This is a genomic window from Streptomyces mesophilus, from assembly GCF_011044995.1.
Lineage (GTDB): Bacteria > Actinomycetota > Actinomycetes > Streptomycetales > Streptomycetaceae > Streptomyces > Streptomyces mesophilus.
On record NZ_JAAKZW010000011.1, the window covers coordinates 1 to 55,669 of the forward strand.

General features: G+C 65.5%; 58 protein-coding genes and 6 pseudogenes (1 of these 64 cut by a window edge). 25 read left to right on the plus strand and 39 right to left on the minus strand.

What is annotated here, in order from left to right; all coding sequences use genetic code 11:
• Both G6045_RS05755 and G6045_RS05760 read right to left on the minus strand, forming a co-directional pair.
• Window positions 1-123, minus strand: a 123-nt coding sequence (locus G6045_RS05755; RefSeq protein WP_165330710.1) for an AAA family ATPase, incomplete at its 3' end; no start/stop codon positions are given.
• Window positions 120-257: a hypothetical protein gene (locus tag G6045_RS05760; protein ID WP_165330711.1), complete on the minus strand. Its 138-nt coding sequence runs from the start codon at window positions 255-257 to the stop codon at window positions 120-122. The genes G6045_RS05755 and G6045_RS05760, both read right to left, overlap by 4 nt.
• 354 nt (window positions 258-611) lie before the next feature.
• Between G6045_RS05760 and G6045_RS05765 the strand changes: the two genes are divergently transcribed.
• The 5 genes from G6045_RS05765 (at window position 612) to G6045_RS05785 (ending at window position 3,979) form a co-directional block, all read left to right on the plus strand.
• A complete protein-coding gene (locus G6045_RS05765) occupies window positions 612-1,031 on the plus strand; it encodes a hypothetical protein (protein ID WP_235967583.1) in 420 nt (139 codons plus the stop codon).
• A 49-nt stretch (window positions 1,032-1,080) separates the two neighbouring features.
• Window positions 1,081-1,809 (plus strand): DUF6193 family natural product biosynthesis protein, encoded by a 729-nt coding sequence (locus G6045_RS42135; RefSeq protein ID WP_165330713.1) that lies wholly within the window; start codon window positions 1,081-1,083, stop codon window positions 1,807-1,809.
• 315 nt (window positions 1,810-2,124) lie between these two features.
• The gene (locus G6045_RS05775; RefSeq protein ID WP_165330714.1) at window positions 2,125-2,268 is read left to right on the plus strand and encodes a hypothetical protein; all 144 of its coding nucleotides are present in this window, start codon (window positions 2,125-2,127) and stop codon (window positions 2,266-2,268) included.
• Between the two features lie 270 nt (window positions 2,269-2,538).
• Window positions 2,539-3,039 (plus strand): hypothetical protein, encoded by a 501-nt coding sequence (locus tag G6045_RS05780; protein ID WP_165330715.1) that lies wholly within the window; start codon window positions 2,539-2,541, stop codon window positions 3,037-3,039.
• A gap of 259 nt (window positions 3,040-3,298) precedes the next feature.
• On the plus strand, window positions 3,299-3,979 hold the full coding sequence (locus G6045_RS05785; protein WP_165330716.1) for a hypothetical protein: 681 nt from the start codon (window positions 3,299-3,301) through the stop codon (window positions 3,977-3,979).
• A gap of 163 nt (window positions 3,980-4,142) precedes the next feature.
• Here the strand turns inward: G6045_RS05785 and G6045_RS41955 are convergent, their stop codons facing one another.
• The gene (locus G6045_RS41955; protein ID WP_165330717.1) at window positions 4,143-4,370 is read right to left on the minus strand and encodes a LuxR C-terminal-related transcriptional regulator; all 228 of its coding nucleotides are present in this window, start codon (window positions 4,368-4,370) and stop codon (window positions 4,143-4,145) included.
• Window positions 4,371-4,886: 516 nt separating this feature from the next.
• Between G6045_RS41955 and G6045_RS05795 the strand changes: the two genes are divergently transcribed.
• Window positions 4,887-8,876, plus strand: coding sequence for an SGNH/GDSL hydrolase family protein (locus G6045_RS05795; protein WP_408056301.1), 3,990 nt, complete (start codon window positions 4,887-4,889; stop codon window positions 8,874-8,876).
• 1,343 nt (window positions 8,877-10,219) lie between these two features.
• On the opposite strand, the gene G6045_RS05800 is transcribed toward G6045_RS05795, so the two are convergent.
• The 5 genes from G6045_RS05800 to G6045_RS05820 form a co-directional block, all read right to left on the minus strand.
• Window positions 10,220-11,107, minus strand: a complete 888-nt coding sequence (locus tag G6045_RS05800; protein WP_165330718.1) for a hypothetical protein — start codon at window positions 11,105-11,107, stop codon at window positions 10,220-10,222.
• On the minus strand, window positions 11,095-11,937 hold the full coding sequence (locus tag G6045_RS05805; protein WP_165330719.1) for a 3'-5' exonuclease: 843 nt from the start codon (window positions 11,935-11,937) through the stop codon (window positions 11,095-11,097). Before G6045_RS05805 ends, G6045_RS05800 begins: the two co-directional genes overlap by 13 nt.
• A gap of 14 nt (window positions 11,938-11,951) precedes the next feature.
• On the minus strand, window positions 11,952-12,425 hold the full coding sequence (locus tag G6045_RS05810; protein ID WP_165330720.1) for a hypothetical protein: 474 nt from the start codon (window positions 12,423-12,425) through the stop codon (window positions 11,952-11,954).
• Between the two features lie 91 nt (window positions 12,426-12,516).
• The gene (locus G6045_RS05815) at window positions 12,517-13,311 is read right to left on the minus strand and encodes a hypothetical protein (protein WP_165330721.1); all 795 of its coding nucleotides are present in this window, start codon (window positions 13,309-13,311) and stop codon (window positions 12,517-12,519) included.
• Window positions 13,308-14,375 (minus strand): hypothetical protein, encoded by a 1,068-nt coding sequence (locus G6045_RS05820; RefSeq protein ID WP_165330722.1) that lies wholly within the window; start codon window positions 14,373-14,375, stop codon window positions 13,308-13,310. Before G6045_RS05820 ends, G6045_RS05815 begins: the two co-directional genes overlap by 4 nt.
• A gap of 607 nt (window positions 14,376-14,982) precedes the next feature.
• Between G6045_RS05820 and G6045_RS05825 the strand changes: the two genes are divergently transcribed.
• Window positions 14,983-16,209, plus strand: a complete 1,227-nt coding sequence (locus G6045_RS05825; protein ID WP_165330723.1) for an endonuclease domain-containing protein — start codon at window positions 14,983-14,985, stop codon at window positions 16,207-16,209.
• Window positions 16,210-16,327: 118 nt separating this feature from the next.
• Here G6045_RS05825 and G6045_RS05830 read toward each other — a convergent pair whose 3' ends face one another.
• The 3 genes from G6045_RS05830 to G6045_RS42465 form a co-directional block, all read right to left on the minus strand.
• Window positions 16,328-16,984: a nucleotidyl transferase AbiEii/AbiGii toxin family protein gene (locus G6045_RS05830; RefSeq protein ID WP_206343311.1), complete on the minus strand. Its 657-nt coding sequence runs from the start codon at window positions 16,982-16,984 to the stop codon at window positions 16,328-16,330.
• Between the two features lie 2 nt (window positions 16,985-16,986).
• Window positions 16,987-17,337 (minus strand): transcriptional regulator, encoded by a 351-nt coding sequence (locus tag G6045_RS05835; RefSeq protein ID WP_165330725.1) that lies wholly within the window; start codon window positions 17,335-17,337, stop codon window positions 16,987-16,989.
• Window positions 17,338-17,421: 84 nt separating this feature from the next.
• Window positions 17,422-17,706, minus strand: coding sequence for a zinc finger domain-containing protein (locus G6045_RS42465; protein WP_456243468.1), 285 nt, complete (start codon window positions 17,704-17,706; stop codon window positions 17,422-17,424).
• Here G6045_RS42465 and G6045_RS42335 point away from each other — a divergent pair.
• Together G6045_RS42335 and G6045_RS05845 are read left to right on the plus strand one after the other, a co-directional pair.
• On the plus strand, window positions 17,705-17,992 hold the full coding sequence (locus G6045_RS42335) for a transposase family protein (RefSeq protein WP_165330726.1): 288 nt from the start codon (window positions 17,705-17,707) through the stop codon (window positions 17,990-17,992). The two genes, G6045_RS42465 and G6045_RS42335, sit on opposite strands and share 2 nt — an antisense overlap.
• Window positions 17,993-18,010: 18 nt before the next feature.
• A pseudogene (locus G6045_RS05845) lies at window positions 18,011-19,300 on the plus strand (ISL3 family transposase); the annotation flags it as partial.
• A gap of 29 nt (window positions 19,301-19,329) precedes the next feature.
• On the opposite strand, the gene G6045_RS05850 reads toward G6045_RS05845, so the two are convergent.
• The 5 genes and pseudogenes from G6045_RS05850 to G6045_RS05870 all read right to left on the minus strand — a co-directional run bounded on the left by G6045_RS05850 (window position 19,330) and on the right by G6045_RS05870 (window position 23,858).
• A complete protein-coding gene (locus G6045_RS05850; RefSeq protein ID WP_165330727.1) occupies window positions 19,330-19,767 on the minus strand; it encodes a hypothetical protein in 438 nt (145 codons plus the stop codon).
• 181 nt (window positions 19,768-19,948) lie between these two features.
• A pseudogene (locus G6045_RS41205) lies at window positions 19,949-20,313 on the minus strand (glycosyl hydrolase-related protein); the annotation flags it as partial.
• A gap of 478 nt (window positions 20,314-20,791) precedes the next feature.
• Entirely contained in the window at window positions 20,792-21,679 is an 888-nt protein-coding gene (locus G6045_RS05860) for a GntR family transcriptional regulator (protein ID WP_165330728.1), read from the minus strand.
• 609 nt (window positions 21,680-22,288) lie between these two features.
• Complete coding sequence (locus G6045_RS05865; RefSeq protein ID WP_165330729.1) at window positions 22,289-23,155, minus strand: hypothetical protein; 867 nt, start codon at window positions 23,153-23,155, stop codon at window positions 22,289-22,291.
• 223 nt (window positions 23,156-23,378) lie between these two features.
• Window positions 23,379-23,858, minus strand: coding sequence for a hypothetical protein (locus G6045_RS05870; RefSeq protein WP_235967585.1), 480 nt, complete (start codon window positions 23,856-23,858; stop codon window positions 23,379-23,381).
• 33 nt (window positions 23,859-23,891) lie between these two features.
• Between G6045_RS05870 and G6045_RS05875 the strand changes: the two genes are divergently transcribed.
• The gene (locus G6045_RS05875) at window positions 23,892-24,152 is read left to right on the plus strand and encodes a hypothetical protein (RefSeq protein WP_165330730.1); all 261 of its coding nucleotides are present in this window, start codon (window positions 23,892-23,894) and stop codon (window positions 24,150-24,152) included.
• Between the two features lie 463 nt (window positions 24,153-24,615).
• The gene (locus tag G6045_RS05880; RefSeq protein ID WP_235967586.1) at window positions 24,616-25,500 is read left to right on the plus strand and encodes a replication-relaxation family protein; all 885 of its coding nucleotides are present in this window, start codon (window positions 24,616-24,618) and stop codon (window positions 25,498-25,500) included.
• Window positions 25,501-25,553: 53 nt separating this feature from the next.
• On the opposite strand, the pseudogene G6045_RS05885 reads toward G6045_RS05880, so the two are convergent.
• The 3 genes and pseudogenes from G6045_RS05885 to G6045_RS05895 all read right to left on the minus strand — a co-directional run bounded on the left by G6045_RS05885 (window position 25,554) and on the right by G6045_RS05895 (window position 27,521).
• Window positions 25,554-26,422, minus strand: a pseudogene (locus G6045_RS05885) (IS5 family transposase).
• Between the two features lie 168 nt (window positions 26,423-26,590).
• Window positions 26,591-27,034, minus strand: a complete 444-nt coding sequence (locus tag G6045_RS05890) for a cytidine deaminase (protein WP_165330731.1) — start codon at window positions 27,032-27,034, stop codon at window positions 26,591-26,593.
• Window positions 27,035-27,227: 193 nt separating this feature from the next.
• Window positions 27,228-27,521: an Imm32 family immunity protein gene (locus G6045_RS05895; protein WP_165330732.1), complete on the minus strand. Its 294-nt coding sequence runs from the start codon at window positions 27,519-27,521 to the stop codon at window positions 27,228-27,230.
• Between the two features lie 239 nt (window positions 27,522-27,760).
• Between G6045_RS05895 and G6045_RS05900 the strand changes: the two genes are divergently transcribed.
• Complete coding sequence (locus G6045_RS05900; protein WP_165330733.1) at window positions 27,761-28,012, plus strand: hypothetical protein; 252 nt, start codon at window positions 27,761-27,763, stop codon at window positions 28,010-28,012.
• 3 nt (window positions 28,013-28,015) lie between these two features.
• The gene (locus tag G6045_RS05905; RefSeq protein WP_165330734.1) at window positions 28,016-28,393 is read left to right on the plus strand and encodes a toxin Doc; all 378 of its coding nucleotides are present in this window, start codon (window positions 28,016-28,018) and stop codon (window positions 28,391-28,393) included.
• Between the two features lie 182 nt (window positions 28,394-28,575).
• Here G6045_RS05905 and G6045_RS41210 read toward each other — a convergent pair whose 3' ends face one another.
• On the minus strand, window positions 28,576-28,734 hold the full coding sequence (locus tag G6045_RS41210) for a hypothetical protein (RefSeq protein WP_328707668.1): 159 nt from the start codon (window positions 28,732-28,734) through the stop codon (window positions 28,576-28,578).
• Here G6045_RS41210 and G6045_RS42140 point away from each other — a divergent pair.
• On the plus strand, window positions 28,660-28,875 hold the full coding sequence (locus G6045_RS42140) for a hypothetical protein (protein ID WP_328707671.1): 216 nt from the start codon (window positions 28,660-28,662) through the stop codon (window positions 28,873-28,875). The two genes, G6045_RS41210 and G6045_RS42140, sit on opposite strands and share 75 nt — an antisense overlap.
• Window positions 28,876-28,878: 3 nt before the next feature.
• Here G6045_RS42140 and G6045_RS05915 read toward each other — a convergent pair whose 3' ends face one another.
• From G6045_RS05915 to G6045_RS05930, 4 genes are all read right to left on the minus strand, one after another.
• Window positions 28,879-29,145, minus strand: a complete 267-nt coding sequence (locus tag G6045_RS05915; RefSeq protein WP_165330735.1) for a hypothetical protein — start codon at window positions 29,143-29,145, stop codon at window positions 28,879-28,881.
• Window positions 29,146-29,315: 170 nt separating this feature from the next.
• The gene (locus G6045_RS05920) at window positions 29,316-29,708 is read right to left on the minus strand and encodes an SMI1/KNR4 family protein (protein WP_165330736.1); all 393 of its coding nucleotides are present in this window, start codon (window positions 29,706-29,708) and stop codon (window positions 29,316-29,318) included.
• An 83-nt stretch (window positions 29,709-29,791) separates the two neighbouring features.
• Window positions 29,792-30,187, minus strand: a complete 396-nt coding sequence (locus G6045_RS05925) for a CPCC family cysteine-rich protein (protein WP_328707669.1) — start codon at window positions 30,185-30,187, stop codon at window positions 29,792-29,794.
• A gap of 364 nt (window positions 30,188-30,551) precedes the next feature.
• Window positions 30,552-31,460, minus strand: coding sequence for a YDG/SRA domain-containing protein (locus tag G6045_RS05930; protein WP_165330738.1), 909 nt, complete (start codon window positions 31,458-31,460; stop codon window positions 30,552-30,554).
• Between the two features lie 284 nt (window positions 31,461-31,744).
• Between G6045_RS05930 and G6045_RS05935 the strand changes: the two genes are divergently transcribed.
• The gene (locus tag G6045_RS05935) at window positions 31,745-31,969 is read left to right on the plus strand and encodes a hypothetical protein (protein ID WP_165330739.1); all 225 of its coding nucleotides are present in this window, start codon (window positions 31,745-31,747) and stop codon (window positions 31,967-31,969) included.
• An 829-nt stretch (window positions 31,970-32,798) separates the two neighbouring features.
• Here the strand turns inward: G6045_RS05935 and G6045_RS05940 are convergent.
• The 3 genes and pseudogenes from G6045_RS05940 to G6045_RS05950 form a co-directional block, all read right to left on the minus strand.
• A complete protein-coding gene (locus tag G6045_RS05940; RefSeq protein WP_165330740.1) occupies window positions 32,799-33,380 on the minus strand; it encodes an HAD domain-containing protein in 582 nt (193 codons plus the stop codon).
• Window positions 33,381-33,412: 32 nt separating this feature from the next.
• Window positions 33,413-33,799, minus strand: a pseudogene (locus G6045_RS05945) (SAM-dependent methyltransferase); the annotation flags it as partial.
• A 24-nt stretch (window positions 33,800-33,823) separates the two neighbouring features.
• Window positions 33,824-34,585 carry a hypothetical protein gene (locus G6045_RS05950; protein ID WP_165330741.1) on the minus strand — a complete coding sequence of 254 codons (762 nt, stop codon included), beginning with the start codon at window positions 34,583-34,585 and terminating at the stop codon, window positions 33,824-33,826.
• A gap of 230 nt (window positions 34,586-34,815) precedes the next feature.
• Here G6045_RS05950 and G6045_RS05955 point away from each other — a divergent pair.
• Window positions 34,816-36,167 (plus strand): annotated as a pseudogene (locus tag G6045_RS05955) (tetratricopeptide repeat protein).
• Window position 36,168: 1 nt separating this feature from the next.
• Complete coding sequence (locus tag G6045_RS05960) at window positions 36,169-36,702, plus strand: NUDIX domain-containing protein (RefSeq protein ID WP_165330742.1); 534 nt, start codon at window positions 36,169-36,171, stop codon at window positions 36,700-36,702.
• A 147-nt stretch (window positions 36,703-36,849) separates the two neighbouring features.
• On the opposite strand, the pseudogene G6045_RS41225 reads toward G6045_RS05960, so the two are convergent.
• Window positions 36,850-37,089: pseudogene (locus G6045_RS41225) on the minus strand (IS630 family transposase); the annotation flags it as partial.
• Window positions 37,090-37,126: 37 nt separating this feature from the next.
• Window positions 37,127-37,249, minus strand: coding sequence for a hypothetical protein (locus G6045_RS41960; protein WP_268978377.1), 123 nt, complete (start codon window positions 37,247-37,249; stop codon window positions 37,127-37,129).
• Between the two features lie 73 nt (window positions 37,250-37,322).
• Between G6045_RS41960 and G6045_RS05970 the strand changes: the two genes are divergently transcribed.
• Window positions 37,323-37,838: a hypothetical protein gene (locus G6045_RS05970; protein ID WP_165330743.1), complete on the plus strand. Its 516-nt coding sequence runs from the start codon at window positions 37,323-37,325 to the stop codon at window positions 37,836-37,838.
• A gap of 401 nt (window positions 37,839-38,239) precedes the next feature.
• Here the strand turns inward: G6045_RS05970 and G6045_RS05975 are convergent, their stop codons facing one another.
• The 6 genes from G6045_RS05975 to G6045_RS06000 form a co-directional block, all read right to left on the minus strand.
• Entirely contained in the window at window positions 38,240-38,794 is a 555-nt protein-coding gene (locus G6045_RS05975) for an SUKH-4 family immunity protein (RefSeq protein WP_165330744.1), read from the minus strand.
• Window positions 38,795-38,835: 41 nt separating this feature from the next.
• Window positions 38,836-40,353: a WXG100-like domain-containing protein gene (locus tag G6045_RS05980; protein ID WP_165330745.1), complete on the minus strand. Its 1,518-nt coding sequence runs from the start codon at window positions 40,351-40,353 to the stop codon at window positions 38,836-38,838.
• A gap of 95 nt (window positions 40,354-40,448) precedes the next feature.
• Entirely contained in the window at window positions 40,449-42,032 is a 1,584-nt protein-coding gene (locus tag G6045_RS05985; RefSeq protein WP_328707662.1) for a hypothetical protein, read from the minus strand.
• 47 nt (window positions 42,033-42,079) lie between these two features.
• Window positions 42,080-42,949, minus strand: a complete 870-nt coding sequence (locus tag G6045_RS05990; RefSeq protein WP_165330746.1) for a nucleic acid/nucleotide deaminase domain-containing protein — start codon at window positions 42,947-42,949, stop codon at window positions 42,080-42,082.
• Between the two features lie 78 nt (window positions 42,950-43,027).
• Window positions 43,028-44,020 carry a hypothetical protein gene (locus G6045_RS05995; RefSeq protein WP_165330747.1) on the minus strand — a complete coding sequence of 331 codons (993 nt, stop codon included), beginning with the start codon at window positions 44,018-44,020 and terminating at the stop codon, window positions 43,028-43,030.
• An 8-nt stretch (window positions 44,021-44,028) separates the two neighbouring features.
• Window positions 44,029-44,385: a nucleotide pyrophosphohydrolase gene (locus G6045_RS06000; protein ID WP_165330748.1), complete on the minus strand. Its 357-nt coding sequence runs from the start codon at window positions 44,383-44,385 to the stop codon at window positions 44,029-44,031.
• A 121-nt stretch (window positions 44,386-44,506) separates the two neighbouring features.
• On the opposite strand from G6045_RS06000, the gene G6045_RS06005 reads away from it, so the two are divergent.
• The 3 genes from G6045_RS06005 to G6045_RS06015 all read left to right on the plus strand — a co-directional run bounded on the left by G6045_RS06005 (window position 44,507) and on the right by G6045_RS06015 (window position 49,390).
• Entirely contained in the window at window positions 44,507-46,375 is a 1,869-nt protein-coding gene (locus G6045_RS06005; protein WP_328707663.1) for a DNA/RNA helicase domain-containing protein, read from the plus strand.
• A 67-nt stretch (window positions 46,376-46,442) separates the two neighbouring features.
• A complete protein-coding gene (locus G6045_RS06010) occupies window positions 46,443-47,768 on the plus strand; it encodes a hypothetical protein (protein WP_328707664.1) in 1,326 nt (441 codons plus the stop codon).
• A gap of 146 nt (window positions 47,769-47,914) precedes the next feature.
• Entirely contained in the window at window positions 47,915-49,390 is a 1,476-nt protein-coding gene (locus G6045_RS06015) for a hypothetical protein (protein ID WP_165330750.1), read from the plus strand.
• Between the two features lie 15 nt (window positions 49,391-49,405).
• Here G6045_RS06015 and G6045_RS06020 read toward each other — a convergent pair whose 3' ends face one another.
• Both G6045_RS06020 and G6045_RS06025 read right to left on the minus strand, forming a co-directional pair.
• Entirely contained in the window at window positions 49,406-50,422 is a 1,017-nt protein-coding gene (locus tag G6045_RS06020) for an HNH endonuclease (RefSeq protein ID WP_165330751.1), read from the minus strand.
• Window positions 50,419-51,063, minus strand: a complete 645-nt coding sequence (locus G6045_RS06025; RefSeq protein ID WP_165330752.1) for a class I SAM-dependent methyltransferase — start codon at window positions 51,061-51,063, stop codon at window positions 50,419-50,421. The genes G6045_RS06020 and G6045_RS06025 overlap by 4 nt, the downstream gene beginning before the upstream one ends.
• A gap of 266 nt (window positions 51,064-51,329) precedes the next feature.
• Between G6045_RS06025 and G6045_RS06030 the strand changes: the two genes are divergently transcribed.
• Both G6045_RS06030 and G6045_RS06035 read left to right on the plus strand, forming a co-directional pair.
• Window positions 51,330-52,142 carry a ParB/RepB/Spo0J family partition protein gene (locus tag G6045_RS06030; protein WP_165330753.1) on the plus strand — a complete coding sequence of 271 codons (813 nt, stop codon included), beginning with the start codon at window positions 51,330-51,332 and terminating at the stop codon, window positions 52,140-52,142.
• Between the two features lie 392 nt (window positions 52,143-52,534).
• A complete protein-coding gene (locus G6045_RS06035) occupies window positions 52,535-52,867 on the plus strand; it encodes a hypothetical protein (RefSeq protein ID WP_165330754.1) in 333 nt (110 codons plus the stop codon).
• A 159-nt stretch (window positions 52,868-53,026) separates the two neighbouring features.
• Here G6045_RS06035 and G6045_RS06040 read toward each other — a convergent pair whose 3' ends face one another.
• Entirely contained in the window at window positions 53,027-53,296 is a 270-nt protein-coding gene (locus tag G6045_RS06040) for a hypothetical protein (RefSeq protein ID WP_165330755.1), read from the minus strand.
• Between the two features lie 18 nt (window positions 53,297-53,314).
• On the opposite strand from G6045_RS06040, the gene G6045_RS06045 reads away from it, so the two are divergent.
• Window positions 53,315-54,580, plus strand: coding sequence for a hypothetical protein (locus tag G6045_RS06045; protein ID WP_165330756.1), 1,266 nt, complete (start codon window positions 53,315-53,317; stop codon window positions 54,578-54,580).
• Window positions 54,581-54,631: 51 nt separating this feature from the next.
• Here G6045_RS06045 and G6045_RS06050 read toward each other — a convergent pair whose 3' ends face one another.
• A complete protein-coding gene (locus G6045_RS06050; protein WP_165330757.1) occupies window positions 54,632-55,165 on the minus strand; it encodes a hypothetical protein in 534 nt (177 codons plus the stop codon).
• A 112-nt stretch (window positions 55,166-55,277) separates the two neighbouring features.
• Here G6045_RS06050 and G6045_RS06055 point away from each other — a divergent pair, with 112 nt between their 5' ends.
• Window positions 55,278-55,669: the 5' portion of a hypothetical protein gene (locus tag G6045_RS06055; protein WP_165330758.1), read on the plus strand. The gene runs 106 nt beyond the window's last position; 392 of the gene's 498 nt are visible here — the first part of the coding sequence; its start codon is at window positions 55,278-55,280; its stop codon lies off the right edge, out of view.

Sequence of the window (55,669 nt, forward strand, 5' to 3'; positions counted from 1 at the left end):
GAACAGCGGGATCATCCACTCGTCAGGCGTCAACCGCAGTGCGTGGTCTTCCTCGGCGAGCTGCCGAGCCTTCGTGGTCTTGCCGGCCCCCGGCAAACCGACCATCAGGAACAACGTCGTCACCCCCTGATCATGCCAGGAGAGCCGAGCCAAACAGCGTGAACTGCTGCAGCGGGCACAAAGCGCAGCAGCACCACCACGATCAGGAGTACGCCCAGCGCCAGCGCACCAAAGGCGAGAACCAGTGCCCCGTTCATGGCCGGCTGCACCTTCGAACACCGGGAAGCGAACAGGGGTGCACGTCGACCTCAAGCACCACACCCGCACCGCAGGCTGCCGCCGCACCCTCCCACGACAACACCGCCAGCACCGCCCCGCTCGACGGGGCCGCCGAGCCGTGCGGCAACCCTCTGGAGAAGGCCCACACCAGTGCCCGCGGGCGAGTCCTTTTGGGCCGAGCCGACGGCCCGGCCCACGCTGGGGAATGACTCCGGTGGCGCGACCGCACCGGAGGCCCTGTGGAACCCAAAGCTGCAACGGTGGAGTGACGGTGCCCAGGCGTGACCCGTCCCAGGCCTGTCGCTAGCCTCATGGCCGACGGGGGGGGAGCAATGGACAGGGACGTCTTCGAATCCATCAGGTACCTTGCGGCGTGCCAGGACTGTGGTGCGGAGCTGGAGTGCACCGGTGTTCAAGCTCTCGTCGGCGGCCGCTTGCGGTGGGATGTCGAATCGACCTGTTCTGTCTGCGGGTTCGCTCTCGCGGTGTGCGGCGGGGACCTGCCAAGTGATCGGCGCGAACAGTTGCTGACCGAGCATGGGGCAGCAACGCTGCAGATCTTGGATCCGTCGGGGAAGAGCGTCACGATCATGCGGGTGCTCCGTGCTGAGCTCGGCATCGACCTGCCAGGTGCAAAGGCGGTGCTGCACCGGCTGCTGAACGGTAGCTACTCAGGAACCCGAGCTGAGATGGAACTGCTGGCCCGAAAACTGCGAGCGTCCAGCATCGATGCCGCGGCTGTTCGCCCCTGAGTTGGATGCGGGCGCACGATGATCGCCATTCCGGCGGCAGACTGGGCGAGTGAACCCTGATCTCTACCCTGACCTGGTCGCAGCAGGAAGCCTGGGCGCGGCACTTGAGCAGACGGCAGCCGACCTCGGTGTCAATCTCACCGTGGTCCCCCACGAAGGGGGAACTCGCGTCACAGCGGGGCTCGCCTCATCGGACCCGCGCCGCAAACCGCTGTCGGTGTATATCGGGGCCGAGGAACGCTTCTTCAGCATCTCCGGCTGGAGCGACGGCATCGAGACCGTCACCGGAGCCACACCCGACCTGGCGGACGTCGTCAAAGCCGGAGTGGCCTGGGGCCAGGGCACCCATGTGCGGGAGATGCGGGCCCAACTGCCGTTTCTGCACTCGAGTGAGCGTGCTGAAGCCCACGAACGCGGGCCGGCCGCCGTGGTGGAACTGCAATGGACGGCCATGCGGCAGCAGGCAGCCGAGGCTCCGGGCTTTCCCGAGTTCGGCAACCTGGTAGAAGCAGCTCACGCTGAACCGCGGCTGAGGCAGCTGTATGTGTTCTCCAGCCACTGGACGCTCGGTTTCAGCTCCTGCACCGGATTCCCCTTCCACCTGCAGGTAGCCATCGCCCCGTCCCGCAACGGCAGCCCGTACCTCGTGCTGAAACACCCCCACGGCCCCTGTACCGGCGAGGCCGCCACTGCTGAGGAAGCTGTCACGCTCGCGGTATCGCAGCTACCCGCGGGCCTCGGCCCGGCCGTCACAGGAACCACCAAACGAGCCGAATAACGGACACGATCCAAGACCCTGCCCAACACCGACCCGACACCGCCCCTCTCCCCACACTCAGGAAACCTGACCACTCACCCACCACACCTGCACCCACACCATCCAACACACAACAACCCCTGGCCAGCAGCCCAACCCACCCCGAAAACGGTCACCCGTTGAACAGAAACAGTGAGCAACCCCCCAGCCCTATCGCTCAACCCATCTGAACAACCACCAGGTCACAGCCCCATCCACTGACCAACCACACCCACCCACGACACCATCAGGTTCGGCCTCGATATCGACGACAGCGCCGAACTCCTCTACCAGGGGATGCGCGTCGAGGAGCAGGCCGGAGACCTCGCCGCGGTGAGCGACGTGTACCGCCAGCTGAAGACCATCAACAAGGTCCTCAAAACCAGCACGGAGAAGAAGTCCGAGAGCGTCTACGCATCGATCATGAAGCGGAGCGCGTAGAACGTGCCCATCCTGAGGGGACATCCGAGTCCTGGAGTTGCGCGGATCTCAAGGTCAGCGCTCTCGTGGTGCCTCGTGGCTCCGCAGAGATACACGCTGGCGCAATTGCGCCAGTTCTCATATCCGCCGCTCCCGGTCGTCAGGCGGGGGGTTAGGTTGATTCATCAGGAGCGGACCACGGATTGACTGACCCCGCTTTGCATCCCGAGCTTCGTTGGTCTGGCGGGTCAAGTGCCTAGGGCGTCATGTAGAGGCCGGAGGGGAACGGTTATGGGCTCAATCAGCAGAAAGAAAAGGTTTGGGGGAGGAGCAACGGTACTGGCTACCTCATTCCTGGCCACTATCGCAATCACCTCGCCGGCCTCGGCTTTGACAAACGAGACCATGGCCGGGGAGAATCTATACAACAATGAAACATGCTATTCCCCACACGCCTCCAGGTTCAAGTTCCACATTTGGTACAACTCGGGAATGGGTGGATCCTATCGGAATATCGGCTACCCTGTATACGATTTCAATGCTCTAAGGCCAGGAAATGGGCACGCTTACCCCCTCAAGTTCTGCAAGATCGGGGCTAGCAACCCGTGGCCCGGGTCGGGCCAGAACATCAAGAACAATGCCGCATCCGGTGAAAATGAACACTACAAGTACACCGCCCGCGTGTATTACTCCAGCGGCTACAAGGGCGTCCAGGACGTAATGGCTCCCTATCAGCACATCTCGCGGTTCGTCAACGTCTATAACGAGAATGCTTCGTTCCGGTGGACGTAATCGAGAGTCGACAGCAGAAGAGTGTCGAGGGGGCACAGTGAGTTCCAACAGGAAATCGGCAAGATTTACAGTTCCCGTGCTGGCCGCAGCAGCAGTCGGAGCGGTCGTAATCACCGGGGTGTTGGCCAGCCCTGGGTCCGAAGAGCAGCCCTCGAAGAGCGGGGCCCAGGGCGGGGACTACTCGGCGGGATCGGCGCACGAAGGGACTGTGGCGGACCCGGACAACCCTGCGACGTGGACTCTGCCGATCCAGGCCTACATGCCGACCACCAGCCAGGCGAAGATGATCTCTGGTGTGCGTGATGACCTCATCGACGCGTGCATGGCACAAGCCGGCCACGCAGACTGGGTGCCCGCACCGGATCTTCCTGCGGTGGGTGGCAAGACGCTCACGGACTGGCGCTACGGAATCCACGACGCGACCCTGGCTGCCGAGCGTGGGTACCACCCTGCTGCTGCGGAACAGCAGGCCTACGACGAAGCCATGAGCGAGGGTGCTGTAGACGAGTCCGGCGCCGACGACTCAGCGCTTCGTTCCTGCGTGAGTGAGGCCGACGGTGACGCCCCGGTAGCTGAGGCGCCGCTGGTCGCACAACAGATCAACGGCGAATCGTTCAGGGCCTCGGCGAAGGATCCGGCGGTGGTCGATGTCTTCGCCAAGTGGGCCTCCTGCATGAAGGAGAAGGGCTTCACGTACACGAAGCCGATGGAGGCCAACGACGATCCACAGTTCACCAACCCTGATCAGGTAACTAAGCTGGAGATCGACACTGCGATGGCCGACATCGAATGCAGAGATCGCTTTGATGTTGCCAAGACCTGGTTCGACGCCGAAGTCACCTTGCAGCAGGCTGCCATCAAGGAGCACCAGTCCGAGCTGGACGGCGCCAAGGCTGAGATCGCTTCGGTTGTTGCCAAAGCGTCCGAGGTAGCAAGGTAGGAGGGGGGCAGCGCGCACCTGCCCGCCAGATACGCGACCCGCCGCATTATGAGGGGGGCCGGTCCATTGACCGGTCCCCCTCATAACTGCGCTCTTCGAGAGTGTACTTATTGGCGAGCGCCTTCCACGCGCTGGCGAGTGCAGCGCTTCCCCCTGACGGCTTCTAGGTTGCGCTGATCTCAGTCGGGAAGAGTCCCAATTCTTGTGCTCGGGCTCCGAGAGCGACTCGGCCTTTCGCCTCGAGTTGTTTCATGAGCTCGTGCACTCGGCGCTGTACGGTTCGATGCCCCATGCCCAGTTGTCGAGCAATGGCAGCATCATCGAACCCGGAGTAGAGCAAGCGAAGGATCTTCACCCCAGTGTCGTCGACTTGCGGCTCAGCGGTCAACATCCCACCCCCCAGTGGAAACTTCTTGCTTCGTGGTCGAAGTCTATGAAGATCACAGTCGCCACAACAGCCACACAACTTTCACGTTAGCGCTTGAAAGTGGTCATGACGGATGGCGCAATCGCGCCAAACTTCAAAGGACTAGGCCGCGACAGCCCCGGGTTCGGGTGGCCTCCCGGCACGGACGAACACGCCTCGTCAGCATTCGAGCGTGAGGATGATGGCTGAAATCCGCTCCAACCGGGTCGTCGGCGGCGGCTGTTCGTCACATCAGCCTCTTTGCCGCACCTGTCCCAATGTGGCCGCGAAATAGCGTTTTGAGAAAGAGTTCCCAAACGCCCAAAAGTGGCTTGACGTAAATACGCCAAGACCGCAGATACGACGCCCGAGTTTCCTCACAGTGTCACGATGCAGGAATTGTGCCCGGATGAAGCGGTGGGCCCAATGAATCGCACTGAGCTCACTCGGGCTAGCCGGGCCGCGACGTGATTCAAGCCGTATCCCCCAACGAGGAGACGTGTGTTGAAACGCAAGAGACCCATTGGCGGCATGGTCGCGACCTTGATCGCCTGTGCCACCCTCACCAGCCTCATGCAGGTGCCTGCCGTGGCTGCACCGACTCAGAATGGGGTTGCAGCCAAGCCGTCCCCAAAGGGCACCGCACCGCCACCACCGACCATTCCCTCCGCGCAGCGCGACGCGGTGCTGGGCAAAGGGTGGAGCAAGTCCGCTGACCGTGCCGTGACAGCCGCAGCGGACACCGACGGTTTGAACATCTTGGTCGCTGACAGTGCCAAGGGCTACGCGTGGAAGACCGCAGCAACCCTTGCCGAGCCGGCTATGCCGGCGGACTCCTGGATCGGCAATCAGTGCGTAATGGACCGTACGCACGTGGCGGCGGTCTACGCGCCGCGTACGGCCACCAACCACCCGGACATGATGCTGGGCGGCGCCTTCGCCGCGATCGTCAACACCGAGACCGGGGCAGTGAAGAAGCTTCCGTTCACCGCTTCTCTCGCCTACTTCGACCCCTCCTGCAACCCTGCGACGCGCACGGCAACCTTCACCTCGTTCAGGGATGACAAGAGCCGCCTGGTGACCGTTGATACAGCCGGGAAGAGCGTGGACGAGACGGTGGTGGCCGGACAGGTCACCTCTGCCGTTCCGGTCGCGGATGGCGCGATCGCGGCGCGCGGTCCGCACCTGGTGCACATCAACCGTTCGGGGAAGGTCAAAACCCTGGCCGACACCGAGCATGTGCCCTTCGAGATCCGCATCCCGGCCAAGGGCAAGGTTGCCTTCCTCGATCGCACAAAGGACTCGGTTCGTGCGCAGATCTGGAACGGGAGCGGGCGTCCGGCGACGATGGCGTCTGGGAAGCTCGGCGACCTGGCGCTCAAGCAGGCCGGCACGCGGCAGGTGTTCCTCTCAGGAGACCCCGCGGGCGCTGTGGACACGGAGGGAACCGGGGTCACAGCGCTCGAGGCGTCCCCTGAGGCTGACGTCTCCAGCCATGGCCGCCTGGCCGTAAACCCTGTTGTGTCGCCGGGTGTCCGCACTGGCCTGGCCCGTATCAAGGATGCGGGAGGCGGAGGCCCTCAAGGGGCGCCGGCGAAGTCTGGCGATGGCAGCGCGCAGCCCCCGTTGACGAGTGAGGCGGAACCGCTGACCGTGACGTCCACCGCCATGACGACAGGGAGGGAGGTAGAGCAGAGCGTCCCGGAAGCAGGCGGCAGCCTGGGCAAGGCCAAGCTCTCGCCGGCTCTCCCCGCCGACAAGGCGCGTGCGCGCACCCAGGCGGGGACGGCTGCGGCCGCGGACCCGAACAACCCGGTGGACACCGACCGTTGGTGCTCAGTGCCCCGTAACGACGTGAACAACCAGGCACTCCAGCCGACACCGAATCAGGTCGAGTGGGCCGTCGACATGGCTGTACGGGGTGAGTTGCGCGCCAACTGGATCACCCAGGGCGGCTGGCGCAACCAGACCGGACTCCAGAGCGATCCGCAAGGGACATTCAAGCTTCCGTATCTGACAGGCGGCGGGCGTATCCCCGCCAACGTACTGCTGGGCGTCCTCGCTCAGGAGTCGAACCTGTGGCAGGCCGAGCAGGGCGCAGTACCTGGTCAGATGGGCAGCCCCCTTGCGGCAGTGGCAGGGTTCTACGGACACAAGGCCGACAGCCCCGGCGGGTACTGGCAAATCAACTGGGACAAGTCCGACTGCGGGTATGGCGTTGGGCAGGTCACCGACGGGATGCGCCTGGCTGCGCACACGGACCCGGACGACCCGCCGGCCTATGCGCCGAACGTGCAGCGGGCGGTCGCGCTCGATTACACGGTGAACATCGCTGCGTCCATGTACATCCTCGCTGACAAGTGGAACGAGCTCCACCTGGCTAACCAGTTGCTCACCGTCAACAACGACGACCCCTCAAAGGTCGAGAACTGGTTTGCCGCACTGTGGAACTACAACCTCGGATTCAACGGGCGCGACCAGGAGCAGGCGAACGGCAACTGGGGGCTGGGCTGGTACAACAATCCGGCCAACCCCCTTTACCCTGCTGGCCGTGACCCGTTCCTGGACGCGGATGTGGATCCCGAGCACTGGCCGGAGGATGCCGCGAATCCGCAGAAGTGGCCGTACCAGGAGAAGGTGATGGGCTGGGCCGCGTGGTCCATGGATGCCGGCTACTCGTACGCCACCTCAGGCCGTCAGGACTGGAAAGGTGAAGACGGCTACGACTCGGCCGGGTTCAGGCCCGCATGGTGGGTTACCAAGACGGACCGCACCGCGGTTAAGCCGCCCCTCGAGGCCTTCTGCAACGCGAAGAACAACTGCAACGCAGCAGCCCCGCCGGACTGTCCCGATGCCGCGTGCTACACCCAGTACTGGTGGAACGCGGGGAACGTGACCTGGAAGGACTGCTCGGACTCCTGCGGCAACGAGAACATCAAGTACACGACGCTGAGAGCCGAGCCCGGCCGAGGCTACCGCCTTCAATTCGGCACACCCGTATGTGACAAGACCGGCCTGCCGTCCGGGGCACTGGTCATCGACGATGTTCCCGCCGGCACGCAGACGTGGAGCAGCAACAACTGCGGTACAACTGCCTCAGACGGCAGCTTCAAATTCACCTTCAACCCCGGCACCAACGGCCTGTACGAGGCCAAGGGCGACCTCCACCAGATCGGCGGCGGCTACGACGGCCACTTCTGGTACACCCACACCCGCGACAGCGCCCACCTCGGCGACTTCGGCGGGCGGATGACGGTGACCGGCACCTGGACCCTCGGCCAAAGCGTGGAATGGGCCCGCGTCTTCGCGCACGTACCCGACACCGGAGCCCACACCCAACAGGCCCACTACGTGATCAAGGGTGTGGCGGGAGGTGATCGCAACCGCTACATCAACACCTTCCACAGCAAGAACAAATGGGTTGAACTCGGCGTCTACCGGTTCACCGGAACCCCTCGCATTGAGCTGACGAACACTACGGCGGATGGCACGGCAGACGAGGACATCGCGTACGACGCTGTCGCGTTCCAGAAGCTTGCCGCGAAGCCGAAGCACATGGTTGTCACCCTTGGGGACTCCTACTCCTCTGGTGAAGGTGCAGGGGCCTACTCCCCCGAGTCCGACCGGGGCCACGGCAAGCCGACATGGAATGCCTGCCGGCGCAGCGCAAACTCCTGGACCCGAAAGACAGTTCTGCCCGGTCAGACGGCCACCACCGGTGCACTCGCAGACGCCCACTCGGCGTCGGTCGACCACCAGGACGTGTCCTGCTCCGGTGCAAAGACATGGGAGGTACTCGGAGACGGAGTACCAAAATCCTGGGCGGACAGGGGCAACTACGCCAGTGGTGAAGGGCAGTTCCATGAGATGTCACAGGTCAAGTCGGGCGTGCTGTCGCCGGACACCACTTTGGTGACGCTGACCATCGGCGGCAACGACGGCAATGCCTTCCCGGACGCCGTCATAGCTTGCTATGTCATCGGCTACTGCGAGAAGAGTGACTACACCGCAAGAATCGACGCGGCAGTTGCAGAGACGAGGAGGATCATCGACACAATCGACGATCCCGGCAATGCACAAAACGCGCAGATCGTCCTTATGGGCTATCCGAGCATCGTCGCGGACGAGAACGGGGACTGCGCTGGTGTCCAAGTCGGTGTCCTGAACGATCTCGCCGACTATGTCCGAGACAAGCAATCGGCCATGGTCGCCGACCTCAAAACCACTGGCGTCAAGGTGGCCTTCGCCAACCCGATCCCGGCGTTCGAGGGGCACGGTGTCTGCGACAGTGATGAGTGGATCAATGGTTCGGTGGCAGGTCCAAATGGCGAGGGGGACTTCCACAATGGCGACGATGTCAGCACGGTCTGCTTGTGGTTCTCGAGCACCTGCTTGAGCCGTGAGTCCTTCCACCCGAAGTCGTCGGGCACGACCGGATACGCTGCGGTCATGAGCAACACCCTCAACGCCATCGGCTACAAGGGAAGTTAGCAAGATTCCAGTGCGCAGCGAACATGACATACCGCCGGACAGGGGGATGCGGCGCATCCCCCTGTCCGGCGGGTGCCTTACGGCTCTCATCGCAGCCCTCTGCCTGCTCGGCATTCTCGTAGGAAACCTCATCTATCAACGCTCAGCCGCAGATCGAAGAGCCCTCGATCAACTCAACGCCTCTGTCGCTGACGCGCGAGCCCGCCTGCGCGCAGCCGCAGGGGACGGGACACTGACAGACGAAGAAATCCATCAGGCACTCGGAATGTCCCAGGCAGGCGTCCGGGATACAGTGCGCGCCACAAACACGGTGACCATCAAAGCCCTCGTGCGCGGGACGCACGCGTCCGCGCTCGGCGGCGGCGAAGTCGCCCGCTGTCGAGCCTTCCGCGTCACCTTCTCCGCAGAGGGGGCGACCGTGAGCGACAGGGCAGCGGAGGGGTGTTACGCCACCTCCACGACCGATTCCGCACCATCTTGAGGGTCGCGTCACCGTCTGACTTGAACACCTCATCGGGCATCGGCATGCAGCCCGGAGCTCTACGGCGCGAGTCTCTGATGATCTTCATGTGCGGGTGGGCTCGGGAGGGGGCACGGTCGAAGCCTGCCCCATCGACGCAGTGACCTTGTCGCCCCCGCCCGAAGAGGCGGGGGCGACAACGCGCAAACCCAACCACGTAGCTGATCAGGACCTAGGCCACCGGCCGGTATCTGAAAGCCGCGCCTGCACCACCCGAAGGGCCTTAGGCCTCATCGCTGCTGCTGTTCGTTCGGTGGTCGACCCAGCGCTGCTTCCCCGTGCACCCTGCCGCGACGGTCAGGCAGCAGACCTCGCCGCGGTCAGTCACGTGTATCGCCAGCTGAAGACGATCAACAAGTTCCTCAAGACCAGCACGGAGAAGGACTCCGAGAGCATCTACGCGTCGATCAGGCAGCGGAGCGCGTAGTCCTGGCTGCTTGAATGACCATGGTGGCGACCCGTTCTCGCGTACGCGGCGCACCGAATGCCGTTGAAGACGGAGGATTTGCGTGCCTGGCCCTTCCCTTCCGCCTCCCGACCAGCGGATGACTGTTGAGGCGTGTCTTCATCGGTGGCCGAGTGGTATCCACCGCACCGAGCTCATCCATGGCGTGCTCGTGTTCAGCGAGAACTTCGATGAACGCGATGTCGCGGCTGCGCAGCGCACCTATCCCGGGCGCCGTGTTCTGTTGAACGAGGACGGCTGCATTGAGGTCCACCCTGCGGGCCCGGGACCGGTCACGTCTGTACTCGACACTGCTGGCACTCACCCCGACAACGATCCGCGCACGTCCCATGTCCCGTGATGTGAGGGAGCGGACGGCTAGAAGGGACAGTCGCCAAGGTCGGGTTGCTTCGGCTTCGGACGGTGCTTGTCCGCGCAGGCGGGAGAGCAGTACTGCGGTGGGCACGCCCGGACCGGGCGAAGGTACTCGTGGAGCGGATCGCCGCAACCGAGGCAGTGCTTGGTGACGCCGCGTAGACGCCGTTCCTCCTTGTCTGCAACCGTGCGCAGCCGGATTCGTTCCTTGCCGGTGGCGTAGCGCATCTCGAGCTGTTCTGTCTCGTCCCAGATCTGCTCTTCGATCATGTTCTCTTCGACGAAGAGGGACTCCAGGAGGGTGCTGATGACGCGGTCGCTGGCCCCTTGGGTGGCGGCAGCCGCGACCAGCAGTTCGGCCTGGCGGCTGCCTCCGAGGCGTGCGGGGTCTCCCTCGAGGACGCAGTACGCCTGCGTCGCCCAGCTCTGGGCCATGGCCGCGATGGTGTCGGGGTGGCTTGCTGCCAGGTGGGTGTGGCACAGATCGATGGTGCCGCGCTCGATCATGGGATCGCTGCAGTGCGGCTCGGCGCAGAGGACCCCCACTCCTCCCCATGGCGGGGTCAGTCGGATGCGCAGCTGCCGCTCGGTGACGAGGGTGACACCGTGGTTGTCGGCGGACTCCACCGACAGCTCGGCATCGGGGCCTTCGAGGGCCAGAAGTCCGGCCAGGGAAAGGACCGTGCCGGGGGTCACCCGTCGCTGGAGCACCGTGGAGTCGAACCCTTCAACACGGCCCCAACTGTCTTCGTCCTCCCATGAAATCCGGGGGTGGGTGAGGCATTCCATCAGCAGGTCGGAGAGACGGAACGTGGAGCGCGATGCTCCTGCGATGCCGCAGGGCTGATCGAGGGCAGGGGCAGAAGTCGTCAAGGTGGTCACCATGTCCATCGGGTCGGGAGTGTTTCCGGAGCGGGATAGGGGCGGGAGGCCATTGAGGTGACCAGGTCCAGGAGCTTTCGGCAGTTCGCTCCGGCCTCGTAGGCGCTGCCGAAGCGTTGGTAGCGGTAGGCCTGTCGGTGAGCTGCCCACAGACCCTTCCACACCGCGTAGCGGGTCATGACGTCATGCCAGTGCTCGCTGCGGAGCCGGGTTCCCGTGACCCCTGACCGGGAGTTGAGGCGCAGCAGTTCCCGGGTGACGACTTCCCTGCCGAAGGCCGCGTTGTACACGAGGCAGGTACGGCCTTGGATCGTCCTCGTCAGATCTGGCAGGAGATCCCCGAAGGTGGGGGCGTCGAGCGTGTCCCGGGTGCTGAGCCCGTGCAGGGTTTCGGCGCCGGGCGTGACGGCAGCCAGCGGATTGATGCGTTCGTTGAACAGGATGCGATGGTCGCGGTCCATGACGGCGATCTGAACGGCCCACGCGTGGTGCAGGCCGGTGGTCTGGATATCGAGGACGACCAGCGAGCGGTCGCGGAGCTGCTGACGCGCCCAGCGCCGGGTGGCGTCCAGATGATTCGGCCAGGTCTGCGGGCGCCGCAGCGCCCTGACCGCGTCGTCGAGCCGGATGTGCCGTTCGTGCAGGGATTGGACGTGCCACAGCGGGCGTTGCCCGTCTTCGTGTACGCCGGGCAGGGCGTGAACGGTGCCGCGGTAGCCGTGGCAGTCGTAGACGCACCACGAGGGTTTGTCGGTGTCGGCTGGCCGGACGAAGTAGGTGGGGACCGCGTCGATGGTCTGCGTGAACAGGTCGGCGAAAGCGCTCGGGTTGGGGTGCATGTTCGGGTCCGGCGTCAGGCGGCGGTGTGTTCTTCACGGGGCTGGGCTGGCAGCCAGGGAGTGAGAGGGATGCTGTGGGCCATCCAGTTGTGAAAGGACTCCGCGGTGTACAGCCACCCATTGCCACGCAGCCACCCCCGCTGGGGATAGGTGCGGCCCAGCTTGAGCACCAGGTGCTGGCCCTCGACCTGGTCTGACTGCCCGAGGTCCAGGTAGATGGGCCTGCGGCAGGCATCGATGGTTTCGCGTGGGGAGCGCCAGTTGAAGAACACGAGTTCCTTGCCCGGCTCCAGCTGCAGGCGCAGCCGTCCCTTGATGTGGGCATCCACGGCGAAGAACAGCCAGACCATGGCGCCGTAGACGAGTTCGCGCTCCTGAATGTGGAGACGGTCCAGCGGCCCCCACTGCAGCTCGACGACCGTTCCGCACGGGGACACGACGTCGGCTTCCCGCGTCCCGTACGCGATCCGCTGTCGATGCTCAGGCAAGCCGTTGCGCCACCCGCAGTTCCACTGGCCTTCTCCCCGTTGCCGGGGCGCCCCCAGCGCGGCACCGCACTGGGGACAGAAACGTGCCTCGTCAGGCATTGCCGGCCTTGAGCTGGGCGTCGAACCATTCGACCGCCGTGTCGGACAGGCCAAGGTCCCGGGCTTCGATGCCGGCGGCCCGCAAGACGCCGCGGAGCGTGTCCTCGGCCCGATGCTTGTTGGCCAGGTCCTCGATGGCGCGCCCGGCCTTCATTACGAGGTCAATGTCCTCGACCAGGAGTTCCTCGGCTTTGGCCTGACGCTGCAGCGACTTGCTGGCCTTGGCCATGCGCTTGTACTCGGCTCGGTGACGCTCGCGCCACGTGGGAAGGTTCGCGAGCAGGTTCGCCGCTCGGACGACGAACAGGCTGCCCTGCGTGCCGGTGCCGATCGTCTTCCCCTCCGTACCACCGCGACCCGCCGCTGCGCCCTGGCATCCCGGCTGCGCCGGTACGTCGCCGGTTCCCGGTCCGCAGACGACAGTCGTCGGGTTCTGTCCGGACGTCGCCGGGGCCGTGCCGGCGGAAATACCCTCGCCCTTCGCGGCCGTGCCGGATGAGTCCGTGTCCGACGTGGTGGTACCGGTCACGATCTGCGTGCAGCGGGCCTCGTCGTAGGCGGCGTGCTGGCGTTCCGCCCAGGCCCAGGAGCTCTGCCAGAACTGGCGGGCGACGTGGATGGCGTGCTCTTCGCCCGCCATGAGCTTCATGATCAGCAGGTCGTTGGCGATGCGTCGCCACTCCACGGACGTCTGCGGGCCTTTCGCCGCGACGTCATCACAGAAATCCGCCAGCCACTGGGCGGTTTCGGAGTTGAACCGGTTGAAGAAGATGTGGGCGTTGCTCACTGTGCCTGCTTTCCGACCAGGCGCAAGCCGGGCTTGCGCGCGTCGCTGATGTTCTGTGCCCAGGCGGTGACGTCTTGGGCGAGGTAGGCGATGAGGGTGAGGAGCTCGTCATCTGCCTTGTCCACGACGGATTCCGCCGGGTACCAACTGGACACGAACTTGGAGAAGCGGCCGAGGGCGGTGGCGAAGTCCTCGCGCCACTCCGCCAGCAGCAGGTCGTCGCTCGGCTTGGCACCGCCGAGGACCTGGACGAATTCGTGGAACGTTGCCTGCTCTGCCTCACTGGTGCTTTCGCTGCCATCGCGGTGCTGCACAGCCGCCTGTTGGGCAGCCAGCTCGGCGAGTTCGGGCTCTTCGCGCAGCACCGCCCGGGCGAGCGCCGGCCGCTCCAGCAAGTACGAGGCGGCGATGGACCGTTTGGCCTCGGTGTCGGAACGCACGGCGTCGAGGACGGCCGCACGTGCCTCAGGCTGGTGGGACGCGAATTGGTGGACGACCTGCGTGACGGCTTTGCTCTGCCGCGGAGTCTCCAGGGTCCGGCCGGGCAGCGGATCCGCGCGCAGAGCCTTCAAGAAGTCGCTCTCCGTCGCTTCGAGCACACCTGCCTGCTCGAGCTCCTTCATCACCCGCAGCAGCACGGTGCTCTTGTGCGCGAAGACGGCGGGGTCGAAGACGGCGGAGGCCCCCTCCCCCTGCGCCACCAGGAGCATGACGCTGAACGACACGTACACGCAGGAGTCGAAGACCTGCTGCCTGAGTTCGGGAGCCCACCGATGCTCGACCATGCGGCACCGGTGCAGCGTACGAAGCGACAGCTTCTGATGTTCGGCGAGTGCTGTGAGGTGCTCCTCCGCGTGGGGATTTCTCGCCCCTGAACGGCTGGGCGGGCCGAACTTGGCGTTGAGCCAGCCCCCGACTTCGAAGCGGGAGGCTCTGAAGTCCCGCCCATTGGAGGTGCTGCGCAGGGCAAGCCGGCCGAACTCCTGGAGTTCCTCTTCGGTGCAGCCGGTGTCCGCGATAGCTGCGGGCTCCGTCCAGGTGGACTCAGTCGAGGACAGGGGCATGGGTTTGCCTTCCCGGGCAGTCGAGTTCCGGCACCGCATGCCGGGCGGTCACGGATCGTAGCCAGGCTGTCGCCTTCCTCAACTGCAGTCGATCATGGGCTGATAGGACTGCCCTTTCGTCGGCCCTGGCATCAGCGGGGCGGGGTGAGGCGTCGATCAACCGGGCTCCAGAAGAGACCGCCCCGAAGAGTGATGGTCGGGCTTCCGGATTGTCGGCCGCCGGCGACGCTGTGCCAGTCCCGCTCTGCTCGGTCCAAAAGCGCTCGGGCCAACTACGTGGTTTTGGTGAGTAGGTCACGCGACGGACCGTAGGAGCCGTCTCTGACAGTCCGTCACGCTATTGGCGTAGCCGCGTAATGCGATGTGGGGAATGTGTCACGCGCGCGGCCCAGGAGTTCCAGCCGCAGGTTGACGATCGATGGGGGCGCCGCCTGAGCATGCGTGCTGCCGACCAGCGCTGAAGGTGTTGATCGACGGTGAATTCAGGGGGCGGCAGTGCACGCCCGGCGCCCTTTTGCTCACGATTTCCGCGCCCTGATTTATCTTCTTATCGCACCGATTCACCTGGGCCGCGCTCGTTGTCAGTGGCACCTGCCACGATCCGCGCATGCTGATTCAAAAGAGCACCGCGCAGGCCCTCTTGGACGACATGACCGAAGGCTGCAGCGTCCCCGTCGCCAGCAACGCGCTCACCCAAGGGTGGTTCGGTGTGCACGGCCATCTGTTCGTCGGGGCCCACCCCATCCGCGGCTATAAGTACAAGGCCAACGGCAAGTGGCGCTTCGACGATCGTGAGGTCCGCAGGGCAGCGCAGGCGCTACTCGATCTGCAATGGGACCCTCAGGATCTGGTCAAGGCCCGGATTGGGAGTACCGATCGAGCAGGTGCCAACTGGCGCGCTGACGTGCGCAGTTGGATGAACTCCGCGGCTTTCAGTGTCGTCCTGGAGAACGGATGCGCCTGCTCCACTGAGTCGTGCAGCAGGCCGTACGGGCTGGTGGAGACAGGACTGCCCTGCGGACTGTCGATGGACGTCTTCCGGGAGACCTGCCAGAAGGCGTCGATCGCCGGGACGCTTCCGCTCTCCGTGCTCACCTGGCAGGGCGGGGACTGGTGGGTCCCGCGGGCCTACGCCAAGCTCCTGGCCCAGTGGGAGAAGGCAGACGACGCGCTGGCCGACAAGGCGCGCGCATGCACCTCATGTGGAGCCAAGGCCGGCTATTCCGACGACTGGCGTGTCTCCGGATCCTCGGGCTGGACCACGCTGTGCCCCACCTGCGCGGCTTCCGGGTTCCGCCCCTACCGAGGCCATCTGCGAGGTGTTCGCTACCGCTCGGCGCGTATGAACGCGGTACGCGCCGACGACTACCTGTGCGTCCTGTGCAAAAGCCCTCGCCGTGCCTACTACTGGGACCACTGCCACGAACACGACTGCATTCGCGGCCCGGTCTGTGCGAGCTGCAACACCTTCGAAGGGCACGGCATGAACTACGTCGCCCGAAGCGGGTCTCTGTCCCACCTCTTGGAATGCGCCGTCTGTCGAAGTCAGCGAACGCTCCCCGCACGGCACCGTGACGACGCGCTCCGAAACCACCTCAGCAAGACAGAACCTCACCATGGCTGCCGCGCCCGGCTCGAGGTCACGGACGTGCGAACGGAAGCCGATGGCACCGTATGCTGCCGGATCTCCTGCACAGCCTTTCCCGATCCGCACGCCTGGGAGAGGAAACTCAGCGCGTCCGAAGCCGCGGAGATCATCGAAGACCTGGTCGGCACGGTGACTTCACAGTCAACTCCTCCAGCTGGGCAACTCGCTGTGAGTGGAAGAAGCTGACGAAGCGCGGGCATTCCACGCCGTGACGTTATTGGCGGCGCAGGCCACGCGGCACGCGCCGGCGGCGACGGGTGGCGGGTGTGCCGGGGAGGCAGCCGCCCGGCCACGTCGGCGTCGGCTACTCGTCGTACGGAGCGGCCAGTCGCAGACCGAGCTCGGTGGCCCACTGCTGGAAGAACGTGCGCAAGGCGCTGATGTACGCCTCGTCGAGGCCGAAGGCGGTGAACTCGGCGTCGTCGACCCACTCGGCGCCTTCGAGCCGGCTGTGCAGGTCTTCGAGGTCGAAGCGGTCTCGTGCGTGCCGGCGGCCGAACTCTTCGAAGTCCGCGGTGGTCCAGCGCCTCGAAGCGGCGAACACGTCGATGAGGTCGCGGGCCGCTCCGCGCTCGGCGAGCGCGCGGACCTTGGTGCCGATGACGTCCTCCTCGGCGAGGACCGGGCCGTAACTCAGGTGCGCCACCGGCTTGGTGAACACCTCTTTGAGGACGTCGACCTCACACTCCTCGCCGGTGGTCGGCTCGGTGACGGTGAACCGCGCCGACAGGGGCGCGATCTCCAGCTCCGCCACCCGCCAGCCGCGCTGCTGCAGGCCGGCACTGACGGTGTGGGCGATCTGCTCCATCGGCTCGGGGCTCTCCGTGGCCACGTCGAGATCGTCGCTGGGCCGGTCGACGATCCGGTGCGCGCGCACGGCATAGCCGCCGGTCAGCACGAGCGGGTACGGAGCACCGATTGCGATCACGTCGGCGAGAAGCCGGGCGTGCAGCTCGGGCATCGTCACGCAGCAGCCCCGGCGGCATCGCGCAGCTCGGGGAAGGCGCTCTCCCACACGTCGCGGATCGTGCGGCTGACCAGCTTGCGCAGGACCGGCCACTGCTCGAGCAGCAGCTCCCGGTTCAGGAAGCGGCACAGATCATCATGCAGGCCCTCCGCCAGGACCGTGCGGTACAGACCCATCCGCTGACGAGGCTGACCGAGATCAAACTCCCGCAGCCCGGACCACACGACATGTCCGGGCAGTGCGACGACGCCGGTGCACGGGCCGACCAGGTCGGTGAGCTCGGCAGGCACACGCTGTTCCCACTTGGCCCGGTACAGGGCCAGATCGCTGGCGTCACTGCTCGTCATGTCTCCAGTATCCCCGGCCGCCGTACGGATCGGCCGCAAATCGCGGGCGCTGAATCAGCGCACCCCGCGGGCAAGCCGGCAGCGCTACGGATGAGGCTTGCCACGGCGCGTGTACTCCTTCGCCAGCTCAAACCGTGCGCGATGGGGTCCGGCCGGGCTCTTGCAGGGCGTGTTGTAGCCGCTGCCGCAGTCCGGGCAGGTGACCTCGAATGCCAGCCACGGCCGCTCCACGACGTTCCGTGCGGGGGCGGGGGCGGGTGCGGCTGGCTGCTGATGAGGCTCGTTGAATTTGGTTCTGACCGCAGTTTCGTGAATGCCCAGGTCAGGGGCGGCATGCAGGAACGTTCCTCTGCGGGACATCCTGCGCATGGGGGTCGAATCGCTCGCTGATGTTCTGTTCTCCGGTTTCGATGTGCGGTTGACGCGCGTCACCGAAGCCGCCGAAGGACTGGTCGTCGAGGCGGTCGCGTGCGGGCCGCCACCATGTTGTCCGGGGTGCAACTCGGAGGCGTCGAGGGTGCATTCGTCGTACGAGCGCGGTCTGGCAGGGCTGCCGGTGAACGGCCGGAGCGTGACCGTGCGGTTGCGGGTTAGGCGGTTCTTCTGCGACCGCGGCCGGTGTCGACGGCGGACGTTCGTAGAGCAGGTTGCCTAGCTCAGCGAGCCGTACCGCCGCTCCAGTCTCGGACTGAAGCAGTGGCAGCACGCGGTTGCGGTCGAGCTGGGTGGCCGGCCCGGCCAACGACTGTGTCGGCGGCTGCGGTTGAAGGCTGGCCGGACTCGGTTGCTGGGCCTGCTAATGGAGCCGGCCGTCCCCGAACGGGCGCCGCGCGTGCTCGGTGTCGACGACTTCGCCTTCCGCAAAGGGAAGCGGTACGGCACGCTGCTGGTCGACGCCGAATCCGGCCGCGTCGTTGACGTCCTGCCCGACCGTGAATGCGGCACCTTTGCCGCCTGGCTCACCGCGCACCCTGGCGCCGAGATCATTTGCAGAGACCGCGCGACCGCATACAGCAAGGCGATCAAGGAAGCCGCACCGGAGGTCCTGGAGGTCGCTGACCGGTGGCACTTGCTGCAGAACCTTGGTGCGGCCGTGGAGAAGACTTGCCACCAGCACCGAGCCTGCCTGCGCAAACGCGTCGAGGAGGAGACCGAGGTGCCGCTGGCGGCAACCGTCACGATCACCGAACTGCCGCCTGCCGAGCTGCCCCGCACCCAGATCATCGAGCGGACCCGGCAGCGTCACGCCGAGGTCCTACGGCTCGTGAACTCCGGCTGGACCATCAGCGCCATCGCGCGTCGACTCCGCCTCGACCGCAAAACCGTGCGCCGCTTCCGCGACACCGACCTCGACATCCTCCTGGCCTCCGCCCGAGACCGACGCCCCGGCGTCCTCGCCCCGTTCAAGGCATACGCCACCGCCCGCTTCACCGACACGGGCGGCAACGTCACCGCGCCCCAGGTCCTCGCCGAGATCCACGCGCAGGGTTACCGCGGCAGCGTCCAGGCCATCCGCAAACACTTCGCCGCCCTCCGTAAAGGCACCGCAGAGCCTGTCCGCGCAGACGTTCCCAGCCCGCGGAAGATCACCTCGTGGATCATGTGCCGCCGCGAGGACCTCCGGCCGAAAGACGAGGAACGACTCCTTCAAGTCCGACTCGCCTGCCCTGACATCACCCGAGCCTGCGACCTGGCCCGCACCTTCCACGACCTGGTCACTCACCGCCGCGGACACCTCCTGATGGGCTGGATCCGCCAGGCCGAACAGGACGCCCCTACACCCGTCCGCGGCTTTGCCGGCTTCCTCCGCCAGGACCTCGCTGCCGTCACCGCCGGACTCACCCTGGAGTGGAACTCGGGCGTCGTCGAGGGCAACGTGAACAGAGTGAAAACGATCAAGAGGAGCATGTACAACCGGGCGTCCTTCCGGCTCCTCCGGATCCGCATCCTCACCCGACCATGAGCTTCACGAAACTGCGGTCAGAACCGAATTCAACGAGCCCCATCAAGGCGGAGGTCTCCAGCCCAACTGTCGCAACGAACCCGGCCAGAGGCAAAAGTGACCTCGAGCGCGATGCGCCCCGTCAGGGGCTCGAACTCCTCTCTCACCGCCAGGACGTCTTCCCCGAGGTGGGCAGCAAACGGCGTCCGATCACCCACCGGAGCTACCTCGACCCGCCCCCATTCGGCCATGTCGTACCCCTCGTGCGGGCTCGTGGACTCCACGACCAGGCACCAGTCAGAGCCGGTGGTGATGTGCACGGAACTGCCTTGGTCGTCGATCAGCCATACCTCCAGCGGATCCTCCGCGGCCTCGCCCCCGCTCCGATCCCATGCGGCGAAGACGCTCACCAATCGACGCCCGACCAGGGCTTCAGGACGTGCGCCGGACCCGTGCAACGGACACTGGTTCACCTTCTCCGACTCCACAAAGCGACCGTACCCTCCACCAACGCCGCAGCTCACACGGCTTGACGGGAAAGCCCTTGGGCCCGGCCGTGCCGCTCGACCGCCGATTCCGGCTCCATGCCTACGGGTTCGGCGGGCTCGGCAGGTCCGACGGAAGCCGGGGCCTTCGCCTCCGGTGAGGCAGCCGGCGCCCGGCGCTTCGTCAGGCGATCCGACCACCCCCGGCGCGCGGGAGCAGGCGTACGGTCACGATCTGGAACGGGCGCAAGGCGAGTGTCACGCGGTCGGCGGTGATGGTCAGTTCTGGTTCGTCAGTGAGGGGACGTTCGAGGAGGTCGGTCACGGCGGCGGTGGCCAGGGGGATCCGGCGCGCAGGGTCGTCTTGGCGCGGCCGCCGAGTGACTCGTAGAGGCGCACGATCACGTCTGCTGAGCCGTCGTCCGCGAGCTTGACCGCTTCGATCACGACACCGGCGTGGTCGACCTCGACCAGTGGGGCGACGGCGGCCGTGCCGGCGACGGTGCGTTCGGCAAGGTTGAAGCCGTATCCCTCGCGGACGGCGTCGCCGCCCTGCTTGAGCGCCTCAAGACCCGCACGCGCCGCATAGGCGCTGTAAGCCACAGAGACCGCACCGTTGTCGCCACTCGCAGCGCCCGCGGTGGTACGGATGGTGCACTGCTCGGCCAGGTAACGCTCCCGGTCACCCAGCGACCAACGGGCGGAAGCCAGATCTACGGCTGGTTCGACACAAGGAGGATGCTGGCATCCTCCTCGGCTGCCGCGAGCCACCCACACCAGTTCAGCAGGACATTGATCGCCCGGTCGTTCCGGCTGATCGGCGCCAGGTTCTGAGGCTGCTCTTCGTGGATTCCGCGCGTCTCGGCTCCCGTTGGCTGGGCGGCACTGCTCCCCCCTCTTACTCACCGCAAGGACAAGCGATGGCCGCAACCTGACAGGGCCCGGGAGGAAAAGTCCTCGGGTTCGAAGGGGCTGACTTGGCCGCCCTACACGCTTGGGCTGCTGTACGGCCCGATGACTGCAGGGCTCAAAACATCATCTCACCGGCGATGGTTTCCCACACCGAGTTGAACCACAGGTGGGATTGCTCAACGAATCCGATCTCGCCGTCGCCTTCGCGTTGGGTTCCAAAGCGCCGCTGCATGCCCAGTTCGGGCGCAGCGTCGTACAGCTCGATGTATTCGTGGTCGAGCTCCATCCCTCTGCGGACGAGCGTGCAGTAGCCGAAGAGGGCCTGGATGCTGTTGATCAGGTAGAGCTCCGCCATGGGTGTGAAGGGCAGCGTCCGAAAGGACACCTTGGCGTCGATGCCGTGCGAGGCCCGGAGCGAGAGCAGAGCAGACCGCAGCGCCCGGGCGTGTGAATTCCGACGTCCCAGCCAGTCCTCATGCAGTCTGGATTGACCGTCAGCGGGCCCCTCCACAAGGAGGGGGTAGGCGAGTTGGATCTCACTGCTGGGCATCATGACCCGTACGTCGATCCTCGCCGGCTGGACCTTGCCTGCGTGGATCTCGAGCACGGGACGCCCCATGGCCAAGGACAGGGCCTGGCCCGTCAGGCAGACAGCATCCAACTCGACGAGAGGCTGCGTGAAGCCAGCCATCAGCCCGTCCCCCAGACCCACACTCGACGGTGCCCATGACGAGGCCCCATCGCCCCGCGGCCTGCCGGTGCCCAGGCCGCGGGCCTGATCAACGAGGCGCATCCAGTCACGCTCGTCAGGTGGGGGCAACTGCGCCCACTGAGTGAGCAGCCGGACGACTTTGAGGAGGTCGTCCGTTTCGCGTGGGGCGTGATTGCCGCGCCGCCAGTCGCTCAAGGTCGCGATCGGCACGCCCGTCTCGCGGTGGACACGCGTCAGGGTCAGCCGCGTACCGCCTTCAGCCAGGCGCGCGTGCGCTGCATCCCACAACACAGAGAACTTGATCGATATTGGCGATCCCACAAGGCCCCGACCCCGATCACATCCGATTCGTAAGTTCCGACTCGGATTTCAGCGTAGGACCTCGGAGTCCGGACCACTCCGAGATCCCTGGTGCCAATCGACCGCGCACCTGCCAATGAGAGGTCTACCGGCAGGCGCGAGGCCCGCCGGCTGCAAGGGGGCTCTCATGAAGAAGACTGATCGGAGCCGGCGCACGGGTCGACGGCTGGGACGAGCCGTCCTGTTCGCAGCCGTACGCGGCGCCGGTACAGCTTTCGGCGCTGCAGGCGCGGGCGCGGTGATCTGGTGGATCCAGAGCCGATGACCGGCCAGCCTGTTCTCACCCTGGGCCGGTTGGAACACCAGACGGCCAGTTCACAGCACGCGGCGGATGTCCCAGTCGTCGTTCTCCCTGCAGCCGCGGACGGCGACGGTCTTTACGGGCTTGGATGGGTGGCAGGGAGTGGACCTCCGCCCTCGTGCCACCGCCAGAGTTGAAACGCAAAAGCGAGGTGGCGGTGGAGGAAGGACGGCGGCACGTTGATCCCTGCGCGGTCAGATGGGATGCCAGCGTTAGAGATGGCCTTTCCAGTCTGGGTATCAGCTGCTGAGGTCGAACACGCCCCAAGTGGTGAACGGTTCGGCCTGGACGTAGATCCTGCTTCCTCGGCCGACAACCCGCCGGCGTCCGGCACCAGAGCCATCGGGCAGGGTGAGCAGGCCGACGTTCGTTGGCTCGACGGATGTTTCACTGATCTCTCCGTGGGCGAGTCGGTCACGCTCCTCGCCGTAGCCGCCGTAGAAGGCGACTCGCTCACCGTGGACGGCCACTGCGTGGGAGCCCCGCACGCGGTTCGTCCACACCCTGACGGGCCGATTGGTGCGGTCGGGACGTATCTCGACGAGTGGGAAGTCCGTGTAGGGGCACGCCCAGGCGGCAGTGCCCGACACGTTCAGGGCATAGCAGTCGAAGAGACCGGGGATGCCCGCGTCGCCTGACGTCCAGGTGTGCCGACCTGTGGAGCTCCAGCGGTGAATCCCGATCGGGTTCTCGTCGAAGTGCCCGACCCAGATCTGGCCAGCCTCGTCCACGAGCAGGTGCTCGATGGCGTCCCCGGCGGAGAAGGACGAGGTCTCGCGGCCGAGCGCGTCGAAGACCTGGACCTGGCGCCTGTCTTCGTACCGGCGGACGCGAGACGCGGCGACGACAAACCCGCCGTCAGGCAGGCGGTCCAGGTGCGGCCAGCGGGCCCGCACGGAGTTCAGCTCGGTGAGTTCGACGTTGCCGCCCGGATCGACGGAAACGACCAGCGCGTCAAAGGGCAGGACATCGCCGCCGGGCTGCGGAGCGCGTTCGGCAAGCAGCCAGTGGGCGGCGCCGTAAACGTCGACGGTACTGGTCAGGACGTGGCGGTCATGGTGCGCTTGAGGAAGGTGGGCGTAGGGAACGAGGGCGGTCTGCTGCACGGACTGGCTCTCCTGAGTAGTCGGTCACGGCCATCGGGCGGTGCGGTGAGCGACGGTCGGCGGCGCGCGAGCGGTGGAGAGCCGAGCGGGGCGCCTAGACGGCATGGCCCTTTCTGGTCGTCATGAGGTGATCGTGGTTGACATCCGACCTGGGGACAAGCCATTTCTCCAGACCTTGCGCGGCCCCCGCGTTGTATGGAATTCCGCAGGGGCTGGAGAGCGACTAGCCGCCGTGGACGCCCCACTCGTCGAGGCCTCCGTAGAGGTGAGCCTCAATGCATTGAGGTGCGTCAAGGCCAACAGCTTCGCCGCGGTAGAGGGCGATCAGCGAGTCCTCGCCTCGCCACCACGTGTCGGTCAGGCCCTGCACTTCAGGTACCGGCTCGTACCCGCCGAGGTCCAGGGACTCGACGGCCTTGCCCCTGACCTCGGTGACGGTCTCGTCCCAGCGTCCGGCATAGGCGGCGAGGGCCAAGGACTCCACCCATCCGTCCGTGTTGGAGCGCAGGGGCATCCAGCGGTTGGCATCAATCTCGAACTCGCCTTCAGGCCCGATCATGAATCCGCAGGCCATGGACACCCGCCCGCTCCCGGCCGGGAACGACGACCAGCCCTCCGCCGCCGAGGCCTTGGGAGAGTAGGCGCCCAGGATGCATGGGCCGCCCTCGTAGAACGGAGCCGGCCGCGCGGCGAGGCTGCCCATGCGGGTCCTGAAATTCCATGGCTCGGTCGATCGATGATGGCGGAGATCTACTCCGGGCACGTCACCGGCCACACCAACGCCAAGGACACACTCGGCGACGACCATCACGCCCGGGCCCGGTTCGTCGTCACCACCACCACCGGCCACTACTACGGAGACTGCGTCAAAGCCACCGGCGGCAAAGGCGACTGGCAAGACGCCTACGACGGCCGAGTGACCGGCATCGCAATCCAAGCCGCACGGTTCGAGAAGAACAGCATGTTCAACGACTGCGTCATCTACGACTACAACTGACCAACCCATTCCACACAGTGGGGACCGGGCCCGGCCCGGTAGCGGATGCGCACCCAAAGGGGCCTTCTGGCGAGCTTCGTCCCCTGGCCCGTCGAGCGCGTAGGCAGCCGACGCGCAACGGACAACACACCCGGCCCTCCCCCATGCCTGCGCGCCTTCCCTATCCCGCCCCCTTTCTTCTTTCTTGGTGGGCAGGGAGCAGCGTTGGCAGAGGGGATGTCCGGCTGCCGGTCGGGGCCGCACCAGCCACGTGACCTGCACATTCACGGATGCTTACGGCATCGCATGCAAACAGTTGTCGGACCGGTGGTGGGACGGGTTATCGGCCTGGTCCACACGGGAGTTGTCGTTTCGTGACCGTGGTCGGGCCCGAGTGGTCGACCATCCGGTGCGGGCCGGCTGCTGCGCTGACGCGTAGGGCTGGTTCCGGGCAGACGGGGCCGGCGTGCTGGGGAGGCGAGCGATGGTGCTGATCGGTGTCGACGCAGGCGACGGGGACCGGATGGCGCTGGCGGTGCTGGCGCAGTACCGGATGGCCACCACCCATCAGATGCATCGCATCCTCGGCCAGCCTGTGCGGATCGAGCAGACACGGCGCCGTCTGGCACGCCTGCGGACCCAAGGGCTCATCGAACACATCACTCTTGCGCAGGCTGGCCGCACCCGCGTCTGGTTTCCCACCGCCTACGGGCTGCAACTGGCCGGCGAATGGCCCGAGTTACGCGGACGCCGGCCCGCCAAGACCGTGACCGACCCGACCGCAGTGCGCCTCAAAGCCGCCCACACGCTGACCGTCACCGAAACCGCACTCGCCTTCCTCGAAGACGCCCGCCGCCACGATGACCTGTGCCGGCCACTGGACTGGATCCCCGAAGTCCACCACCCCATCGGCAACGGCCAAGCCGTCATCCCCGACGCCCTCATGTATTACCGGCGCGGCACCGCAGAAAAGTCGGGTGGCGCGATGCTGCGGGCCTTCATCGAAGTCGACCGGGCCACCATGGGACCCGAACGACTCGCCGCCAAACTCTCCCTCTACAACCGCCTCCACCACTACACACCCGCCACCCCCGCACACCGGCCACCAGCGCAGCCAGGCATGGAATCATGGCGACACCAGTACCCTCTCTTTCCCCGCCTGCTGTTCGTCCTCGACGGCACAGGAAAAGCCGGCGTCGAAAACCGGATCAGCGCCCTCAACGCCGCCGCCCATTCACTGGGGTCATTCCTGAGCCTGGTGCCCGTCCTCGCCACCTCCCTGACCGACCTGATCACCCACTCCCCCACCGCACCCATCTGGCGCCCCATCCACACCCCCACACAACCCACCCCCCGGCCCTGGGCCTGAGCAGCAACTCCCCCGCCACAGACCGCACTTAGAGGTCGTTTTCTCCCGTTGTTTCATCCCGTGATACGGCTTTGATTTGGTGATGCCGGGTCGAGCCAGGAGATGGTGTTCTCGCCGGTGAGGCGGCGGGCCATGAGGTCGGTCATGGCAAGGTGGATCATGGCTTCGGAGCGGTGCGGGTGGGTTTCGTAGTCGCGGGCGAGGCGCCGGTGCAGCATCAGCCAGCCGTAGGTCCGCTCGACCGCCCAGCGTTTCGGGACCGGGGTGAAACCCCTGGTCCCGGCTGTGCGTTGGACGATTTCGAGGTCGATGCCGAGGGTGGCGGCGTGTTCGATGAAGTGTTTGCGGTAGCCGCCGTCGACCCAGACTTTGCGCACGCTGGGGTGATCGACGGCGACATAGTCAAGCAGCTGGGTGCCGGCGATCGAATCCTGCACGCCGGCCGCAGTGACCAGCACTGCGAGCAATAGGCCGAGGGTGTCAGTGATGATGCTGCGTTTGCGGCCCACGATCTCCTTGCCCGCGTCGATGCCCTGCGTCTTGGCGGGACGGAGGTAGAGGTCTTCACGCTCTGGGCGTCGATCACGCAGGCCGAGGGATGGCGATGCTTGCCTTCCTGCTGGCGCACCAACTCCCGCAGTAGCCCGTTGAGCTGGGCGAAGATGCCGTCGGTCTGCCACTTGGCGAAGTACCCGTAGACCGACTGCCAGGGAGGGAAGTCGTGCGGGAGGTAGGCCCACTGACAGCCGGTACGGTCCACATACAGGATCGCGTTCATGATCTCGCGAAGGCCGTGCCGGGGCGGTCGGCCGAAGTCCAGAGCCCGACCGCGGCGCTCGAAGCGCCACGCAGTCAGGACCGGCTCAATCAACTCCCAGCGGGCATCGGACAGATCACTTGGATACGCGCGACGTTCGGTCATGACCCGGACATACCGCCGAACGAGGCGTGCGCCCAGGCGTGCGTTCTGGCCCGTGGGAGCACGGATCAGAACGGGGCGTCCTGGAATGAGACAGGCGTAAGCAGCCACGGCCAAGCGGGGAAGTTGCTGTGGTTGCTGTACTTGGCTGCTATACCGCCATGGGCGCGGTCACTCGGAGTGCTGTGCCTGAGAAGGCCATTGCCCGTCGGCAAACTGCGGCCCCCAGTAGTAGGGATTCACTTCCGCGAGAGTGCGTGTCTTCCAACGAGTCGAGTCGCCTTCCTCCGGAACGGCGACTTCGACGGACGGCCCCCACAGCGCGAGCCGTTCCTGGCAGACGCCACAGGGCGGCAGGATCAAAATCCGGTCGCGTTCCACGTCACGGCAGACGCAGACGGAAGCAGTGACGGTTCGGTCCTGGGTATATGCCTGTATGAACGCCCCGGTCTCCTGGCAGAGCGCGACCGAGCCGTTCATGTTGTCAAGGCCCACGCTGGTCAGGATCCCCCCATCGGCGAGCCGCACCGCAGCCGCCCCGCCAGGTTCACCCACGGGCCAGCGTCGCTCCATAAGTTCCACGGCCGCGTCCACAAGCACCTGATCAAGTTTCATGCGCCGGAGTTTGCCACGACGGCCGAGCCGCACGACCACGACCACGTGCTTAGAAGGTGCCTGGACCGTCGCTGCTGCTGAGGGTCTTGACCAGTGCGTTCGCGCCGGGGGATCAGCGGATCCGCTTTACTTCGACACGCATTCGACAGGCGGTCTCAGCAGGGGCAGACTTTGGCGCCATCCGCGGTCGACCTCATTCTTCATCGCCACACCGTTCCAGAACTAGTTCAGCGGACCCTTCCGACAGGCCGTTGCCGTCCTCCAGATGAAGGTGGCTCCCGTCGGGCACCCCGTCCTGCGCGAGGGTGACCAGGTGGCTGGCCAGTGTTCTGAGGCCTTCGGCATTCGCCTCGACGACCACCGTGCTGCCGAGGTTCCTCACCTCGATCCGTGCGCCCTGTTCCCAGGTGAAGACCTGCGCGACGCCATCGGTAACGGTCGTGACGCGGGTACTTTCGGGCGGGGCGTTACTGGATCCGTAGGTCATGAGGACCACGCTTCCTTGGCTCCAGGAAGCCGTCCAGCGTCCGATTCTCCTGCTCGTCGCGACTCACTTCGACGTGTTGCCCAAGGCGTCTCCGCAAGGCGTTCAGAACTCCTGACCTGCCTGCTTCGTGGCTACCAGGGACGTTCTCGGGGTCTTCGCTATCCAGCCTACCTACGCTGGCCGCACCATGCCGCTCCGCCCCTTCTCGGGCGTATGGCAGGTGCTGTACGTTGCTGTGTATGGCCGACAAGAGCGAAAAGATCACCATCAGGGTCAGTGCGGAGACTGCGCAGCGTTTGAAGATGCGCGCCGACGCCGAAAGAACCACGGTCACCGCGCTCCTCACCGAGGCCGCCGAGCGCGACCCACGCCTCGAGCTGGCCGCCGCACGGTTCCGCGAGCTGATGAAGTCGTCGCTCGTCGACGAATTCGCCGCAGCCTTCCCCGACGAGGAACCCGACGGTAACCGCCGCGAGGACCGGGCCGCCTGAGCGATGCCACCCGAGCTCTACATCGACGTGGCCTGGCTGCTCGAGCAGCAGGCCGAGTTTCTTCCCAAGGCTCTGGAGGTCTCCGACTTCTCCGGCCTGGTCGCCTCCGTGGCCCGCCACAAGGTCAACACTCCGAAACTGGGCTATCTCCCGGACGCCTCCTGGCGCGCGGCCGCGCTCTTCCACGAGATCGTCAGCGTCCGGCCCCTGCCCGCGCGCAATCCCACCTTTGCTGCGCTCGTCACAATCTCCTACATGCAGGCTTCCGGCGAAGGCCTCGCCGAGCCCTACGGCGCCTTCATCGACCTTGCCAAGGACGTACGAGGAGGCCGCGCAGACGTTTACATCTGTGCCGAACGCATCCGCGCCTGGCGCATCTGAACACCCGCCACTGCAGCCAGAGTTGGCGCCAGACACGGCGCTGGCCTCCCGACATGGACGGAGAGGCTGCTCGGATTGTGGTCTGGCACAGGATGCAGTTGCTGCGCCTGGAGCCGCCTCCCTTGGCTGCGGCGCGTATCGCGGGGAGCAGGCGCCGGACCAGTCACACGCTGAGGTTTGGCTCATCCGCGTACGCCAGGACCGCCGGCCGGGGCGCCCAGCAGGTACTTCGGCAGGTAACCAGAGCGGATACGCAGGGCCCATCCGTGGACTTGCACGGCCAGCCCCGCCAGGGCGATCGGCATGACTGGCAGAAGGTCGCAAGGCGCTGCATCGACCACGGCTTCCTCGCGCCACCGCGTCAGCCGGCGTTCGAGCTCGTCCTCGAAGTCAGCCTGTACCGGCGTGCCGAGACTCAGTGGCCGAGCATTGTGGCCAGCGCCGCTGGCATCGTCGCCGACTCCCACCAGGTCGGTGGCTGAGGTTCAGTCGTCGAACACATTCAGGAACGTGGTGGACACCCACCGAAACTCCTCGTAATCGTTGCGCGACTCAAGCAAGCCGGCTTCCACAAGCGCCAAGAGGGTGGCGTGGAGAGCTCGCCCAGCCGGGTTGTCTTCCCAGAAGATCCTCTTGCTTTTCGAGAAGGGGACGTCAGCTGTGAGCACACCCAGGCTCAACCCCAGCTCGTATGCGGCCTGGTCCCAGTCGACCCAGTCCTCCAACGCTTCCGAAAAGCCCACTTCAGTCACTCACCCTTCTCCTCGTTACGGTTCCATTCGAGTTCAGAGGTCGCTCGGCGGACCGTGAGTGAATCCCGGACTGATCGACATTGGTCATGGAACAGGGCCGCACGGAGACTCCCGCAGCCGTCGACAAACGACTCCCGTTTCGGGATCAGGCACATATTCCGTGAGGTCGATCAAGGTACGGGGTCGTCCCAGTTCCACCCGGTCTGGGGGAACTGTTCGAGAAAGTCTGCGAGCGAGGACGCCTGGTGGATTGCGGATGACCAGTCTTGTGCGGAGACGTCGAGCAGGACCAGAGGCGGCGGGTTCTGCCGGAAGTCATAGGCGAGCATCTCGCGGCTTCCGTCACCGCCAATGACGAGGCTCTTGGGGAATCGCTCCTGGAACTCGCCGGCCTCGTTGACCTCGATAAGTTCCGCAATCTCATTGATCATCAGGAAGTCGTCGGCCGGGAGGACGAACTGACTCATGCTGCCCTGTGTCGTCAGGAAGCGCCGGTAGTCCTGAGGGAGCTCGACTCCAAAGTGCTGCTCAACCTGCGTGATCCAGTCCTCGTTCGAACTCATGACGCTGTTCTACCAAGGCGGCATCCTGCCGAGCACCACGCCCCTGAGCGGCGGTAAGGAGCATGCGCTTGCGCGGGAGAGGCTCAGCCTGCGTCAGGCGAGGCATCTCGGCGCCAAAAGGTCGGCAGCCACCGACACAGAACCGAGCGGTCCTCAGGCCACGGGACCCGCTCCGCTGCGCCCCAGTCCTCGAAGGAGTCACGGGATTGATCGATGGCGCGCCACGCCGGGTCGAAAGGCTCGTCCACCGCCGCCGGCTGTACGAACCGTCGGCCATGATGGTCGCAGGCACCGAACTCACGATAGTTCCGCTGGGCTTCGACAAGGGACACGCGGTTGGCTCCGCCATCCATCGTGGGCCACCCGAACTGAACGCCGTCATCCTCCCAGAAGCAGACAGGGCAAATCTGGCAGGAACCGGGCATCTCATCGAGAACGAGATGCCCGGGCCGTGTGCTTCTCCGGTTCGTCGGGCATATCGCCCGCGTTGGCGCAGCCCCTGGTCACCGTTGCCGGGAGCCGGTCGGGCCCCGCTCATGGCCTTGATGCCCTCGATACTGCGCAGTTGGTGCAGGAGTCCGTACTGCGCGGCTGTCCTGGCGGCCTGGTCGAGGACGAGGTGTCCATCATCCCGAGTCGCTGTGTCGGAGAGCAGGATGTGGCCATGAGCGGTGTCCAGTCGCACGCGTTGCATCGGTAGTTCCTCTGTTGCGGGCGATGTCGATGAAGTGCAGGGCCTGGGTGAGGTCGCCGGCGCCGCGGGCGGCGAAGGCGAGTTTCTGGTCGGCCACCGACCAGTCGCGAGCACCGCCTCGCGGTTCCGCCCCAAGGCGATCCACCTGGCTAGTCTTGCCGCCACCGCTCGCGGTGCTTCCGCACGCACTCCATGTCAAGGACGTGGCGAGGGTGGGTACGTAGAACTCCGACCTCGACGCCTCCGCGAATGACGCTCAAATCGTCGTTGATCACGATAGCGCCAGCATCGAGCATCACATGGCAATTCGAACACAGGCAGAGCACGTTGCCCGTAATGTCGGGGCCGTTGTGAGGGCGGCCAAGAGCCTGCATATGGGCGCCTTCGCTGTAGCTGCCGCCCGGAACCTCAATCTGCACAGCGCAGATCTGGCAGCAATTGTCGTGCCACGCTTTGACCTGCCGCTTCACCGCACTACTACGAACGATGCGCTGAACACTGGTGCTCACACGTTCAGGTGACTCGTTGCCCGCTGGAACCAGCTCATTGCCAGAAGCAGCCGCCTCTTCAAGGTCCGCAAGCGTCTCCTGCTGAACCGGCTCTGGGAGCGGCGTGCCCTCGTACGACTCCAGGCGGAACTGCCAGATCAGGAATCCATCGATGCCGAGTTTGCTGCCGTAGCGGGTGACGCGGAAGAGCCCGTCGTATCTGTAGCCCTGAGCCGGCGCCCACTGCGACCCACTGTGTGCGCCGCGGACCACGCGGACAGGAAGACCTTCGAGGTAGCTGGTAATGAGTGCTGCATTTCCAGCGTCGTCCAGGCTCTGATCACTGACCTGGTTCCCTGACGAGTCCTGGCCGCCGTGGCCCGTGTAGACGATGACGTGGCCGAAGTCCTCGTCGTCCTTGTACCCACCGGATACGACGATCGATTCGGCGCCCCTCCTCTTGGTGCCACAGATGCCGGCTTGGAGTGGGCGATGGATGCCGGCCTCGTGGGTGAGCCGCCGGCTGGCGAACTCCTGGCCGATCTGAGTGTCGGGCACTTCACCAATCATGGACACAGCCTTGCACCACCCACTGACAACGGCGTTGACCTGCTACGAGTTGGCGCGGGGCCAGTTGAAGCCCTATTGGCGCTCGGGGCGGAGGTTCTACGGCAGCTCGCAACCTGGAACGCCGACGCCCTCGCGGCGCAGCTCGGCTACCCGCTTGCCGAAGGCACTCGGACCCAACCCAGTGCACGGGGCTATCCAGGACATCGCCGACGCCACGATCACACGAGCCACGTCAAGATCATGGCACTGCCTCAAGGCAGGCAGCGCGGCCGTTGATTCTGCGCATGGCGGAGCAGGCCGAAGCACTACAGCTCGCCGTCGGGCTCGTGGAACGGAGCCAGCATAAAGACGAACCGGCCCTCGATGCGGACACCGAGCGAGTCCGCGAGGGCTACGGCCTGCTGATCGTGCCCTACAACTCCGTTGAATACCTTGCCTCGCGGAACGTGCGACACCAACTGCTGGGTTGCTGGCCGATCCTCGACGACCTCACCACCGGAGACGTATGAAGTCTGTCGGGCGTGCGCCCTGTGCAAGTGCCCAAGCCGCTCCCCCATCACAAGCGCCACCCAGCGCCACCCCGAACTAATACTCAAATCCGGCATAGGGGCCCGCTGATCCGCAACGGAAATGTCGTCATCCGGGTGCGTCAGCGGCACGAGCCAAGATCGCACCGTGCGTTGCGAGCGCACCGACCAAAGGTTTACCCGACGCCCGGCCAGCAACCAACGGGCCGCCAACACGTACCTGCCCCGGCCTCCTACATGCTGCCGATCGCCCGCGCACCTACCCTCCCCCGGTGGCCTCGCCTTCGCGCTCGTCTTCACCGCCCTGCATCCGGCACGCGCCGCTACTCACTGGCAGGCCCAGCGCGACCACGAACAGCAAGGTCAGCGGCCGAGGAAGCCTTCCGCCATCTCCCGACCGGCTACCAGCAGGTCGCCGCACCCCATCTGGCCGGCCTCGCCCAACGGGCACCACGCCGCCATCCAGCGCTTCGAGACCGCCGTACGCGAGGCCATGCTCGACCACGCGACCGCATCCTCACCGACCCCGCCCGGCCCGCTCTGGCAACCACACTCGCGAAACCGCAGGCCATACCCCTCGCGTCCTCCTCGCCGAAGTGGCCGCCAGCAGGGAACTCGACACAGCCGAATGTCCAGCCGAGGTCCTTCAACGCCTGCCCAACCCTGTCTTGGGCGCGACAGCGGCACCTCCCGCCGTCCAGCCTTCGGGTCCGGCCGTGAGCCCGACTCGCGAGGAGCGTCGTCGGCAGCAGTAGCTGCAAGCGCCAGGATGCCTGCGAGTCGCGCGGCGCGGACAGGTTCTGTGCCATACCTAAGGGACTTCGCGCCCAGGCGCGGCCGCCGGCACAGGCGATGCGATGTCTCCGCTCAGCGCTCTCGCCCACGATGTGACCTGAGTGAGGTGCTCGGGCTGGAGCCCGATATGGGCGTCCGGCTGCACGAGGAGGGTGGGGAAGCCCACAGCTGTACGCTGCGCAGCCCACTCGTGATCGAGCGGAGTGAAGTCGTCATCGATCCAGACCGCAGGTTCGTTGCCGAGCCACGCGTCGACGTAGTCGCGCTTCCAGAGGTAGCCGTTGGGATGGGGCGTCGTGATCTTGGGGTGCGGGAGGTCGACGTACGCGAGGGCCGGAAGGCCGAGGAGCGGGCCGATCAGCGTGGTGGCGTCCCGGCGCCAACTCGTGCACCAGACCAGGGTGAGCGGCACGCTCCGGAACATGTCGGTGAGCATTGGCCCGTGCGCCGGGTTGAGCCAGACGGTGACCGGATCCTCTGGGGCCCGGCCGTCCAGCACGACCTCGTGGCGGACGTGCGTGGCGGGGATGCTGCCGTCGCCCTGGGGGAAAGGTATGAGGACACCGTCGATGTCCAGCAGCAGGTAGGGCACGTTCATGGGTGCCTCCATTGGGTGGGGCGGTCGCAGCGTCAGAGCTTGCGGGCCGTGATCAGCAAGGTCGTGGGCCAGTGGCCGAGCCGTGCGTCGTGGAACTCGTGGGCGGCGGTGAGCCATAGGCCGGCGTCGGCAAGATGCCGCTGCCACTGCTCGGCGATGAAGTCCCAGCGGGCGACGGGCAGTCGGGTGTGGTCGGGCAGAACGACGTAGTCCCGGCGGGGGCGGTCGCCCGTGGCCGCGCGGCGTCCTCCTCGCTGAGGGTGTGGGGTGGAAAAGGCGAGGGTGCGACCAGGCTTGAGGCGCTGAGCGATGGCGGGCAGCAGCAGCTCAGGGGCTACGAGGCCGACGGCGCCGAACACGGAGTAGATGGCGTCGAACTGCTCGTCGCAGCCCTGCAGGTAGTGCAGTGCGTGGCCGGCCCGCCCCCAGAGCCTGGTCAGCTGTTACGCGGTGGGGTCGCTCACGTGGTGGGCGTAGACCTGCTCGATCCATCCGGCCTTGAACTTGGCAAGGTCGTCACGGAAGTTGGCCATCGACGCACCGTAGGGCGCGACGACACCACCGGACTGGTCCGGCACGGACTGGCAGCCGTGCACGAGGCGTCCGCCGAGGGCGGCGTGGGCCTTGATGGACTCGATGCGGCGGTGCTCGTTGAACCAGCCGCCGTGGTAGACCTCGTCGAGCATGCCGCCGGTCTCGTCGTCGAGGTCGAAGACGACGGAGGTGGCGGCGGGGAAGAACCAGCACGGGCCAACGTTCGAGATGTGGCCGTCCAGCTCAACCTTGTTCAGCGCCATCAGCGTGGCGGCCTCGAGCAGCATCCGCAGATGCTCGGCGTTGATCTGGGGCAGGCCGAGGCCGGCGAGGTGCTCGTCGCGGAACAGATACGCGTACACCTCGAATGCGGTGGACAGGACCTGGGCCGCGTCCGAGGTGGGCCCTGCGTGGACCTTGATGAAGTCGAGGGCGAGCTGCTCGACCGCGCTCTCCGCGGTCTCATCCACGTCCAGGAGCTGGGACTTGACCAACTCCCAGTCGGCGACGAGCCACGTGTGGGACTCGAAGCGGAAGAAGTACTCGGCCGGGTTGATGGTGATGCGCCGGCCTTCGACCTGGATGCCGGGCAGGCGGCTCCAGCGCTCGTCGAAGGGGGCGGGCAACTCGACCGTGATGGCCGTGGCGGTTGCCGTGTCGATGGTGGTCACCGGGGTCTCCGTCTCTGATCGGCCGGGTTCGGGCATAGGAATGCCCGGACCCGGAGCAGGCGTACGGAACTTGAGGTGCCGCCCGGCCAAGTGGGGAGCCTGGATTCACGGTCGGAGCTGGAACCGTTCCGGGCGGCTGATGATTAGTGAACCGTCGGTCACGCTCAGTGGGTACGGTGAACGCGAGGCCAAGCGGTATACGCGGTTTACAGCCCCGGAGCGGAGGGATCGTGGCAGCGCCCAGAGAGCCCAACTCCCGTCTGCGCGAGACCATCGAGGCCGTCGGCTGCACCTTCGAGGCCCTCGCCAAGGACGTCCGCCGCGTCGCCGCGGAGAACGGCGAGATGCTGCAGACCAACAAGTCGGCCATCTCCCACTGGGTAAGCGGAGCCCGTCAGCCCACCGGCAGGACCGGCCAGTACCTTGCCGAAGCCCTCTCCCGCCGGTCGCACAGGACTATCACGCAGGTCGAGATCGGCCTGGCCGCCCCGGAATCCGTGGCTGTCGAACCGGACCAGGATCCGGTCCTCGCCGCTACCGACCTCGGTCGCGCCGACGTCGAACGCCGCCGCTTCCTCGCCATCGCCGCCTTCACCACCGCCGGCGTCGCCATGCCGCTCGCCTACGACCATGAGGCCGCCGCCCGAATGCTCCGCGCCCGCACCGGCACGACCCTGGTGGGCGCGGAGGACGTGGACGTCGTACGGCAGATCACCGCGGCCTTCAGCGCCGCCGACGAACGCCTGGGTGGAGGCCACGGCCTGACCACCGTGACCGCCTACCTCGCCGACACAGCCGCCCCCATGCTCCGCGCCCGCTTCCCGACCGATGCGTTACGCCGGGCTGCCTTCGGCGCGGTGGCCGAACTCGCCTACCTGGCAGGCTGGAAGCACCACGACCTCGGCCAGGAGGGCGCCGCCCAGCGCTACTACCAAGTCGGCTACCAGCTCGCCTGCGAAGCCGACCCGCACGGCCACGCCGCCTGGATGATGCGCGCCCTCGCCCACCAGGCCCTCAGCCTCAAACAGCCCCACCACTGCATCGACCTCGCCGAAGCCGCGCTCGCCGACGGCCTCGGCCACATCGACGGCCAGACCGAGGCCCTGCTCCACATCACCCACGCGCGTGCGTACGCGGCCACCGGCGAGCGACCACACGCCGCCCGCGCCCTACTCGCCGCGGAAGACGCCCTGCTCCGCGAGGACGGCCCGCAGCCCAGCTACTCCCGCGTCAGCGGCCCGGCACCGTCGCCAGCCACACCGCCCGCACCCTCACCGACCTCGCCGATCACGTCGGCACCGAACAGCAGCACCGCGACGCCCTCACTCGTTGGGATACCGAGAAGTACAAGCGCGTTCACGCCCTCACGTATGCCGACCTCGGCGACAGCCTCGCGGCACAGACCCGCGCCGATGAAGCGGTCGCCGCCTGGTCCCAGTCCGTGACGCTGATGGAGGGCATGACCTCCGACCGCACCCGCAAGGCGATCACGTCACTGCGTTCCACCCTCGCGATCTACCAACGGCGCAAAGTGCCCGGAGCCGTCGAGCTCGCCCGCCGCGCGCGCGAAGTACTCACCTAACATGCCCAACAACCGGCCGACGAAGGGACGCACAGTGGCTCAACCGATCACCGACAACCAGCCCAAAGGACTCAAGCCCGCCCTCGAATCCATGACCCTGCTGGTCGCTGCCGTCATCGTCCACGACAAGGTCGAAGGGCGCGTCGTCCTCCTCCAACGCAGCCAGAACGCCAAGTTCGCCCAGGGCATGTGGGACCTGCCCGTCGGAAAGAGTGAACCCGGCGAACCCATCACCGAAACCGCGGTGCGCGAGCTCTTCGAGGAGACCGGTCTGACGGTGAAGCCAGAGTCCCTCAAAGTCGCCCACATCATCCACGGGGCATGGGGGGTTGAGGCCCCCAACGGCTTCCTCACCGTTGTTTTCGCAGCCCACGAGTGGACCGGTGCCCCCGAGAACCGCGAGCCGCGGAAGCACGCCCAGGTCCGCTGGATCGACATTGGCTCCATCCCCGAGGAGTTCGTGGACACCACTGCCAGTGCCCTCCACCGCTACCTCGACGGTGGCGCGGAGGTCTCCCTCAACGGCTGGCAGTAGCGGATACGCCTCCCACTGATGCTCCTATTGGCTGTCAAGCGGCTTGAAGCCAGGCGCGGTAGGCGCGGGCGAAGTTGTCGTCGCGGCGGATTCCTCGCTCGATGCTGGAGATGGTGGCAGGCCAGACTCCGAGGTGGTGTGCGGCTGCGGATGTCCGGCCGCGGCCCAGCCCGAACCGCCGGTGGGCCTGATTCCCAGCGGCCCGAACTCGTCGAACGCGAAGACCCGGTCGGGGAACCGGTCCAGGACGTGCTCGATCCGGTCGAGCTTGGCGTCGCGGTCGGGGTCCGGCGACTCCTTCCATGCCTTCGTGCGCTGGAAGGTGACGCCGCGCCGGGCGAACAGGCGCCGTAACGCCTCGCGGCCGATACGAATGACCCGGCAGCGAGCATCTCGGCGGTGACTTTGCTGGCCTTCACTTCACCTAAGGTCGGCTTGAGAAGTTGCGGATGATGCCCTCGGCCCGCTCGTACGAGGTGTCCTCGTCGAGCTCCGCGATGCCGAGCCAGCGGTCCAGGCGGAACGACATGGTGACCGCACTCGTCAACCTGGTGGAGGATGCTTGGTGCGGGCCTAGATTTGGTGTCCACGAACGAGCGTGGTCGCGTGGGAGGAACGTTATGGATGCCGGAACTTCGGCTGTGCTCGCGGGCGGTATCGCTGGGGCGGTGTCGCTGGGCGGCACCTGGATCACGTATCGCCAGTCCAAGCAACAGACGAAAACAGAGGCCCAACTTCAGCTCCGCGAACCCCGGAAACGCACGTATAGCGACTTCCTGCTCGCTTCCCGGGAAGCCCTCAATGCGCTTGCCCATCTGTGGGAAGAGGAGACACGGGAGGCTGACGGAGGGCGTATCGAGTCCACGATTGACGAACACCGTCCTGCGTTGCAACGCGCCCTTGCTGCGGTGAGCTTGGAAGGCCCCGAGGCCGTCAGTGACGCTGCCAACAAGGCCGTGAAAGCCTTCGGAGACCTGCACCATACAGCTCTCATCTGGAACGCGAGCGGGGGCGACACACACGACGACGGCAGGCCAGTCGGTTTCGGTGACGACTACACCCACGACATCAGGGCGGCACTGGACCACTACTTGAAGGAAGCACGTAATTCCCTGGCCACATCTGCAGACAGGTAGCAACGCGGTCGCTGATGGATGTCGTTGGGCGTGGCTGGTCACACTTCTTCGCAAGAGACGGCCCAGGAAGCTAATCGAGCAAGGTTGACCGCACACGAACCCGGTCGCCACGACGCTCAGCGGATGAGGCCACTACACAGCCCCGGTGTGCATCGTGGGCGATCAGAACGAGCAGCACAGTGACCAGCGGGAGCGAAAGAACCGCACCGCCAGCTCCGCCTGAGCAGCTAACCCGGGCGCTGAACGGCCCGCGGCGCTGAGTTCAAGCCCGCACCCGTGCGCCCAGCTCCGCGGCCGTCATCCAGTGCATCTACGGGCAGGTCTATTCGCCACCTTGCAAAACGTGCCAGACGTCCGTCAACCTTCAAGGCGTACCCCACGTCCAGAGCGGACTGTGCTCTTTACCAGATGCCGTCGATGAACTCTTCGAAGGTCAGGTGCCACTGCGACTCCTCGTCCTCGAAGGGCAGCGGGTCAAACGCGATGATGTGGGCGCGCAGGGCATCCACGCGCTCTTCCCTGTCCTCATCGTCGCTGTCTTCCAGCTCTTGCTGGAGCAGCTGGAACTGGGTCAGCGCATAGACGAGTGACTCGGCGTCGCGGTGCAGGGGCTTGCAGACGAGTCCCTGCTCGCTGTCGCCGAGGGCATAGATCGTGCCTGTTTCCGGGGCGAGGGCGAGCGTGGTGTCGGCGAACATGGCGAGTACCAGCCAGTCGTGGCTCTCCTTGGGGACCGTGCCCTTGTCTGCGTACCACTGCCTGAGGTTGATCGAGTCGTCGGCGCGCAGGCTGGCCTTGGACATGAACCATTCGGTGTCGGGCAGGCCAATGCCGCTCAGCAACTGTGCGGTGCGATCGTTCAGTTGGTGGTGCGGGGAGCTGTAGCGGGGGAAGTAGACGACACCCGTCAGCCCAAACGCGGCGCGTACCTCGTCCGCGGAAACGACGAAGTTCATACGGGAACCCTAGCATTCTGTCGAACCGGTGAGTAAGTCATCTAGCGGCCATGGTGGGCTTGTAGCTCTTCCATGTATTTTTGGTGCTCGATATCACGCTTGTGCCGACCGACGTCCTGGTCGTAGGTGTTGGCGTGATGCACGGTGTCCGCCTCTTTGAAGTATTTGGCTAGCCATGCATCGCACCGCGGTCTTTTTTGGCATGGCTCGCGCTCGGTGAAGACTTCCTGCAGGCCGTCTTGTTTCTCGTTGTGCAAAAGGGGATAGCCGATGGAGCGCTCTGAGTGCAGGCTCTTTTCGGAGTAGCCGACGAGGATGCTCTCACCGCGTCCGTCGGGGTCGATGTACCGTCCGGCGGCGTAGTTGTTTCCCTTGTAGTCGTCGCGGGCGTAGCGGGCCAACTGTGTGGCTTGGCCTAGCTCGTCGGTGTAGGGGTCGACCTTGGTCGATGTCACCTTCTTCGTGTCGGTGTCCGAGACGCTGTACTCTTCGCGCTCTCCTCGCGTGGACGGGCGGTATGCCTTGCCATCGTTGAGGATGCCGTCCAGGCGCGTCTTGTCGGTCGAGTCCAGGGCTTTGAGGTCGCCGTCGGCTTCCAGTCGGCGAACGGTTCCGTCCGCGTCCAGAAGGTACATGCGGACGTCCTTGCAGCTGTCGATGTTCTCCTTGACCTTCTTGTCGGTCTTCTTCTGGTCCTTCTTGGCCTTGTCGATGTCGGCGCCGTGCTTCTCCAGCACGGCGACGGTCTCGTCCGTCTTCTTCTCGACGGCGTCCTCGGCCTTGTCCATGACGGTCGCGAGCTTGTGGAAGCGGCTGTCCTTCTTGACCGAGGTGCGCCGCTTGCCGCCGCCGGTTTTGTGCTGCTGCTTCTTCTTGTCGAAGTTGCGCTTGGTCTCGTCGTAGCCGCCGGATGCCTTGTCGAATTCGTCGAATTCGATGACCAAGTCCGTGGCCATGTCCGCTGATCCGGACACGTAGTCGCCGGCTTTGACGTCGTCATGGGCGTCGAGCTTGTCGGTGAAGAGGTCCTCGATCTTCGCGAGGATCTTTGCCTCGATCTTGTCCGTCACGACCTCGGTGATTTGCTCGACCGCGTAGTCGATCGCTTCGTGGAGGGCGATGCGGCAGGCAGCGATGGCGGCTGCACTGAGCAGTCCGCTGAGTCCTGCGGTGAAGAACATGCCGATGACGCCGGCCGTCGCGGCCGCGGCTGTCGCACTGAGTTCGGCGATACAGGCGATCTTGCAGCCTTCGATGAAGCCGGCACAGTCATCCAGGGCGTCGGCCAGGTCGTCCAACGATCGGGAGAACGTCGCGAGATCTCTGGTGGTCAGCTTGCCCCAGCGCCGGTCGATGGCCTGGACGGTCGCGCCCTTGCTTTTGCCCGCCACGAGGTGGGAGCAGGCCCGATTGCCTTGGGTGATGGCATCGTTGATGCCTTCGGCAAGGTGGCGGTAGTCCTTGGCGGTGTCGCGGACCTCATCTTCGTCAATGTTCGGCCAGTTCACGCCGACCAGGTCGAGGACCTCTACCAGTTCGTCGGGCAGCGTCTTGCCCACGTGTTTCATCTCCCCCGTGACACATCAGTTGCTTCTGCATAGGCCACGACGTGACGAGCGGTCAACGCCGTGATCAACATCTGGCCACCCTGCGCTCAGCAGGGGGTGAGACACACCAACGTTTCGTCAGTGCCGACCAGGACGTCCCCGTTGGACAACGCGGCCACCGAGCGCACGGGCGCCCCGGGGCGAAAGAAGCGCACCGCTGGCGCGGAGTGCACCGCCGCGTACTCCACCAGACCGTCCTCCCAGCCGATCACCAGCACCGGCCCGTCAGCAGTACGAGCGGCGGACAGGGCCGTCACGGCGCAGTTCCGTTCCCGCAGCGCAGAGGCCAAGGGCTTACGTCCGGGCGCCCACATCCGCACGCGCCCGTCGTGGCCTCCGCTGTAGAAAAGCAGGGCGCCTTCGGCCACTTCGACTCCGGCCAGGGCCGTCACCGCACCCGTGTGAAGAGCCTGATGGGCGACATCAACCGTGTCATCGTGGCGCGTCAGCACCCGCACGGTGCCGACGCGGTCCCCGTACGCGAGCGACTCCCCCACGTGGGCGGCGGCGGTGGCGGGCGCCTCGATGGCGCTCACCAGCCGTTCCAGTGGCTTAAGGGCGGTCTCCAGCAGGCTCGAAAGCCCCGTGGTGCGCGGCACCAGCGGATTGAGACGGTGCTGCATGCGGCCGTGGCCGTCGAGCACGGCCAGGTCGCCGGTCGGCCCGAACGCCAGCTGCGCGGCGCCGAACACCGGCTGCGGCAACCGGCCGTGGGATGCGCCGGTTTCTGCGGCGACCAGTCGCACGACACCCTGGTGATCGATGACCGCCACGCTGCCGGACGCGGGACACACTCCCAACGCCCACGCGGGGCCGGGCCACGGTGGTCTGATGTCACCGCGTACCCGCTTCCAGCGCACGCTCCACGGTGCACCGTGAGCTAGTTCCTGCAGTTCATCCGCCAACCGCGGATCGGCGTCGTCCCCCAAGGCTGCCCACAGCACCAGGGCGCGCTCAGCTGCTGAACAGGGCCGCGTCAGGGCGCCACCAGCACGCAGCCACGCGGCGCGCAATCCGCCGTGCGATGCCTCGGACCGCCCGTAAGAGGCGGTCACCCACCCTGGATCGCCGGCGCACACGGAGCGCGGGTCATCCAGCTCCACCGGGCCGTCCGCACCGCCAGACGGCGCATCGAGCGGCGCTGTCGGCGCCGACGCCGCCCACGCGGCGTGGCGCTGCGCATCCCGCCACTGCGGCTCCCGCAGATCCATCACCGCAGGATTCAGCGCCAACAACGGCGCCGGCACTTCGCGGGCTTCGACAATGAGCCGAACGTGCTCCAACTGGGCGAGTGCACCTATCAGTTCTTCGATCGCCTCAGGGGTGTACGAGTGATGCAAGTCAGGCATGACGATCACGGTCCGGCGCCGGTCGGCAGCGACCTTCGCGATCAGGTCTCCTGGCGTGCGGGCGGCGGAACCCAACTGCTCGGCCAGCAACCACGCAGCCGTCGACGCCGACTGTCCGGCCAACGGAACAAGCCCGTGGATGCGCCGTTCGACCACCGTGTCCGGCCGCGTCGCCTGTTCGGCCAGCCACGCCAAAAACATCGACTTGCCACACCCCTCATCACCACTGATCACGCAGACCCGCGGCGCATGGGGATCACGCAGCCATCCCAGGATCGCCACGCCGGCGGGCTCGCGCCCTGCCGGGGGTGCAGGCCACACCCGGGCCCTCACGGGCGCGCCCGCTCTGCCGTGTAGAGGATCAACTCCTTGAGTCCAGCCTCGCGCGATTCAGCTGTATCCCCGTAGTCGAAGCTGTGGGTGAACTGCGCCTGGGGAAACGCGCGCGCCATCCACGCAGCGCAGTAGTGGCCGGGCATCATGCACGCTTCCAGCTCCCCGTACACGCGTGTGACCTGCTGACTATCGACGCCCGCATCGGTGAGCTGGCGCCAGATCAGCTCTTCCGGATGCAGCTTTCCAGGGCCGGTGGCGTCGGTGACGATGTGCTTGTCACCACTGGCGTCGACGTACTCGATCGCCGCCGAGAAGCCGATGTTGAGCGTGTGCCGCACATCGTCCAAGACGCGCGGCCACCAGCTCTCGCGCTCGTCGAACGCGCGCGGATCCCTCGCCCGCAGCTCAGCATTCAGCTCGCGAAACGCAGCCGCTCCCACCGCAAGATCCGTGGATGCAGCAATCACGCTCAAGCGTCGATCCAACGCAGCCAGACACTCACCGAACACCGAAACATCCGTGTTCACGAACATGCCCGGCCACGTGCGGTCCAAGAAGACGGCCTGCACGACACCGTCCTCACGCACCGCCAGGTGCGCCAGCCCGTCCGAACCCAGGCGCACCCAACGGGCCCACCCCTCATCGCAGCGCAGCCCGTGGTGCCCGCCATACAGCCCCAGCGTCACGCCGTCACTCTCGCCTGCGGCCACGAAATACGGAGCCACCACCACCGGCACGCCGACGTCCTCGAGCACGTCACGGGCGCGTTCGTCCACCGACGAGCCAAGACTCGACAGCGACAAGCGCCGCAGCCCCTCCCTGCCAAAGTGTTCAGCGGCCGCGTGTGGAGTCTGACCCGACATGTATGAACGCCTTCCCGTGCATGATCACCGCACCGACCCTACCCACCCGAGCGAGGAGTCCGGGACACGGCCATGCCGTCATGCCGGCGGGCTGTCTTTGAACGTGTGGGTGCGGTGCCACTGGTAGTACTTCTCGCGGTCCTCGTTCCACCAGGTGACCTTCCGCCCAGCAATCCTTTCCTCAATGTGCTGCGCGACCTCCGGCAGGTCCTTCACCAGTGGACTCACCTCGATCACCCCATGCGGGGCGACAGCGATGTAGCCGTGTTCGTAGAGGGAGTCGCATCCGAAGGTGCAGGCGAGCATCGCGATGTTCGCGAGGTCGCGCTTCTCCTCGTCGTCGCACACCGAGCGTTTCTTGATGTGGGCGCCTATGAGGAAGGCGCCCGGAAGGTGGCGCCCGCACAGGGCACACTCCCCCATGTTGCGGGGCAGCAGACGGCGCTTCAGCGCGGCCTGCTCACCCCGGTGGGCCCGTTGAGACGTGCGCTCCAGCTCTCCGTCGAAGTTGGCAATGGCCGCTTGTTCCTCCTGCTCATCGAAGGGCGCAGGTGCGGCCGGCGCAGGATCGAGCGTCAAGAAGGAGTGGAGGGTATCGCTTTCGTCGTCGCCGAGGACGGTGATCCCCATGACGTTGCGCTTCTCGTCCCAGTCGAGCAGCGTGCGGACTTCCGTCATCGCAATGTCGAAGCCTTGGATGCCGGAGATCGCGTACATGAACTCCCAGGTACTGCCGTCGTCTTCGGTCTGCCATAGCTTCCTCGCCATGGCCTTGTTGCGCCATGTCAACGCGATGGTTCCGCCCAGGTACAGCTTGTTGTCGCCGGTGAAGACGACTCCGTCACCTGGACGCATCTTCCTGATCTTGGAGGCGTTGACGTCCCGCTTGCCCGGAGCCACCCCCCACATGGGAGCAGAGCCCTCAGGAAACAGGGCGCGGAGCTGGTCAAGGACCTGAGCGTCGAGCAGATCCGCGTAGTCGTCAAAGACCACCGGGTTCGCGATCGTGTCCTGGTAGTGCTGGTTGACAACCTTCCTCGAGCGCCTGGCCGGCTGCATGACGATGCGCATCGGCTAACTCATCCCCCCAGCTGTGTGTACTTGTCCGCCCGCCCCCGTGCGAGATGCGCCGGGTACTTGCGGTGGTTGGTCTCGATCTTCTCAACCAGCGCCTGCTCCAGGTCAAGATCGAGGACATCGGCCAGCCTGAGCAAGTACGCGAAGACATCGGCCATTTCCTCGCGCACCTGCGGCGCCCGGACGGGATCATCCATGACGGCGCTGGACTGGTCAGGTGTCAGCCACTGGAAGATTTCAAGGAGTTCGCCGCTCTCCCCGGCCAAGGCCATGGCCAGGTTCTTCGGGGTGTGGAACTGTTCCCAGTCGCGTTCAGCAGCGAAGTCGGCCAGCGACTTCTGCAGAGATCCGATGGTCATGATCCCAGGAATACCAGCTACCACTGACATGCCGGTTCAATCTCCCCCGCACCAAGCCGAGTTGTCAGTCACAGCTGGTATACGTCTGGCCATGCATCTTCACGGGGGAGAAGTCGCCGACGTGGCGCGAGACGTCACACAGTCCACATTCATCGCGGCGTGTGAGCAACGGTTCATCAAGATGTTCGGCTTCGCGCCGAGCAAGGAAGAGGTACGCAGTTGGCAACGCAGCTGGCCGGCCCTCATGTCGGCGCTGTGCAGCGCAGGCCTCGGCGAACTCCGTGTCCTGCTCGAGTACTCCCTTCCTGCCACAGGAGAGCGCATCGATGCACTCGTCATCGGTGAAGCCCCCGATGGTCGCCTGTGCACCGTGGTGATCGAGCTCAAGCAGTGGACCACTGTCCAGACGAGCCCGTTGCGCCCCGGCATGGCTAAGATCGGCCAGCGCACGGTCCAGCACCCGTCCCGGCAGGTCCGCGGGTACGTCAGCTACCTGCAGGAATGGGTTGCTCGAGACGAGATCCCGTTGCTGACGCGCGGCCTCACTGTGCTGCACGACGGTGGACCTGAGCTGATCCATCAGCTTCGCCAGGGGGTAGCCCGCGGATCGGCCGCATCCTTTCCTCTGCTCGGCCGTGACGACCTCACAGCGCACCCCACGCCCGAGGACCTCGCCGAGCGTCTGGGATGCGCCGCACTGCGTCCGCCCAGTCGGGAAGGCATCAAGGCCTTCTTGAACGCAGAACATCGGCCCTCCCCCGCCTTGCTGGCCAGGGCAGGCCACGTCATCGAGGGAAACGACGCGTTCACGCTCCTCGGCGACCAGGATTTGGCCCTTCAGGAGGTATGGCACTCCGTCGAGGCATCACAGGAGCGAGGAACGCACAGCACAATCGTCGTGACCGGCGGTCCTGGTACGGGCAAGACCGTCATCGCCTGTCGGCTCCTCGGCGATCTCTGCCGAAGGCCCAACGCCAACCCGCGGCTACTGTCTCCTTCTGGCACCCTTACCCGCCAGTTGAAGCGCACGGTCGGGGACACCTCCCGTGGTCTCATCGCCACGTTCACCGACAAGGTGCCAGCCGCCGTGGTGGCTGACGGCGTCGTGCTGCTCGACGAAGCCCATCGAGCCCGCACCTACCCTGACCACAGCCGCGGCGCCTTCCCTTTCACGCTGGGAAAGCTCGTGAACCGGGCCTCGGTCGCCGTCCTCTTCCTCGACGAACAGCAGATCGTGCGGCCCACAGAAGGCATCACTCTCGACGAACTTGAGCAGCATGCCCGCGACCACGATCGCTACTTCTGCCACATCGACCTCACCACGCAGTTCCGATGCAATGGCTCGAGCGCCTACCACCAGTGGATCGACCAATTCCTCCGACCCGAGGGTCACACCCCGTTGTGGGCCGGCTCGGACTACGACCTCGCCGTCATCGGCGACCCAGACCAGTTCACCCATTGGGTCAGCGCACACACAGACAACGGCCTCACCGCCCGGATCACGGCAGGCTTCTGCTGGCCCTGGGAATCCCAAGCTGCGCACCCACTTCGCCCCGAGGTCGAGATCTCCTGGACCGGGCCCGACGGCCCCCGCGCCTGGTCCCGGCCTTGGAATGCGCGCATCGAGGAGACCGACCTCGACCACCCGCAGGTTCCGGCCCGCCCGTACTGGGCCACCGATACAGGCGGGCACGAACAGGTTGGCTGTATCTACACCGCCCAGGGGATGGAGTACGCCTACAACGTCGTCATCATCGGCAACGACCTGGTACGCCGAGGCGACAAGTGGGTTGCCCGCCCCGACAAGAGCTTCGATTCGGTGTTCAAGGACATCTCCCCGGATCGCTATCTGCGATACGCCCTCAACAGTTACCGCGTCCTCGCCACTCGGGGAGCGAGAGGCACCCGCCTCTACTCCATCGACCCCGAAACCCAAACCCACCTGGAGACGCTGCTGCCGCAGCATGATCAACGTCCCGGCCAAGGTTGAGTGTCAGTGGCGTGCCGTAGCCTCGGTCAGCATCTGAGGTCCTTTTCGACTGCCTGACGGGGATGCTGTGACTGCGTGGATCCTGACCTGCAATCTCGACACTTTTGATCTGGAGGCGTTTCGGCGTGATGGTCAGGAGCTGCAGTCGTGGAGCGTGGGCCGTTTCCGCGACGAGCTCACGGCCGGCGACGCGTTCGCCTTGTGGATCACCGGTGCTGGCGCAGGGGTTGTCGCCCGCGGACACCTCACTGGACCCCCTTCCCAGACCTTGTCGGCTGACGAGGCTTACTGGAAGAAGGACCCTGGAACTCGTTGGTACGTCCCACTGGTCATCGACGAATGGCTGGAACGCCCCATCCCGCGCAGCCAGATCATCGACGATCCTCTCTTCTCCAACTCCTCCCTGCGCAAGCAGCCCTTCGCCGCCAATCCACACCGACTCGACGCTCAGCAATGGGACTTGATCACCAATGCGCTCGAGCACGCAGGCGACGAGGACCCGAACTGGCACCTGCAGCCTGGGGACACCATCCGCCGTGTCGACCTGCATGACCGCTGCGGCGGCAGCAGCCAGGGCGGGATCTGTCCGTCAGGGCGCACACCGAACGTCCTGATCTTCACGGACTCCCGCTCGGGCCATCAGCACGGGTACTACGACGAGTGGAGCGAGGACGGGACCTTCCACTACACCGGAGAAGGCCAAAAGGGCGATCAGGTCTTCACCAAGGGCAACAGGGCAATTCGCGACCACGGCCTCACGGGAAACCGGCTGCGCCTCTTCGAAGGCGCGCGAGGCACCGTGCGCTACGTAGGGGAAGTCGTCCTGGACCCGGCCACCCCCTACTCCTATGGTCAGGCCCCACCGACCGGCGGCGGCCCGTTGCGCCAGGTGATCCGGTTCCACATGGTGCCGGCGGGTGCCAAGCCTCAGTCACCAGACGTTCCCGTCGGTACCGCCTACCGTCCGGCCGACGAGAGCGTCCAGCCTGCCATCGCGCGGCCTGGTACTCCCGACCCGGATCTTTCGGGACGAAATCTTAAGGCCCACCGGCGACTCCAGAATGAGCTCGCTGCTGCTGCTCAAGCCCGAGGCCTGGAGATTTTGTCTCCCACAGCCGCTGACCCTGACTTTGACCTCGCATGGCGCTCCCCCGCTGGCGATCTCACGGTGTGTGAGGTCAAGTCGTTGACGCTCTCAAACGAGGCGCGTCAACTCCGCACGGGCTTGGGCCAGATCTTGGATTATCAGGACCAACTACAGGCACGGAACAAGGACGTTCGCGCCATCCTGTGGGTGGAGCGGCCGCCGACCGACGCGCGGTGGGTCGGTCTCTGCACTCGCGTGGGTGTCACGCTGTCATGGCCTGGTGACGAGGGCGCGGTTTTCGCGTAGGCCGCTCAACTGCTGTTTGAATATCATCGCCCTGACGTTGTTGTTTCCGGCCAAGTCAAAGCCTCCAACGCGTGATTAAACCTCGCTACGGGTATCCATGGTCCTCCCGGGGAGAGCTGGGCTACAACATGGGGGCTTCGATGCGAGTGTCCGAGCACTACAAGCTGAGCCGCACGCAGCCGACGCTCGATTTCGTCGATGTCGACGTGGAAAATGACACGCCTGTTTACATCGATCCCAGCTCGCTTAAGAACCTTCCGGACGAGTGGTCGAGCCAGTGTCACACCATGCTCTCCACCTTCTTTCACAGCGTGGTCGACGCCATCAACCACCGCGATCAGACGCGACTCCGTGAACTCCTAATTCGTTTGCAGGAGCCGAATGAGACGCACTTCGGGCTGTCCAAGGGAAGGTCGCGAGGCCGAGCCCTCGGCCCTCACCTTGTGGAACGAATATCCAACAATCTAGCGGTGAGCAAGGCGGTAGAAACGGGGCTTCTTGAAGACCTGGAGGACACCGCGCTGTTCATAGAGGGCATCGGAAGAGACATCGTCTCCGACGTCACCACGAACATAATCCGCGGAATGCTCATCTCATACACGCAGTCAATGGCATCGATGTACGGGATGCCGCTGCTGGACGGCATCCGAAGCGGTCTCGTATGGAACCCTTCGAACCGCGAGTGGGAAGAGGGGAACACGAGGATGCTGGTTCCAGGAGGGACGCCTCTCCTGCTGGTACCCAAGGCCGTGGTCCGACACGATCTCCTCTTGACCAAAGAAGACTACTTCAGGAATTACCTTGCCCCCGTGCTCCAAGACGAGGAGCTAGACAACCCGGCAAGCCAGCTCGTCCAAACCGCTAAGAGCGGACGCAAGTATGTGACAAAAACGGATGTCGAGATCGAGTACGGCGGCAACAAGGCCAAAATGGTGGATCTGTCCGCAGGGCGATCACATGTATTCCGCGCCTACAAAGAAGAGAAGCGACGGAACCCCTCTCCCCCGATGGAGCACGACGAGCTGAGTGCCGCTACCGGAACAAAGCCAGTAAACTTCCAAGCACTCTTGAAAGAAGTCCTTGAAACGCCACCCGGCCTTGAGCACGCCACGACTTACCACAAGAAGGTACACGCTCTTCTTAGCGCAATCTTCTACCCGTGGTTGACCTACCCTGTCGTCGAACACCCTTTGAATGAATCCAGAAAACGAGTCGACATAACGTACACCAACCGTTCCACGGACGGCTTCTTCGGTTGGGTTACGCGACAGGGACATCCAAGTTCGCATATATTCGTCGAATGTAAGAACTATCATTCCGAGCTCGGAAACCCCGAACTGGACCAGCTATGCGGCAGGTTCTCTCCGCTCCGTGGCAAGGTGGGCCTCCTGCTATGCCGGTCACTGACTGACAAAGAGAAATTTCTACAGCGTTGCCGGGACACTGCTATCACTCGGCATGAGTTCGTCCTTCTCCTCGATGACAGCGACCTGACTGCACTCGTCGAGGAGGTCGTAGCCTCATACGCTCCACAGGACCCAGACGTGGAAGCTTCCGAGGAGCGTGCGACGCCTGGGGAGTTCCGTCTGCTCTTCGAACGGTTCCGAGGCCTCGTCAGCTGAAGCTCGACGACTCAGTCAGCTGCAGCACTTCTGAACCTCGAGCAGGAAATCCGGCCAGGAAGCATCCCGCATTCCACTATTCGTCTGGCGCAGAGCGATGGACAGGGTCTTCCTCAGCGGATGGGGGGAGCCCATGATCGCCTCGTTACGCCGTGCCAGCCGCTCGAGTTCGTTGGGGCGTGGGAGGCGATCGCTCTTGGCGCTGTTGCACGCCTCGTGCGCGGGAGCAAGGTTCCACAGCACGTCCAGGTCGGGGCCGCTCCAGCCCCCCACACTCGCGTAGCGCTGCATGAGGGCGTAGGGAAAGACGTGGTCGACGGCGACTGCGTCCGCGAGGTCGAGCACGTCGTCGCAGATGAGGCAGCGGCCGTACTGAAAGCCGATCAACGCGTCGGCGACTCCAGTGACCGGGCGGCGTCGACGCTTGTCGGTGAGTTGCAGCGTCGACCAGTCCACGGCGACGCCTTCCTCGATGAGGGCGCGGCCGATGCCGGCGGCGAAGGAGGATTCCACGATGCTCCACCGTGCGCCGAGCTCCGCACGTAGCCCCGCGGCCTGTTCCGACTGCGCCACCTGCAAGAGCTCCGGCGTGAGGCGAACGATGCGCTGGCGCGGACTCCCGGCCATCTCGTAGAAGCGGTGCGGGACTTCACGTCCGCCGCGCAGGTTGTGGAACTTCTGCATGACCATCGCCGGCATCGACTTGACCGCGGCCTCCAGCAGCAGGTCGGTGGGCCGGCCAAGCTTCCGCGTCTCCTCGCGCTCGGCGGCGGCGAGGGCCAGGAAGTCGGTTGTACCGATCGAGGTTCCTTCGGGTGCCTGTGGGGCCGTAGCCGCGTGTTTGACCAGGCTCATGGCATAGGGGACGGCGAGTTCGCTGAGCGGGATCTCGGTGTGCCCGTGTCGGGCGTGCTCGAGCAGCGCGTCACCGAGGGCGAACTTGTACGTGCGGGAGTTGGCCCCCATCAAGATCGCCAAGCGCCAGGACGATCGGACGGAGGGTTCGGCCGCGAAGAAGGCATCCGCCGTCATGCCTGGCCCTTCCGCATGGCCAGCTCGCTCCAGTAGATCCCGTCCCGACCAAGCTGGTCCTGTCCGCCACCGAGGTGCAGGACGTCCAGTCCGCATTCCTGGGCAAGTGCCGCGGTCTCGTCAGCGGGCACGTCAAACATCTTGCGGTCCGCGGGCGGTGGGCCGTGGCGCAGCGAGATGATCAACAAGCCGCCGGGAGCGAGGAGTTCGGTCAGCCGGCGCATAGCAACGGTCCGCTCCTGCTCATCCAGATGCATCCACACTGCAGAAAGGAGGATCAGCCCGAAGTTGCCCTCGAGGTGCCCCAGGGCAGGGAGCGAGCCCTCCAACCAGTCGATGGGGGCGTCAGCGTGCAGCTTCTGGGCTACCTGCCGAAGCTCCCTCACCGGCTCGACCGCGATGACCTTGTGGCCACGGTCGGCCAACGCCTGCGCGTCCCGACCAGTGCCGGCACCGATGTCGGCGGCCCGGGTGGCGGCGTCCGGCAGCAAGTGCAAGATCTCCTGGTGCACGGACTCGAAGATCAAGCTTTCGTACCGCTCGGCCAGGGCTTCAGCGGCGTGTGCGTAGTACGGCTGAGTACCCGCGACGGGGACGTGCGATGAAGCCGGCACACCCTGATCTGCAGCTGATCTCGTCATGTCAGCACACTACGACGCCCCACTGACACACCGGATCCCGTCGCTGACCGGTAGCCGCGGCACGCAGCCGTCGGGCGAACTCGCTGACGTGGATTGGGGGTTCGCAACGAACGGAGAAGCGGACCGCATCGATGACGCTCGAACTCCCGTGCACCATCGGACACTTGACCCGCCAACCGTTTCATGGTTGGGTGCCCAGCGCGCTGTATCCCAAATCCCGGCTCCGGCCATCGAATCCCCCGAACGCAGCGCGGAAGGGCACCTCCATGCCTAAGCCCCAGTACGCCTACGTGCTGCCACCCCACAAGGTGGAGTACGGGCTGGAGGTCGCGGTCAGCGACCTCGCCATCGACCCTCAGGCGCAGCGGACGCTCAGCGAACCGCGAGCCCAGCGCATGTCCGACAACCTCGTCATTGAGGCCATCGGCTTGATCATCGTTTCGCAGCGCGACGACGGCAAGAAGTACATCGTCGATGGACAGCACCGGAAGCGCGCCTGCGAGCTCGCCGGCATCACCACAGTCAAGGCCGAGGTCCACTACGGCCTGACGCTTGCTCAGGAGGCAAGCCTCTTCCTGATCAAGAACCGCGAATCCCACAAGCCGAGGCCCATCGACGAGTACCACGTGGGGCTCACCGGCGGGGTACCGCTCTTCGTGGATACGGACCGCGTCCTCAAGGACCACAGCCTGACGCTTGGTTCCACGTCCACCAACGGGGTCGGCGCCGTTTCCGGAGTTCTGCGGATCACGGAGCGCTGGGGCGCCGATACCCTCGACCGGACCCTTACGGTCGCGGAGGAGGCGTGGGGGCGCACGGCGGAAACCTGGGACGGCATGCTCCTGGGAGGTATCGGCCAGTTCCTCGGTCGGTTCGGCGGTGAGATCGACGACCAGGAGCTCGCCAAGCGACTGCTCGAGTCCGGTTCCGCCCTCGCTTGGCGCGCCGAGATCCTCAGCCAGTCGTCCCGCGGCGGATTCAACAACAGCGGCACTGGCTCCCGCGTGACCACCGCCTTCAAGCTTGTCGCCCATGCATGGAACAGGCGGCGTAGGCCCGCGAACCGCATCGAGATCTAGCTCATCTGAGTCGGCCGGTGTCCCTTGCAACCTGGGCAAGGGGCAAGAATCCTCCGGCTTGACCAGAGCAGTTGCGATCTTCTGCCAAGCTAGATGCGTGAGAATCGTCAGACGAATCGGTGTTCCACCCATGCTGCGGTGGACGTTGCGTCTGATCGTTCTGCTGGGTGCATTGATCGTTTCGTACCTAGGGTTCCAGTCCCGCTTCGCCTCTCCGCGGGCTCTGGGCGAACCCCTTGATGTCGGCGTACCCGTACCCCTGCGCATCTGACAGACCCTCCTGCCTGCGTGATCCATAGTCCTCAAGGCAGGAGAGCTCTGTGCCGTGGCAGGCGCGCTTTCGAGGAGCTGCTCTCGTCTTGCCGACCGCAGTGAAGGGTCAGCAATCCACCATGTTCCAACTTCCTGACGGCATGCCGTTGTGGGTGGTCCTCATCCTCAGCGCCGCGTGCATCGCTATCTTCGGCCTGGTCCGCCTGGTCGGGAAACTCCCCAAGGATTGGTACAAGCACCGCTCCGAGTTCCTCACCCGCAGGGAGGAACTGAGGAATAGTCACAAGGAGGGCCGGACGGCGACCTTGGAGAAGCCCCGGTTGATCTTCTTCGGGTTCGTGCTCGCCTGCGTCGTCGTGGTCATCGTCGCGCTCGTGGTGGTCACGTCGCAGACCACGGCGGCAACCCCGCCACCCGAGACTCCCCCGGCAAGCTCGCCTGCGGCTCCCTGACCCTAGGCAGCCCGGCTCGGAGCCGCGCCTTGACCCAGTTCTTGCGTTCAAGGCGCGGCCCGGCGGCCTTCAGGGCGTGTGCTCCCGTTCCATCACCGCGGCCTGACGTCGCGCGTCACCTCGAGCAGTACACGCATCTCACCACGCGACTGAGGATCCTTACTCGTTCGCTTGGTGCTCGTTTCTCGGACGAAGGGTTGCCGATTCGGCAGGTGGGCTGGAGTGAGTTGTCACACGACGGGCTTCGGCGATGACCTCGCTATCGATCTCCGCCTCGGTGATGTCGCTGACTGGGGTGTTCACGAGAGGGTCTGACCAGCAGCGATGCGACTCATCAAAGATCATTTCCTGTCTGGCCAGTGATCGTCCCCCGTCAGCCAGCGCGATGAGGTGCGGCAGGAACCCCAGCGCGAGGATCATGTCGGACACCACCGATAGCGTACCCACATGCCCTTTGACGACGATCTGGCCGCTCGAATGGCGGAGCCGGACTTCTGGCCTCTGTATCTCTTCGACGACGAGGCGATGGAGGCATACGAAGAGGCGCGGGAAGACGAGGAAGCGGAGGAAGAGGTCCTCCAGGCAGATTTCTTGCTGGATCGCGGCCTGGGTCTGCAGATCAGATTCGAACCGGGCGTTGGTTACGTCGATCTGGCCGTCCTATCACCGGAGACTGCGGAAGCCGAGACCGTGGGCTGGGATGACATGGCGCACTTCCACCCCCACGTCATGCCGTGGCAGGAGCTGGACCTGCTGTGCCGCGCTGCGGCCCTGCACACCCCGGCGCTGCAGCATCCGGGCCCGATGCTGGCGTTGCTGCTGCGGTTTGCCTTCCTGTACGAGGAAGAAGACCTAGACGCGATCACGCCGCTTGTGGACGCGGCCTTCGCCGCGGTACGACCCTCATCGCGAGTGGTAAGCGTGCGGGAGGAAACTCGGGACTGGTTCGACCTGCGGGATCTTCGCGGCACGGGGATCGAGTGGACGGTTCGGCCCGAGGGCTGCCGGGCGGTGGCACAGCACGACCGCGGCAGGATGCCGCTGTACTCCCTGCGGGAGCCCGCCTCGGACGAGTTCCCGTTCGCCGCGTGGTCCAGGCTACTCGGACGCGCAACGGAACTGCTCGACGCTGTCAGGGCAGACTCCGCTGTCCACACCCCCCATGTGCAGACTGCACTCGAGCGTTGCACTGAGCCGGACGGCCACCAGCATCTCGGCCCCCTCGCAGACGCACTGTCGTGGGCGAACTTCTGCCACAGCGCGCTGCTCCGCGCGGTGTCCGAGCCGGTCGCGCTGGTGGAAGCAGCTTGGGCGGTGGAGACCCTGGCAGGGCTGGAGCGGGGCAAACTGACAGCCGCCTGGTTCGGAGCCAGCCCTCTGGCCAGCAGTCGTTCATGGCGGCTGTCCCTCACCCTGCCGGCCGCCGGACGACCGTGGCGCTTTGCTCAGGAATTTGCAGGGGAACTCTCCGCCGACCTCCAGGAGGCCGGCCTGGGCATGGCGGAAATCAGCGGCAGCACATCTGTACCGGGTGAACACGGCGGTTACGTACATCACTCCGACGACCTCGACGTGCTGATCCGCGACGATCTACCAAGCGGAGTGCAGGCGATCTCCCGGCTGCTTCACCGCCATCAGGCAGCTGAGACGGCCGTACTCAAGCACGACGAGACGCCGTTCGAGCACATACCTCTCATCGATCCGTCGACCTGACGTCCCGTTACCTCGAGCAGTGCACGCATCTCCCCGTTCGACTGAGGACCTTTACCAGTGCGCTTGGTGATCGCTCCCCAAGTGGAGGTCCGCCGATTCGGCGGGTGAGCCGGGGTGGGTTGTCAGTCGGCGGGCTTCGGCGATGACCTCTCGGTCGATCTCCGACTCTGTGGTGTCGCTGTAATCGAGCGTGTCGTATTCGTCATCGAGCAGGGCAAGCCGTTGGGTGAGTGGCAGCTCGTGCCCAAAGCGGCTGTGAATCCGGACGGTGAGCTCTGACGGGGTCATCTCGCCGGCCAGTAGGCGTCGTGCCAGTGCTCGTGCGGCGGCTTCCTGGGCGGCAAGGCCGTCGACGGGGTGCAGGACGAGACCGAGTTCGTCGAGAGCTGGTGGGAGCAGGTCGTTCACGTCGTAGTCGGCTTCGTTGCGGGTGCAGGCGGCGAGGATGCGCAGTGCGGGGCTGTCGAGTCCGGCGACGAGTGCGTCGCACGCGGCGCTGACCACATCGGCGGCGGGGATTTCCCCGATGCGCCACAGTGCGGCTTGGTCCTGCAGGGCGAGGGCTGCTGATTCGGTCGGCGTCACGTGCTCATGGTCGTTGTGCCGACGGAGCAGGTCGAGCGGATTTCTGGATCTCAAGTGGCGATGGTCTGATTTCCCCTTGTCCTGCGTCCGGAAGGTGGAGACGCTGTGCCCCATGACGGTGATGAGCGGGGCGCTGAGCTGTACGACCTTGGAGGTGCTCTTTCCCGGCGCCGAGGCGGCCGACCGCGAGCGGCTGCTCCGCGCCGCCGCAGCCGTAGATGCCGCCTGCATCTCGGGGCAGCCAGTGTGGCAGTGGTTTCCTGGCCACCCTGTGTTCCCTGGAGCGGACGGCCCAGGTGTTTCGGAGATCTTGCTCGCAGAGATTCCGTTGTACGACGCGGACAGCGACTGGCTGGGCCTCGAGTTCACTGTGGAGTGGACCAAGGACGGCGAGTTGAATGCCTGCGTGGCCGTGGGGGTGCAGTGTCTGTGCGAGGCGAACCACGGTACGCACTACGTCGATACCCTCAACGTTCCCGTGGGCGGGGAGACTCCGCTGGGCGA

What these genes read in the sequence shown, in the direction of transcription:
- G6045_RS05870 (WP_235967585.1), bottom strand. Translation starts at nt 23,858, where the DNA reads ATGGGCAGCCTCGCCGCGCGGCCGGCTCCGTTCTACGAGGGCGGCCCA.
- G6045_RS05825 (WP_165330723.1), top strand. Translation starts at nt 14,983, where the DNA reads ATGCTGATTCAAAAGAGCACCGCGCAGGCCCTCTTGGACGACATGACC.
- G6045_RS06045 (WP_165330756.1), top strand. Translation starts at nt 53,315, where the DNA reads ATGCCCTTTGACGACGATCTGGCCGCTCGAATGGCGGAGCCGGACTTC.
- G6045_RS05990 (WP_165330746.1), bottom strand. Translation starts at nt 42,949, where the DNA reads ATGTCGGGTCAGACTCCACACGCGGCCGCTGAACACTTTGGCAGGGAG.
- G6045_RS41955 (WP_165330717.1), bottom strand. Translation starts at nt 4,370, where the DNA reads ATGTTGACCGCTGAGCCGCAAGTCGACGACACTGGGGTGAAGATCCTT.
- G6045_RS05760 (WP_165330711.1), bottom strand. Translation starts at nt 257, where the DNA reads ATGAACGGGGCACTGGTTCTCGCCTTTGGTGCGCTGGCGCTGGGCGTA.
- G6045_RS05905 (WP_165330734.1), top strand. Translation starts at nt 28,016, where the DNA reads ATGCCACCCGAGCTCTACATCGACGTGGCCTGGCTGCTCGAGCAGCAG.
- G6045_RS05960 (WP_165330742.1), top strand. Translation starts at nt 36,169, where the DNA reads ATGCCCAACAACCGGCCGACGAAGGGACGCACAGTGGCTCAACCGATC.
- G6045_RS42335 (WP_165330726.1), top strand. Translation starts at nt 17,705, where the DNA reads ATGGGGGTCGAATCGCTCGCTGATGTTCTGTTCTCCGGTTTCGATGTG.
- G6045_RS05930 (WP_165330738.1), bottom strand. Translation starts at nt 31,460, where the DNA reads ATGATTGGTGAAGTGCCCGACACTCAGATCGGCCAGGAGTTCGCCAGC.
- G6045_RS06025 (WP_165330752.1), bottom strand. Translation starts at nt 51,063, where the DNA reads ATGACGAGATCAGCTGCAGATCAGGGTGTGCCGGCTTCATCGCACGTC.
- G6045_RS05775 (WP_165330714.1), top strand. Translation starts at nt 2,125, where the DNA reads ATGCGCGTCGAGGAGCAGGCCGGAGACCTCGCCGCGGTGAGCGACGTG.
- G6045_RS05875 (WP_165330730.1), top strand. Translation starts at nt 23,892, where the DNA reads ATGATGGCGGAGATCTACTCCGGGCACGTCACCGGCCACACCAACGCC.
- G6045_RS05935 (WP_165330739.1), top strand. Translation starts at nt 31,745, where the DNA reads ATGGCGGAGCAGGCCGAAGCACTACAGCTCGCCGTCGGGCTCGTGGAA.
- G6045_RS06035 (WP_165330754.1), top strand. Translation starts at nt 52,535, where the DNA reads ATGTTCCAACTTCCTGACGGCATGCCGTTGTGGGTGGTCCTCATCCTC.
- G6045_RS05780 (WP_165330715.1), top strand. Translation starts at nt 2,539, where the DNA reads ATGGGCTCAATCAGCAGAAAGAAAAGGTTTGGGGGAGGAGCAACGGTA.
- G6045_RS05820 (WP_165330722.1), bottom strand. Translation starts at nt 14,375, where the DNA reads ATGCCCCTGTCCTCGACTGAGTCCACCTGGACGGAGCCCGCAGCTATC.
- G6045_RS05995 (WP_165330747.1), bottom strand. Translation starts at nt 44,020, where the DNA reads ATGCGCATCGTCATGCAGCCGGCCAGGCGCTCGAGGAAGGTTGTCAAC.
- G6045_RS05800 (WP_165330718.1), bottom strand. Translation starts at nt 11,107, where the DNA reads ATGGACATGGTGACCACCTTGACGACTTCTGCCCCTGCCCTCGATCAG.
- G6045_RS05880 (WP_235967586.1), top strand. Translation starts at nt 24,616, where the DNA reads ATGGTGCTGATCGGTGTCGACGCAGGCGACGGGGACCGGATGGCGCTG.
- G6045_RS05900 (WP_165330733.1), top strand. Translation starts at nt 27,761, where the DNA reads ATGGCCGACAAGAGCGAAAAGATCACCATCAGGGTCAGTGCGGAGACT.
- G6045_RS05765 (WP_235967583.1), top strand. Translation starts at nt 612, where the DNA reads ATGGACAGGGACGTCTTCGAATCCATCAGGTACCTTGCGGCGTGCCAG.
- G6045_RS06020 (WP_165330751.1), bottom strand. Translation starts at nt 50,422, where the DNA reads ATGACGGCGGATGCCTTCTTCGCGGCCGAACCCTCCGTCCGATCGTCC.
- G6045_RS06030 (WP_165330753.1), top strand. Translation starts at nt 51,330, where the DNA reads ATGCCTAAGCCCCAGTACGCCTACGTGCTGCCACCCCACAAGGTGGAG.
- G6045_RS05890 (WP_165330731.1), bottom strand. Translation starts at nt 27,034, where the DNA reads ATGAAACTTGATCAGGTGCTTGTGGACGCGGCCGTGGAACTTATGGAG.
- G6045_RS06000 (WP_165330748.1), bottom strand. Translation starts at nt 44,385, where the DNA reads ATGACCATCGGATCTCTGCAGAAGTCGCTGGCCGACTTCGCTGCTGAA.
- G6045_RS05830 (WP_206343311.1), bottom strand. Translation starts at nt 16,984, where the DNA reads ATGCCCGAGCTGCACGCCCGGCTTCTCGCCGACGTGATCGCAATCGGT.
- G6045_RS42465 (WP_456243468.1), bottom strand. Translation starts at nt 17,706, where the DNA reads ATGCGCAGGATGTCCCGCAGAGGAACGTTCCTGCATGCCGCCCCTGAC.
- G6045_RS05805 (WP_165330719.1), bottom strand. Translation starts at nt 11,937, where the DNA reads ATGCACCCCAACCCGAGCGCTTTCGCCGACCTGTTCACGCAGACCATC.
- G6045_RS05835 (WP_165330725.1), bottom strand. Translation starts at nt 17,337, where the DNA reads ATGACGAGCAGTGACGCCAGCGATCTGGCCCTGTACCGGGCCAAGTGG.
- G6045_RS05940 (WP_165330740.1), bottom strand. Translation starts at nt 33,380, where the DNA reads ATGAACGTGCCCTACCTGCTGCTGGACATCGACGGTGTCCTCATACCT.
- G6045_RS05895 (WP_165330732.1), bottom strand. Translation starts at nt 27,521, where the DNA reads ATGACCTACGGATCCAGTAACGCCCCGCCCGAAAGTACCCGCGTCACG.
- G6045_RS05975 (WP_165330744.1), bottom strand. Translation starts at nt 38,794, where the DNA reads ATGAACTTCGTCGTTTCCGCGGACGAGGTACGCGCCGCGTTTGGGCTG.
- G6045_RS05785 (WP_165330716.1), top strand. Translation starts at nt 3,299, where the DNA reads ATGCCGACCACCAGCCAGGCGAAGATGATCTCTGGTGTGCGTGATGAC.
- G6045_RS05920 (WP_165330736.1), bottom strand. Translation starts at nt 29,708, where the DNA reads ATGAGTTCGAACGAGGACTGGATCACGCAGGTTGAGCAGCACTTTGGA.
- G6045_RS05970 (WP_165330743.1), top strand. Translation starts at nt 37,323, where the DNA reads ATGGATGCCGGAACTTCGGCTGTGCTCGCGGGCGGTATCGCTGGGGCG.